Here is a 56,789-nt window from a genome sequence, read left to right on the forward strand (position 1 = left end):
GGCGATCAACGCTCAATTTCGCTGCCGCCATTCCAGCTTCTTTCAGCCCACGGCGAACTGACGCCGCCATCATCAGAAGCAAAGCCCCTGATCATGGATAAAGACAAATTGCCTGATGTCAGCATCAACACGCCGCCCGGTTTCTACGGCAATGAGGATGGCTTGAAAGCGCTCAACATTTTTGAAGGCAGCGACATCAGGCTTCAAGCAATCAGCCAACCAGCACTTTCCGTTGGCATAACACCTGCGTCTTACAACGCCGATCAATCGATTTCATTGCGTGGTCCGTTTTTCGCAGCTGCAGCCATGCTGCTCGCGCTCGACACATTGCTGATGCTCTGGCTGCGTGGCGCTTTTCGTCGTCGCATGAAAATCCGCTCCAAAATCGCAGGCATTGCCCTTCTTTTTGCAGCAGCATCGGCAATCAGTCTGATACCGTTCGGTGTGAAAACCGCGCAAGCGCAACAAACCCATGATGACAGCAAGCCGGGTGACGAAGCCATTATCAATTCTGTCTCGAAAACCCATCTCGCCTATATCATCACCGGCAACAGCGCGACCGACGATATCAGCAAGGCGGGCCTGCGCGGCTTAACCTTTGCCTTGACGGATAAGACAGCGCTTGAGCCGGGCGACCCGATCGGCGTTGACCCCGCCAAGGATGAACTCAATTTCTATCCGCTGATCTATTGGCCCATTGATCCAGACGCTCCAATGCCAAGCCCCGAGGCCATCGCCAAAGTCGATGCCTATATGCAGCAGGGCGGCACGGTGCTGTTTGATACCCGCGATCAGCTTCAGGCAGGCGCGAGTCTTGACGCTTCCGCATCCCCTGCCAACCAGCGCCTTCGCTTAATTCTTGATGGCATGAATGTGCCACCGCTTGAGCCTGTACCCAGCGATCATGTGCTGACCAAGTCCTTTTTCATCATGCCGGATTTTCCAGGCCGCTATGAAGGAAGTCCGTTATGGGTCGCAGCCACTGCCGCTTCCAATGCCGAGCGCGACCGCCCGGTCCGCACCGGCGATGGCGTTTCACCGATCATGATAACCGCCAATGATTTTGCAGGTGCCTGGGCCGTTGATGAACAGGGCAATCCACTTTTGCCAACCGTTCCCAATGATCCGATGCAGCGCATTTATGCACTGCGCGGCGGCGTGAACATCGTGATGTATATGCTGACCGGGAATTACAAATCCGATCAGGTCCATGTGCCGGACCTGCTTCAGCGGCTTGGTAATTAACATGAATATCGAATTCGAACCATTTCTCACCCTGCCTTGGCTGATTGGCATTCTGGCACCGCTGGCATTGCTTGTCCTTGCAACAATTTTGCTGCGCATGCGTGGCGGATTGCTTCGTATGCTTGCAGCCCTTGCCCTCGCATTGGCGCTGTTTAATCCCGTCATCATCAATGAAGAACGCGAACCGCTTAAAAGTGTTGTGGCCCTTGTCGTTGATCGCAGCCAGAGCCAGCAACTGGGAGCGCGCCAAGCCGATACAGATCAGGCGCTCAAAGCGGTGCAAGACCAGCTTGCAACCATGCCGCAATTTGAAACCCGCGTGGTGGAAGCGGCACAGCCCGGCGAAAACGAAGACGGTTATGCAACGCGCCTGTTTGGACCGCTGGCTCGCCTGCTGCTTGATGTGCCGCCGTCGCGTGTGGCTGGTGCAATCATGATCACCGACGGTCAGGTGCATGATATTCCTGCCAATAAAAACGCGCTTGGGTTTGATGCGCCGGTTCATGCGCTCGTCACAGGTAAACCTGACGAATTCGACCGCCGCATCAAATTCAACAAGGCCCCGCGCTATGGCATCAGCGGCAAGCCGCTGGAAATGTCCTTTACCGTGATCGATGAAGGCAAAAGCCTTGGAAGTTCCGCACCTGTAGAGATCCGTGTGAATGGCGAGGCTGTGAGCAAAGAACAGGCGCAGGTCGGACAGGAAACACCTGTCACCATCGAGCTGCCGCGCGCAGGCGTCAATATTGTCGAGATTTCAACACCGACCCTTCCGGGCGAAGTAACCGATTCCAACAACCATGCGGTTGCGACAATTGACGGCATTCGTGAGAATCTGCGCGTGCTTCTGGTTTCAGGAGAACCGCATAACGGCGAACGCACATGGCGAAATCTGCTTAAATCCGATGCGGCGGTTGATCTCGTCCACTTCACCATTCTGCGTCCGCCAGAAAAGCAGGACGGCACACCGATCAATGAGTTATCCCTGATCGCTTTTCCAACACGCGAGCTTTTTGTTGATAAGGTCAATGAATTCGACCTCATCATTCTGGATCGCTATCAGCATCGCGATGTGCTGCCGCTGCTTTATTATGATTATATTGCACAATATGTGGAAAATGGTGGCGCTTTGCTGGTGGCGGCCGGCCCCGAATATGCGGGCGACATGTCAATTGCACAAACGCCACTTTACAGCGCACTGCCAGCCATGCCCACAGGCACAGTCACCGAAAAAGCTTTCTATCCGCGCCTGACGGACCTTGGCAAACGGCATCCCGTTACCCGCGGCCTCGATGGCAGCGATCAGGAGCCTCCGCACTGGAGCCGATGGTTCCGCACCATCGATATTGGCCCAACGCGGGGCGAGACCGTTATGAGTGGCGCAGATGGCAAGCCGCTTCTGGTCCTCGACCGGGTCGGAAAGGGCCGTGTCGGCATGTTCCTGTCTGACCAAGGCTGGCTTTGGGCGCGTGGTTTTGAAGGCGGCGGCCCTTATGCCGCGCTTTACCGCCGTATCGCGCACTGGCTGATGCAGGAGCCGGAACTGGAAGAAGAAGCACTGACCGCCAATGGCAACGGCCGCACGCTTTCAATCCAGCGCCAGACGATGGGGGACAATCCAGGAAATGCTGCTGTCACCACGCCATCCGGCAAACAATTGCAGGTCAACCTTGCACAGGGGAAACCCGGTCTCTTCACAGGTTCGCTGCAAACCGATGAAGTCGGCATCTTCCACGTGAAGAATGGCGATCTGGAAACACTTGCCCATGTCGGCCCTGTCGATGCGCCGGAATTTGCAGACAGCATTTCCACGACCGACCGCCTCAAGCCACTGACTGATGCAACAGGCGGCTCCGTTCACCGCGTTCATGAAAGTGCTGATAGTTCCGTTCAGGTGCCTGCGATCACAGCTGTCAGCACTGGTCGCACTGCCAGCGGCAGTAACTGGATCGGTCTGCGCGAAACCACCGATACGCAACTTAAAAGCGTCAATCGTCTGCCATTGTTCTCAGGATTATTTGCGCTGGCCGCTCTGCTCTTTATCTTCGGCAGTATGTGGTATCGCGAAGGGCGCTAAACCGCCCTCGCTTTCCCTTCTTTTAATGCTTTACGCTCTGTTTGCGTGACGCACGACACCGTCTGCCCCATTGAGTGCACCCGGTACCAGTTCGCAGGCGAGCATCCGCCGGGGATCGACTGGTGCAGGCATAATCATCGAACCGGGCTGCACCATATGAAACCCAAATGGTCCATAATAGGGCTCATCGCCAACAAGAATGACCAGTTTGTGGCCAGCATTCTTTGCAGCTTCCAATGACATCCGCATCAATGCGCTGCCAATGCCGCGCTTTTTCCAGTCCGGCCGCACAGCAAGTGGCCCCAGCAGCAAGGCCGGAGTTTCCCCCACGACAACAGGTGTCATACGCAGCGATCCGATAACAATGCCGCCCATCAGCGCGACAAACGACAGGCTCTGGTCGTGAGGCCCACCCTCCCGGATAAAGTGCGCTGCACGGGTAAAACGACCGGGACCGAACGCTTCCGCATTCATATCTTCGATCTCAATGTCGTGCGCCGGGTCTTCCTGCGCGTAGGTCAGTTCAAGCTGTTGCATGGGTAAAATTGCCTGAAGAGAAGTCGGCAGCCAAAAGGCCAATGGAATGCATTCCGTGCGTTTTAAGCACAGTCCCAATTTCATCGTCGGATGAAACGCATTCCGGTCATACTTCTCTCCTGAGCGGCGGAACATCAACGGGTGCCGCAATTTGAAACCCACCTATCACCAAATTGATCATTCGTAAAACATTTTCTTTCAAATTGGCGGTACTAACTTCTCTTTTTGGCACCGTTACGCACTGTTCACGGCTTTGACGGGTGCAAAATGGCAGTTTTTGCTCTATTTTCCTGTCAAAAGGAGAATTCACATGGGACTTCTGGTCGATGGCAAGTGGCACGATGTCTGGTACGACACCGAAAGCACAAAAGGCCGCTTTGAGCGTTCAAAATCGCAGTTTCGCAACTGGGTGACAAAGGATGGCAGCGCAGGCCCAACCGGCGAAGGTGGCTTTAAGGCTGAAGCAGGTCGCTATCACCTCTATGTCTCCTATGCCTGCCCATGGGCGCATCGCACGCTGATCGTCCGTGCTTTGAAAAAGCTCGAAGATGTCATCTCCATCTCGGCTGTCGATTATCTCATGCTCGAGGAAGGCTGGACTTTCTACGGCACCACCGGCAGCACGGGCGACGCGCTTTATGGCGCAAAGCGCCTGCATGAGATTTATACCCGCGCCGATCCGACCTATTCCGGTCGCGTCACTGTTCCCGTTCTCTGGGACAAGCAACGCGAGACGATTGTTTCAAATGAGTCATCTGAGATTATCAGAATGCTCAATTCGGCTTTCAATGCGTTTGGCGACGCGTCACTTGATCTTTATCCAGAAGCCCTTCGCAGCGAGATCGATGCCATTAACGAGTTCGTCTATCCAAACATCAACAACGGTGTTTACCGGGCTGGCTTTGCGACTTCACAAGAAGCCTATGAAGAAGCCTTTGGACAAGTCTTCACAGCGCTTGATGCGCTGGAGGAAAAACTTTCGAAGCAGCGCTATCTGGCAGGCCCAAGCCTCACAGAAGCCGACTGGCGTCTGTTCACCACGCTATTGCGCTTTGATCCGGTCTATGTCGGGCACTTCAAATGCAATCTGCGACGCATTGCGGATTATCCAAATCTCTCCAATTACACGCGCGACCTGTATCAGGTTGCGGGCGTGGCCCCGACCGTGAATATGGAGCACATCAAAGGCCATTATTATCGCAGCCACAAGACGATCAACCCGACCGGCATTGTTCCTGCTGGCCCGCAAATCGACTTCTTCGCACCGCATGACCGGAACCGCTTCGACAATTGAGACTTTCCTGCAACAGTCCCCTCCAAACAGCATCTGCTACACATAACCAGAGCGGCCCATTGATCCAAATCAATGGGCCGCATTGTTGTGTGGTCCAGATTGCGGCCATCACTACCCAGGACTTTCAGGTTAAGAATTTTAGGAGAGACTGATGAACCGCTTTGCCAAAGGGCTCCTCGCAGCAACAGCACTGACATTAACAGCACCCGCAGCTTTTGCTGCTGATGCGATTGTGGCCCAGCCTGCGACCGAAATCGTTGCCGTGCCACAGGCTTTGTCGCCATGGCAGATTCGCGTGCGTGCGCTTGGTGTGGTCGCCGAAAACAAGGGTTACGTAAACGGCGTTGATGGTTCCGGTCTCGATTACTCAAAGTCGATCACGCCTGAACTCGACATCACCTATTACTTCACCGACAATCTGGCTGCTGAACTCATCCTTGGCACCACCTATGCCAACATCAACGGCAGGGGTTCGATCGAAGGTCTGGGCAAGATTGGCAAAGTCTGGATGCTGCCTCCAACGCTCACCATGCAGTATCACTTCACCAACTTCGGTGCTTTCAAGCCCTATGTCGGTGCAGGCGTGAACTACACAATCTTCTACAATCAGGATGCCGCAGGCGTTGATTATCTCAAGGTCAAGAACACCTTTGGCGGTGCGCTTCAGATCGGCTTCGACTACATGCTCAATGAGCATTGGGGTATCAACTTCGACGTGAAGAAGCTGTTCCTTGAACCAAAATTCGACGCCACTCTGGCAGGCGGCACGCAGGTCAGCGGCAAAGCCAAGCTCAACCCATGGCTGATCGGCACCGGTATCACCTACCGCTTCTAATGTCTCAAATGGAGGGCGCGAAAGCGCCCTTTCTCCTACCAGTGTGGCAGAGGATCAAGATCATGCAGCGCTTCCTGCAAGCGACGCTTGGTTGAAGGCGTTGTGCCTTCAGGCAGATTATCCAACGAAAAAAACCCGGCCTCGGCGATCTCCCTGTCTCGCTGTTTAGGCTCCGTCTGCTCGAACGCACGGCAAACATAAAGCGCCACATGATCGCGCTTTGAAGCATGGGCGTTTTTATAAAGCGCAAAAAGCTGCGGTCGACCGGTGAGGTAAATATTGCCTTCTTCACGCAGCTCCTTTTCCAGTGCCTGCGCAAATGTCTCGCCACGATCAACGCCGCCGCCTGGCAATTGCCAGCCGGGTACGTAAGTATGCTTGACCAAAAAAACAGAGTTTTTTTTCTCATCAAATACAACTGCCCTGACACCCAGTGTCATCGGGCGCGTAAGCAAAAAATAGGTATGAAATAAAAAGTGGCGGAAGGGCATACCGTCGATCCTGAGCAAATATTCCTGATAAAATCATTGAAGCAAAGTCATCAACAAAAAGTCGCTAAACACGGTTTCGATTTAAAAAATAATACAGTACACCAATTATATGTTTCGTCTTGCCCATATTTCCGACATCCATCTGTCGCCTCTCCCCCGCATTCGCTATCGCGAATTGGCGTCGAAACGTATCACAGGTTATATCAACTGGCTGCGTAACCGTAAAAACGCGATGCACGGCACGGTGCTGGACAATCTGATTGCCGATATGCTGGCGCAAAATCCCGATCATATTGCGGTCACTGGCGATCTGGTAAACCTTGCGCTCAATCTGGAAATCGACATCGCCCATGACTGGCTCATGCAACTGGGCGATCCTGACAACGTATCTGTCGTTCCGGGAAACCACGATGCCTATGTGCCCGGTGCGCTGGATAAATCCTGCCGCAAATGGGAGCCATGGATGCGTGGCGATGGCGTGCATAATCACGGCAAGCGACCCGTGTTTCCCTATATGCGCGAACGCGGACCAGTGGCGCTAATCGGCGTATCGTCTGCACGCGCGACCGCTCCCTTCATGGCCAGTGGTGATTTTAAATCCGCGCAGGCCAAGCGCCTTGCCATGGCGCTTGATGAAGCAGGCGCACGCGGACTTTTTCGCGTTGTGATGATCCACCATCCACCCATCCGCGGCGCCACGCCGACGCATAAGCGGCTTTATGGCATCCGTCGTTTCCAGAATGTCATTCGCAAGCACGGTGCCGAACTGGTCATTCATGGCCATACACATCTCGCAACCCGCTATGATATCAATGGGCCGACCGGACAAGTGCCGGTTATCTGTGTGCCGTCAGCCAGCCAGAATTTCGGCGGGCATAAGCCCCCCGCACGTTATAACATCTTCGCTGTTGATCGGAAGCCGCAAGGCGGCTGGCTATGCCAGTGGGAACAGCACGGCATTGAAGATGAGAGCGAACGCATCATCAAAATTTCTGAAGACAAACTCTATTAGAGCGTATTTTAACACGCATCTTTGTCCGAAAGCCGTTTCACACTTTTCGGGACGCGCTCTAAAAAAGGCGGCATAAAAGCCGCCTTTTCTTTCAACTCACTTGCCAATCACCCGATTGGCCGCCGAGACAATCGCTTCAAGCGAAGCGCTCACGATATTGTCGTTGATACCAGCGCCGAACAATTTTCCATCGGGATAGGCAATTTCAACATAAGAAATTGCCGATGCATCAGACCCCTGCTTGAGCGAATGCTCGGAATAATCGACAACCGACATCTTCACACCGAGATATTTCGACAGCGCATCAATAAAGCCGTCAATTGGGCCTGTGCCCTTGCCTTCAATATTCTTCGTCACGCCATTATCGGTGATTTCGGCGGTCAGGATGCGGCGACCCTTCTGTTCCGGATCAGGATAGGTGTGGTGATCTACGAACTTGATACGACCCTCCGCCTGCTCAACATAGAGTTTCTGGAACTCGTCATGAATGCGCTTGGATGGCAGTTCCTTGCCTTCATCATCCGTGATGTTCTGAATGATCTCACGGAACTCAACCTGCAAATTGCGCGGCAGGTTCAGACCATAGTCAGCCTGTAGAATATAAGCGATACCGCCCTTGCCTGACTGCGAATTGATGCGGATGATCGCTTCATAGGAGCGGCCAACATCCTGCGGATCAATTGGCAGATAAGGCACTTCCCAGATTGGCGAATTGGCGGTCTTGCGAACCTTCATGCCCTTGTTGATCGCATCCTGATGCGAGCCTGAGAAAGCGGTGTAAACCAGTTCGCCAACATAAGGATGACGCTCTGCGATCTTCAGCTGGTTCGAATATTCGTAGACATCCTTCATACGATTGATGTCTGTGCAATCCAGCATTGGATCAATGCCCTGCGTATACATGTTGAGCGCCAGCGTCACCACATCGACATTGCCGGTGCGTTCGCCATTGCCAAACAACGTGCCTTCAACGCGATCAGCACCCGCCATCAGGCCCAGTTCAGTTGCGGCGATACCCGTTCCACGATCATTGTGCGGATGCAGCGAAATGATCAGGTTTTCGCGATTGTCGAGATTACGGCACATCCATTCGATCTGGTCGGCATAAACATTTGGCGTGTTCATTTCGACCGTCGATGGCAGATTGAGGATCAGCTTGTTTTCCGCAGTCGGCTTGACGATTTCTGTCACCGCATTGCAGATTTCCAGCGCCACTTCCAGCTCGGTGCCGGTAAAGCTTTCCGGCGAATACTGGAAGCGATAGCCACCGCCTGCCTTCGCAGCCATATCCATGATCATCTTTGCGGCATCGGTTGCAATCTGCTTGATGCCCTTGACGTCCTTGTTGAAAACGACGCGACGCTGCAATTCACTGGTCGAATTGTAGAAGTGTATGATTGGCGTCTTCGCACCTTCCAGTGCTTCAAAGGTCCGCGTAATCAATTCTGGACGGCACTGCACAAGCACCTGCAAGTCAACGTCATCAGGCGTGTCGCCCTGCTCGATTGCCCAGCGGCAAAAGTCGAAATCGGTCTGCGACGCCGATGGAAAGCCAATTTCGATTTCCGGGAAACCCATATCGACCAGCAGGCGGAACATGCGTTCCTTGCGATCATGACCCATCGGGTCAACCAATGCCTGATTGCCATCGCGCAGATCAACCGAACACCAGATTGGTGCCTTCTCAATGCGCTTTGACGGCCATGTGCGGTCATCGAGCTTTGGGTAAGGAAACGGCGAATATTTAGTAGCCGCGTCTGGCATACCTTTATGCTGCGCTGCGGGATTCGGCGTGTTTACATTTTGATTCATGGTCATCTCATCCTCCCGGCGTACTGAACAGTTCTGCACTGTCGTAACAACACGGATATCTCGTCTTAAAATTCAAATTCGGATTTTGAGAAAGGAGCATGCGTCAGCGGGACCTCAATCGACCGCCGGACGCTCCTTTCAACGAGCCCGGCGATCGCCGCTAAGGCCGAGGGTAAGAAGCGAGTTTAGAACGCAAACATTCACGCGCGCGCTCAAAGCGGCTGCGTAATGTTCCAAAGATGTTGCGTTCTTCATAACCATGGAGACGCTTTTACACGTGAGGTTTGAAACGTGCAAGACTGCGGCAAGCAAAAACAAAATCCATCAGCTTTTATTTTTTACAGGTAACCGCCACTAAAACATCGCAAAGCCTGCCTATGCGCCGCCCTTTAAAGAACGGAACTTGAAATGCGCTTAACTTTGATTCCCACGCTTGCCGTGTTCGCACTCTGCACACAACCAGCTTTTGCAGCCTGCACAGTTTCAGGCGCTTCATCCCTGCAAGTGAAGAATGAAACCGTTCTTGATACCAAAAATGGCCTTATCTGGCAGCGTTGCGCCAGCGGAATGGCCTGGAACGAAGCGCTCGCACGATGCACAGGCCAACCTGATTTGATGACCCAGACAGATGCAGTTTCTGCTGCTCGGACGAAGGGAGCTGGCTGGCGGTTACCATCCGGCGAAGAACTAGAAGCACTTTTAAGTGCAGCCTGTGACGGCTCAAAAGTCAATCCGACAATTTTTCCAAATATTGCGGCTTCAGACTTTGGCGAAGGCGCAAAATTCTGGACAACGAGTGAAGCCCTGCCGGGCATGTTTTACTACTTTAATTTCACGCATCATTACGCCGATATGCACAGCGCAGGTTTTGGTCTTTCAGCTCTTTATGTGAAAAATAGGTAACAGCTGAAAGATTTAAGCAAAAGGCACTGAACTCGTGCCAATCGGTAGTTTCGCCTCGTCCTCCGGTTCAACATGGATCACGACGCGCGCACTGTCGATCTGTGCCTTCAACGCATCTTCGATTCGGTCGCAAATGATATGCGCGTCGCCAACACTCATATCAGCGGCCACAACCAGATGAAATTCGATGAAGGTCACACTGCCTGCAATGCGGGTCTTGAGATCATGAACCTCAATCGCACCGCCGGCATTTGCCGAAATCACATCGCGAATCCGCATTTCCTCCACAGGCTCGACACCAATATCCATCAAGCCCTGTATGGATTTATTGATGACACCCCAGCCCTGCCAGAGAATGTTGATCGCAACCAGAATGGCAAGCAACGGATCAAGGATTGCCCAGCCTGTGACCACGGCTCCAACAAGACCGATCAGAACACCGACCGATGTAAACACGTCAGTCATAATATGCTGGCCATCGGCTTCCAGCGCCGGTGAACGCGCACTGCGGCCCGTACGAATGAGCAGCATGGCCCAGAAGGCATTTATCGCAGCAGCACCCATATTAATCGCAAGGCCGAGCCACGGCTCTTCCATCTGGTGCGGCGCCTGCAATGCTGACCACGCTTCTTTGGCAATCAAAAGTGCTGCGATCGTGATCAGAACACCTTCGACGACCGCTGAGATATACTCGGCCTTATGATGTCCAAAAGGATGATTGCCGTCTGCAGGTTTATGACTGACACTGATCGCCCACCACGCCCCAACTGCCGCGATGACATTGACGATAGATTCCAGAGCATCCGAATAAAGTGCCACAGAGCCAGTCAGCGCATAGGCCAGATATTTCAGCCCCATCACGCCCAGCGCAACAGGAATCGACCAAGCGGCGAGCCGCCGAACTTTTACATTCGCGTCCATTACAAACCTTCAGATACTTAAATTCTTATCCCGTCCAGCGGGGTTCTAGCTTAATATCAAGCTCACAGCGCATTCACTCTGGCAAAGCCAGTCAACACCTTTTCGATTGCCGTTCTATAACGCATAAGATGGCGAAATCGAAACCCTCTTTTTTACTTCAGCGATTTAATTTTCTCCTGCGAATGCAATGCATTACACTTGCAAATGGTTTGCTAAAGCATCATCCGACCGGAGTGAAACGAGGATCGATAATATTATGCTTAAGGTAAAAAGAGTTAGAGCGCCGATCTGATAAAATCAGATCGAAACGCGCCCTAAAGCAGCTCTGAAAAAGCGTTGTTTTTTAATTCGATAAATGAAAAAACCGGCCGCAGTTTTCACCATGGCCGGTCCTTGGATCGTTACGTAAAATCAAGTTTAATAATTACTGCGACGCGCTTTGTGCTTACCTGCCAGATGCGTCACAACATTTTCGATCATCCGCATCCCTGCATTATGCCCCAGTGTCATGATGGATTCCGGGTGGAACTGAACGGCGGCCACGGGCTCTTTCTTATGTTCAAAGGCCATGATGACACCGTCTTCCGTTTCCGCCGTTACCAGAAAATCATCCGGCAAACGTTCAGGATCGGCAAAGATCGAGTGGTAACGGCCAACCGTTACTTCCTTCGGCAGACCTGAGAAGATGCGCTCAGGCTTTGAGACCCGGATACGCGATGGCTTGCCATGCATCGGAATGCGCAGCTGGCGCAGCGTCCCGCCATAGGCTTCTGCCAGCGCCTGAAGGCCAAGGCAGACGCCGAAAATCGGCAGCTGACGCTTGCGCGCCTTGTCGATGGTTGCCTTGCAATCAAAATCCTGTGGCGTGCCCGGTCCGGGCGACAACACGACAAGATCAGGATTGATGCGGTCGAACACCTCTTCGGCGACCGGCGAACGCACGGTTGCAACCGTTGCACCCGTCTGGCGGAAGTAATTAGCGAGTGTATGCACGAAGGAATCTTCGTGATCGACCAGCAGGATCGAAATCCCCTCGCCCACCTTTGCCGCCACGCGCTCTTCTGCAACCTGATTGCTCTTCTGCGCTTCACGCACAGCAGCGATCATCGCGGATGCCTTTAATTCGGTTTCGGCTTCTTCCTCTTCAGGATTGGAATCAAACAGCAGCGTCGCACCAGCACGAATTTCGGCCACACCTTCCTTGATGCGGATTGTGCGCAGTGTGAGGCCGGTATTCATGTCACCGTTAAAGTGCATCATGCCGACAGCACCACCATACCATGCACGCGGGCTGCGCTCGTTTTCTTCAAGGAAACGCATGGCCCAGAGCTTTGGCGCGCCGGTCACAGTCACAGCCCAGGCATGGCTGAGGAAGCCATCAAAAGCATCCATCCCGTCACGCAAACGGCCTTCAATATGGTCAACCGTGTGGATCAGACGCGAATACATTTCGATCTGACGACGACCGATCACCCGCACCGAACCCGGCTCACAAACCCGGCTTTTGTCGTTGCGATCGACATCCGAACACATGGTCAGCTCGGATTCGTCTTTCTTGGAATTGAGCAGTTTCAGAATCTGCTCAGAATCCGAAATCGCATCTTCACCGCGTTTGATCGTACCCGAAATCGGGCAGGTCTCGATGCGGCGACCATTGACGCGCACGAACATCTCTGGCGAAGAGCCGACCAGATATTCGTTCTCTCCAAGATTGATGAAGAACGAATAAGGCGATGGATTAATCGACTTCAGACGACGGAAGATTTCCGAAGGTGCTGTGTGGCAGCGCTCATAGAAAGTCTGTCCCGGCACAACTTCAAACAGATCACCACGCTTGAAACTATCCTTCGCGCGTTCAACCAGCTTGGCATATTCGCCCGGATTGTGATCGCCGCGCGGCAGATCACGCTCAGCAGGTTTGAATGGCTGCGCTGGCGTAGCGCGTGCCAGATCATGCGTCGAAGAACCGCCACAGCTAAACTCATACCGATCCACCCATGCGCGCGCCGAGTAGTGATCCGCCACAAAGATTTCATCAGGAATGAAAAGCACCAGATCACGCTGATCGTCTGGACGCTTCAGCTTGTACTGGATCGGATCAAACTGGAATGCGAGATCATAGCCAAATGCACCATAAAGGCCGAGATTTGCATCTTCTTCGGAGAAGAACAGGCCGACAATTGCACGCAGCACGGTGAAGACCGAAGGCATACGCGAGCGCTCTTCTTCGGTAAATGTGCCGGTAGGCTCGGCAATCGTCAGCTCGATGCGATCTTCATCGGCCTTATCGACCTTCACTTCGGAAAGTGCCTCAACCGTCTTGAGGATCGGACGCAGCAGGATGACGCCGCGCTTATTCAGCGCTTCAATCCGCATTTGGCGCGCACGTGAGGTGATCACCACCGGCGGATCAACAATTGCCGTGTCCCATCGCGTATAGCGGCCCGGATATTCGTAATTGGACGAAAAGACCGCGCCCCGCCGCTCATTGAGAGCATCGATATAAGTCTCGATGGCTCCCTTATAAGCAGTCAGATGGCGCACGCGTTCGACAACAATGCCGCCCGCTGTCTCGTGCGTGAATATCTCGCTATCCGCAATCTTCGCATTCATGACTGGCAATTCCCAAGTGTTATTCGTTATCGAGCACTTCCAAGACCCGGTCTTATTCAAACAGCCAAACAAAAAGGCCGCCCGGATAATCCCAGCGGCCTGTTTCTAAAACGCAAATGCACAAACGCCTGCGTGGCCGCTTTTAGCGAGCCCACCACCAGATTTTTGTGTCAATGCGCGAAATGTTCATGACGATACTGTTAGCCTTCCCTTGCATCGCTTGCAACTGGAAAATTTAAAACCGCAAAACCAGCCGCCTTCGCTATCAGCGCGGCCAGTAAGTTACCAAATAAAAACGTTCCGACTGTTTCAGCAGCAACACGAACAGAAAATCCGGACTTCTTTAAATAGTCCGGATTCTCCCTTGTCCTTGACACGGACAAATTGGCTAAAGGCTGGAGTACCTTTTCCGGCCTGCCGTGGGTATAACACCTGCCCAAAGCCATTATGCAAAGCCTGAATGCTATGCGTGCAGTATCACTTTCAGTACGCGCACATACTGCTATGGATTGCACCATCCTACAACTGTCAAGACTATCGCTGTAGCCTTCTACCAAACCGTGTAGTGCAGCCGTAATTTAACTATGCTTCAAAAATTTTGCCTTGCGCCCGGCCTGGAATTCAGATTCATTTCGTACGCAGATTATTTGCAAACAAACAAAGAAGCCACCCATGCAGGTGGTCGATGGGGACAAGATGAAAAATCTCGATGTGATGGACAAAAACATTTTGTCTGCGCTTCAGGAAAACGGGCGCCTGACCAACACTGAACTTGCCGATCGCATTCATCTTTCGCAGACGGCCACCGCTGAACGGGTGAAACGACTGACACGCGAGGGTTATATTCTGGGCTATTCAGCCCTCCTGTCGCCCAAAATGCTCGATCGCTCAATGCTGGTTTTTATTGAGATCAAACTGGATCGCACCACCCCGGAAGTCTTTGAGACCTTCTCCAGCTTTACGCGCAGCAACCCCGACATTATGGAATGCCACATGGTCGCCGGCGGCTTCGATTATCTGATCAAGGCACGTGTCGCGGACATGGATCACTATCGGCGCTTTTTATCAGAAGCACTTCTATCCCTGCCAGGTGTGCGCGAATCCCACACTTACGCTGTAATGGAAGAGGTCAAGGAAACGTCTCACATCGCCGTGTGAAGATGACGGCAATATCCAAAGGCACTTGCCAGCAATTATTTACGGGTATATACCCGCATTATGTCGAATCCATGTTTCTGCATTCTTCTGCGTCAAGCAGCCAGAAAATCGTCCGGCGTTTATGACAAGGCGCTGGCACCGCTTGGCATCAATGTCGCGCAGTTCAGCTTGCTGCGAAAAATCGCACGTGCAAGCTCTATCTCATTAACGGAGCTTGCACGGCTTGCCGACCTTGACCGCTCAACAATGGGCCGCAATGCAAAGGTGCTGCAGCGTATGGGTTTGATCGAACAGACGCACGGCGAAGACCATCGTGAAATCCAGATCACGCTGACCGAACACGGCCACGATCTCGTCAAACAAGGCGGACCACTTTGGGATGCGGCTCAGGAAGAAATCGAAGCCAAACTGGGCAATGAAGGCGTGGAGCAATTGCTTACTCTGCTGCGTGCCTTTGACTAAAAACAATGACCAAAGCCCATTGTGCCTTTAACTGGCGACCGGGTTGACCTTCAATTTGCGGCTGTTCAAAACATCAGCCCACGTCCGAAAGCATCGACGATGATTTCTGCGAGACTTGCCAGCTTTCTTCAGGAACGAAACATCCATTATGGATGGGTTGTTGCTGCCATCACATTCGTGACCATGCTTGCGACCGCTGCGGCAATGGGCTCGGCTGGCATTCTCATTGAACCGCTTCAGAGAGAATTTGGCTGGACCAATGCCAATATTTCCTTCGCCATGGCGCTGCGTCTGGTGCTCTTCGGACTGATGGGGCCTTTTGCGGCGGCTTTCATGAACCAGTTCGGCTTGCGCAGTGTCGTTGCGACGGCACTTGTCATGATCGCCTGTGGGCTGATCGGGTCGATTTTCATGACGCAAGAATGGCAGATGGTCGGTCTTTGGGGCATCATAATCGGCCTTGGTACCGGCATGACTGCACTCGTTCTGGGCGCAACCGTTGCTGCACGCTGGTTTGAAAAGCGTCGCGGTCTTGTGGTTGGCCTCATGACGGCCAGCAATGCGACCGGCCAGCTTGTCTTCATGCCCATTCTTGCAAGTGTCAGCCAGACGATTGGCTGGCGCACATCTTTGACCATTGTTGTTGGTTTTCTGATGACAGCACTGGTGCTGGTGCTCGCCTTGATGCGTGATCACCCGGCAGATATTGGCCTCAAGCCTTATGGCCGCACGGCCCCCCTTCCCGCTCCTGAACCAAAGAAAAGCTTTGCATCGCTGCTTGCGTCACCGCTGATCACCTTGCGCGAAGTATCGTCAACCTCGACCTTCTGGGTGCTGTTCATTACCTTCTTTGTCTGCGGCTTTTCAACCAACGGTCTGATCCAGACCCATTGGATTGCCCTTTGCGGTGATTTCGGCATCGTGCCAGTCGGTGCCGCCGGCATTCTGGCGGTCATTGGCGCGTTCGATCTGATCGGCACGATCGGCGCTGGCTGGCTTTCCGATCGCTTCGACAATCGCTGGCTGCTGTTCTGGTTCTATGCGCTGCGCGGATTATCGCTGATCTATCTGACTTTCACCGATTTCACGCTTTATGAGCTCGCCCTTTTCGCTGTGTTCTACGGCCTCGACTGGGTTGCAACCGTTCCACCGACCGTGAAGCTTGCCGCTGAAAAATTCGGCCCCGAAAAAGCTGGAATGGTTTTCGGCTGGGTATTCACAGGCCATCAGGTGGGAGCAGCAGCCGCAGCAGCCTTCGCGGGCTTTGTCCGCACCGATTATGACAGCTACCTGCCAGCTCTCATCCTTGCAGGAGCCCTGTGCTTTGCAGCGGCGGCAATGGTGTTCATCATCAACAGACCCGCAGCACAAACAGCGCTTCAGGCGTCATAAATAAGCGTCACCCCAATCAGCACGGCGAGCCCAGCGGAAAAGCTCGCCGTCACGCTTGGTCACAAGGCGTTCTTCCGAAGATCCACTCTCATTACAAAGTTTGATTGAGACCTTGCCGCCACCGACACGCGTCGGTGCGATCACCCGCGCAGAAGCATGAAGGGATGGATCACGTGTCGCTGCCAGATAGATGAACTTCTCATCTTCCCACGGCACTTCCGCATCTTTGGTCAGACGGTGAATACGCGAACGCGCAACGCGGCGCGAAAAATGGCACCAGTCCGGTGCAATCAGTGGACACTCAAGCTGGTGAGCACAGGGCGCTGCAATGTAAGCGCCTTTGGCGATAAGCACCTTGCGCGCGTCCAGAATACGTTGCCAGCCAGCAGGCGTCCCCGGTTCGACAATAACAAAGCTCTGTCGGGCCGATACCCAAAGTTTCTCAATGAGTGTTTGTCGATCGAGAGGCGCCAGCTCATCCAGAACATAGGCAATCGTCACAAGATCAGCCTTTGGAAAATCAAGCTTTTCCTTAATCAGATCACCCGCGCGCCATTCCGTATCAAGACCGATATTTTCGGCAAGCTTGCTTCCAACCGCGCGGATGGCCGGGCTTGCCTCGATCATGGTAGCAGATGATAAATCAGGCCAGCATTCGCGCGCAGCCCATAGGGCCGTCCCCGGCCCGCAGCCGACATCCAGCATGGTCTGCGGTGCAAAATCAGGGCATACCTCTGCAACACTCTCTAAACTCGCACGGACGGCGGCATAGGTCGCAGGCAGTCGTGCAGCCAGATAAGCTTTTGCAGCAAGCTCATCCGAAATATGCAGCCGCCCATCGCGCGTTTCCGCACGATAACGACGCGACAGCATATCGGAAGCGCGTTTCAGATCAGCCAATGCCACGCCCTCAAGCGCAGCATCGACGGACTGTCGCAGTCGTGATGGCAATTCCATTAAAGACTATCGCTCCAAGACTTGCTTGATGTCCACCAGATTGGAGCGAACGCGCAATATGTAAAAGCCCATAGTTGTCAGATGCGACGGGGTAAACCATGCATCCGGGCTGCCGTTGGAAACGATGAATGGCTGCATATCAAGCGCCGAACGCAACTGCTTTTCCATTTCGTCCCAAACACCGTCAAGATGCTTCTCCGCCAGCACAGCACGGAAATCCGAATGCGCCGCACGCAGCAAACCGTAATAGGCGTAGAGCTGACCATAGGCGAACCAGAAGCGATCATCGGCACGGGTATCAAACCAACCGGCATGATAATTCTCGGCGCGATCCTTGAGGATCGCAGAGGTTGAGCCAAGATCACTGGCAATACGATCAACAAACTGGATCAGATTGTCTGCACGTGCATCAAACGTCGCCTGACAGTTTTCAAGCCGCGTATTGAAGGAGCGCAGATCCTTGATCGCCGAACGATAGTAGCTTGGCGTCGGGGTCTTGGGACCAAAGGGGCTCAGACCAAAATACCACGCATCCTCTGCAAACTGGAGGTTGCCGCGTGCCTTTTGCAGATCGCTATCAATCTGCGATGTACCACGCAGACGACCAATATTATCCACCAGTTCAATGGCGGTACGGCGCACCGCTGAATTGATGCCGCGCTGGAACGAAGCCTTGTTATCCAGGAACGGCGTCCGGTCCCAGTCGAGGCCGAAAAAACCAAGTTTGTAAAGCAGCATGGAAGAAATCCATGCATTCTGATTGACGTTGAAATCCGTGAGATCAGCAGCGACTTCGGCAATGGCCGATGGCGAGCACTTGCGCGCAGTCGAAGGGATCTGTGCGGCCTGCATCGGCTGCGTTTGAGGCTGACTATCAGGCTGTGTTGCCGTGTCGGCATCGCCAGCGGCAGGCGTAGTGTCTGTTCCGCTGATGCTGCTTTCGGACGGCGTTGCCGTTACAGGTTCCTGTGTTGCCGCAAGCGGTACAGGCGTATTCTGAACCTGCTCGCCAGGCGTAACCGCATCCTGATAGCTATACTTGGCCGGATAGTCTGGATTGAAATTTGTCCAGGCCTGTGTTTGCCAGATAAAATAGGCATAAAGGCCACCAAAGCCGATCACGACCACTGCAACGGCAAGTTTCCACAAATTTCCGAGCTTCATAAAAAGCCTCCAAAGAGCGCCAAGCGGAACCGCGATCAATCGTGCCAATGCCGCGATAAAACGGCCAAGGAAGGAGAAAACGCCCCGAACTGCATTCCACACTGTATCAAGTCCTTCCTGTTGCCTGCAATGACAGGCTCTCTGACACTTTTACCTTACCGGCAATGGCGGGGTAAAAAACCCGTCCAGCACTGGCCAGCATGCGCTGACAACTTTTACCCTCCTCAAATAGAGTGTGGCTGGCTTTTCGACAACCATTGAGCAGCGTCTCACGCCAATTATCGAAGCTTTTCCTGTTGCGAGGGTTGAAACGAAACAAGCGGTGGGTAACATGGCGCCACTTCACCCTGCTTCGGCCAGAACGCTTTATGTGCCGAATTTTTTACCTGCCGGTCCAGAAAAACGAGTACAACGCCCCCGAAAGTCGCAATCAGAAATATTTTCGCCGCAATGGTACTTGATCGGCGAAATCTTTGGTGTTTGCTAAAAGCTGGAACCGGAAAAACAATCAACCGTCAAAACGGCCCGGTTAATGGAGAGAAAAATGAAGTCCACATCGACGCCTTCGCTGAAACGCGCCCTGAATATGCTGGCTATCACCACAGCAATTTTTGCGATTCCCGCAGCAGCCCAGGCTGCCGAGCCTGAGAGCTGCTCAACGGTGCGCTTCTCCGATGTTGGCTGGACCGACATCACCTCGACCACCGCTGTCGCCACAGAAATTCTCAAAGGCCTTGGCTACAAGACCGACATCAAGGTTCTTTCCGTGCCTGTGACCTATGCGTCGCTGAGCAAGAAGGACATCGATGTGTTCCTCGGCTATTGGAACCCGTCCATGAGCGCAGATCTCAAACCATATCTTGATGACAAAAGCGTCGAGACGCTGCGCACAAACCTGACGGGCGCAAAATATACGCTGGCTGTGCCGAAATATGCCTATGACGAAGGTCTGAAGGACTTCAAGGACATTGCCACTTTCAAGGATAAGCTCGGCGGCAAGATTTACGGCATCGAGCCGGGCAATGACGGCAACCGTCTCATCCTCGACATGATCACCAAGGATGCGTTTGGTCTGAAATCGTTTGAATTGGCGGAATCTTCTGAACAGGGAATGCTGGCGCAGGTCGCACGCAGCATTAAAAGCAAAGACCCGATTGTCTTCCTCGCATGGGAGCCACATCCGATGAACAAGCGCTTTGAAATCGCTTATCTCACCGGCGGCGATGATTTTTTTGGGCCGAATCTCGGTGGCGCAACGGTCGAAACCAATGTCCGCGCAGGCTATGCGCAGGAATGCCCCAATGTCGGCAAATTCCTGACCAATCTCGAATTCCAGCTTGAAATGGAAAACGAGATCATGGGCAAGATTCTGGATGATGGCGAAGAACCGGCGAAAGCTGCAACCGCATGGCTCAAGGCGAATCCTGCTGTCCTCGACAAATGGCTTGATGGCGTCACAACCGTTGACGGCAAGGAAGGTCTGCCAGCTGTGAAAGCGACACTCGGCCTGTAACGTTCACGCATAAAAAGGCCGCGGGACCCCGCGGCCTACTCTTTTGCACAAGATGAAAACCAGAAAGCACGCAGCAGGAGTCACAATCGTTGAACTGGCTGACGGATTATAAAATTCCGGTCGGACCCACCGCAAAGTCGGTGGTCGACTGGCTTACAGACAATATGGGCGGCTTTTTTGATACGCTGGCCGCTGTCATGCAGTGGCTTATTGATGGCTTGCTGTACCTGTTGCAACTGCCGCACCCGCTTGTTCTGATCCTCATTTTTGCAGCCATAGCCTGGTTTATACAGCGCCGCATATCCGTGGTGATCCTCACCATCATCGGCTTTCTGTTCATCATCAATCAGGGCTATTGGGACGCGACACTTAAAACGCTGACGCTGGTTCTATCAGCCTGTTTTCTTTGTATGGCAATCGGTGTGCCGCTTGGCATTGCAGCCGCACACCGCCCTACGCTTTATGCTGTTATGCGGCCCATTCTCGATCTCATGCAGACGCTGCCAACATTCGTCTATCTGATCCCGGCCATCGTCTTCTTCGGCATCGGCATGGTGCCGGGACTTCTGGCAACGGCGATCTTTGTTTTGCCCGCGCCAGTACGTCTTACACATTTGGGCATTTCGTCCACGCCTTCCGCTCTGATTGAAGCCGGTGAAGCCTTCGGCGCATCTCGCCGACAACTTCTCTGGAAGATCGAATTGCCCTATGCGATGCCGCAAATTCTGGCAGGCCTGACACAAACGATCATGCTGTCACTCTCCATGGTGGTGATTGCAGCGCTTGTGGGGGCTGATGGACTTGGCGTTCCAGTGGTTCGCGCTCTCAACTCGGTTAACACTTCGCTCGGTTTTGAGTCGGGCTTCGTTATCGTCGTGGTTGCCATTGTGCTCGACCGCATCTTCCGCGCCGGGCGCGAAAAATAGGAGAGTCGACTATGACGATCATTTCTGTAGAAGATGTCAGCATCATTTTTGGCAAAAATGTCGATAGCGCGCTGGAACTGGCTGATCGCGGGGCATCGCGCTCAGAAATTCAGGCTGAAACCGATCTCGTTCTGGGCGTGCATGATTGCTCGCTCAACATTCAGGAAGGCGAAATTCTTGTCCTGATGGGATTGTCGGGCTCGGGCAAATCGACGCTTCTGCGCGCCATCAATCGCCTTAATCCGATTTCACGAGGCCGCGTTTTGATCCGTGATGGCGAACGTACATTTGACGTGGGAAAAGCAGACCGCAAGACATTGCGGCATCTTCGAACCGAACTCGTTTCCATGGTTTTTCAGCAGTTTGGCCTGCTGCCATGGCGAAGCGTTGAAGAGAACGTGGCCTTTGGTCTCGAAATATCCGGCATGGGTAAGCAGGAACGGCTTGCACAAGCACGCCAGCAGCTTGAGCTGGTGGGTCTTCAGGATTGGGCCAGCCGCAAAGTAAGCGAGCTTTCCGGCGGCATGCAGCAGCGCGTGGGCCTGGCCCGCGCCTTTGCAACCGGCGCGCCGATCCTGCTGATGGACGAGCCTTTTTCAGCGCTCGATCCGCTGATCCGCACACGTTTGCAGGATGAGCTTCTGACCTTCCAGTCGCGGCTCAAGAAGACCATTGTTTTCGTCAGTCACGATCTCGATGAAGCGATGAAAATCGGCAACCGCATTGCCATCCTCGAAGGGGGGCGAATCGTCCAGTGCGGCACACCGCAGCAAATTCTCTTGCAGCCTGCCAATCAGTATGTAGCGGATTTTGTCGCCCATATGAACCCGCTTGGTGTCTTGCGCGCAGGCGATATCATGACACCTTTTGACCGGAACGCGGCACCCCGCCCCTTTGCCGCCACCACACGCCGTGAGACGCTTGTGCGCGAGTTGATGAGTGCTGTTGCAGACAGCAGCGGCGATGTGGGCATCGTCGAAAACGGCGCCATCATCGGCAAGGTCAATGCGGATGACATTGTGCGCGCGCTCGCGTGGCACCAACAGCGATAAACAAGACAAAAAACAAACAAAAACGCCGCCTCAAAGGGCGGCGTTTTTATTATCGATAAAAGGCTTTACGCCCTTGCTGATTCTCGTGCTGCCGCACGCGCTGCAACACGGGCGCGGATCGCATCCACATCGGCACGCGGTGTGGCTGCAAAAAGCTTCTTCGTGTAGTCATGCTGTGGATTGTTGAAGACGTCATCACGCGAGCCGTACTCAACAACCTCACCAAAATACATCACCATCACATCGTCAGCGATATAACGCACAACCGAGAGATCGTGGCTTATAAACACGTAAGTCAGGCCAAACTCTTCCTGCAAATCCGCAAGAATATTAAGCACCTGCGCCTGCACCGAAAGATCAAGTGCCGAAACCGGCTCATCAAGAATGAGCAGCTTCGGATTGAGCATCAAGGCACGTGCAATCGCGATACGCTGACGCTGGCCGCCCGAAAACATGTGCGGATAGCGATTGAAGTGCTCTTTGCCAAGACCAACCTTGAGCAGCATTTCCATTGCTTTTTCACGGCGTTCCGCTGCTGACATCTTGGTATTGAGCAGCAGAGGCTCCGCCAGCACATCACCGATCTTCTGGCGTGGGTTGAGCGAGCCGTAAGGGTTCTGGAACACGATCTGCACCTTCTGGCGCATTTCGGCGGTCAGACCATCACGGGCAATATTGACGTCCTGTCCACCAATCAGCAATTCGCCGGATGTCTGCGGGTCAATCATCGTCAGAATGCGCGCAAGCGTTGACTTGCCACAACCCGATTCGCCAACGATTGCCAGCGTTTTACCCTTCTCAACCTTGAAGCTCACGCCTTTTACGGCATGGACAACTTTCGGCTTGCCAAAGAGACCGCCACCAACATGGTAATCGCGCTTGATGTCGCGCGCTTCGAGAACAATCTCGCTCATCACGCTTCTCCTGCCGCACTGTTCTGATACACAAAGTCGGAAACCGTCGGCAGACGATCACCGGTCGCATTTTCTGGCAGGGCCGAAAGCAGCGCGCGTGTGTAAGGGTGCTTAGGCTCTGTAAACAGCGACAAGACGTCAGAATCCTCCATCTTGTGGCCCTTATACTGAACGATCACACGGTCAGCCGTTTCCGCAACAACGCCCATATCATGCGTGATCATGATGAGACCCATGCCATGCTCGACCTGGAGACGCATCAACAGATCAAGAATTTGTTTCTGGATCGTCACATCAAGCGCAGTTGTCGGCTCATCCGCAATCAGCAGCTTTGGATTGCACGCAATCGCAATCGCGATCATCACACGCTGGCACTGGCCACCCGACATCTGGTGCGGAAAGCTCGACAGGCGTTCGCCCGCATCACGAATGCCGACCAGTTCAAGAAGTTCAATCGCGCGTGCGCGACTGGCCGAACCTCTCAACCCCATATGCTGCTTCAGCACTTCCTCAAGCTGATAGCCGACCGTGAAACACGGATTAAGGCTCGCAACCGGTTCCTGAAAGATCATCGAAATATCACGCCCGATGATCTGACGGCGCTCCTTGTCAGACATTGCCTGCAAGTCTTTGCCGTCAAACATCATCCTGTCGGCGGTCACCGTGGCAGTTTTGGGCAGCAGACCCATGACTGCAAGCATACCAACCGACTTACCCGAACCCGACTCACCCACGATAGCAAGGACTTCGCCCTTATCCACCGAGATGTCGATGCCATCGACTGCTTTGAAAGGCCCGGTGGATGTTTCAAACGAAACCGTGAGATTCTTGATATCAAGCAAAGCCATCGATCAGCTCCTCTTCAGTTTCGGATCAAGCGCATCGCGCAGACCATCGCCGATCAGATTGATCGCGAGAACGGTGATCAGGATCGCAAGACCGGGGAAAGTCACAATCCACCAGGCACTCAGAATGAACTCACGCGCTTCCGCGAGCATCGTGCCCCATTCCGGTGTCGGCGGCTGCGCACCCATGCCAAGGAAGCCAAGCGCTGCAACGTCCAAAATAGCGTTGGAGAACGACATGGTTGCCTGAACCACAAGAGGCGCAAGACAGTTTGGAAGAATCGTCTTGAACATCAGACGCAACTTGCTTGCGCCCGCGAGCTTAGACGCAGTCACATATTCGCGCTCCTTTTCAGCCATCACCGCCGCACGGGTCAGACGCGAAAAATGCGGAAGCAGCACAAGCGTGATTGCGAGAATTGCGTTGATCAGACCCGGTCCGAGAATGGCCACCAGCACCAGTGCCAGCAACAACGATGGAAAGGCCAGAATAACATCCATAATGCGCATGAAGATCGTATCAACGCCACCACCGAAATAACCGGAGATGAGGCCGATGGTGATCCCAAGGCACATCGAAATGATGACGATCACAAAGCCTACGAGCAGCGAATATTGTGCGCCATAAATCAGGCGGGACAGGATATCGCGACCCACCGCATCTGTGCCCAGAAGAAACTGCGTCGTCCCGCCCTGCTCCCAGAACGGCGGGACCTTAACAAAATCCCGAAACTGTTCGACCGGATTATGCGGTGCAATTAAAGGCGCGAAAATCGCAACCAGAATAATCGCAAGAAATACGAAAAGACCAAGAACAGCGCCGCGGTTGACGCTGAAATAGAACCAGAAATCTTTCAACGCGCGGATTTTTCCGACGTCGTTTGCGGCTTCCGGCTGAATTGCTGAGTGTGTCATGATACCCTCACTTATGCCGGATACGCGGATTGATAAGACCGTAAAGCAGATCAACGATCAGGTTTACGATCATGATCATGAACGCAATGATGAGCAAACCGCTTTGAACGACCGGATAGTCACGACGGAAAATGGAATCGAGCATCCATTTGCCAATACCGGGCCATGAGAAAATGGTTTCCGTCAGGATCGCCCCTGCCATCAGCACGCCAACCTGCAGGCCAATCGTCGTGATCACCGGGATCATCGCATTGCGCAGCGCGTGAAGGCCGATCACGCGACGAAGCGGCAGACCCTTTGCACGTGCGGTGCGCACATAATCTTCACCGAGCACTTCAAGCATCGCCGAACGGGTCTGGCGCGCAATGACCGCAAGTGGAATGGTTGCAAGCACAATGGTCGGCAAAATGAGGTGTGAAGCTGCGGAAGCAAACGCGCCTTTCTGGCCAGACAACAGGCTGTCAATCAGCATAAAGCCGGTCACAGGCGGGAAGTAGTAAAGCAACGAGATACGACCCGAAACCGGCGTCCATTGCAAAACACCTGAAAACAGGATGATCAGCAGCAAGGCCCACCAGAAAATCGGCATCGAATAGCCAACAAGCGAAATGCCCATCAGGCCCTGATCGAACCAGGAACCGCGCTTTACAGCAGCAAAAACACCTGCGGGAATCCCCAATGCAACGGCAACGATAATGGCGCAGACTGCAAGTTCAACCGTCGCGGGGAACAGGGAGAAAAACTCATCCAGCACTGGCTTTTTCGTTACAAGCGACTGCCCGAAATCACCATGCAGGAGGTTCCACACATAGTGAAGATATTGCTCCCAAATGGGCTTATCAAACCCGAGCTGGGACAATAGCTGCGCATGGCGCTCAGGACTGACGCCGCGCTCGCCCGCCATCAGAAGGACAGGATCCCCCGGCAACACGCGAACGAAAGCGAAAGCGACAATCGTGATGCCGATAAACGTCGGTATCAGATAAAGAAGTTTGTTTAATACAAAACGAAACATACAAAAACTCCGACCGGGTGCGGAGGAAACCTCCACACCCGGCCGCTGGTGTTGTTAAATTTTACTCTGCGATATCAACTTCGTCGAAGCGATAATCGCCAAGCGGGCTCTGCTTGAAGCCGGTAACCTTGGCCGACATCGGCACGAAAACCGTCGAATGCGCAATGGTGTTCCATGGAGCCTGCTCCTTGAAAATCACCTGAGCTTCTTCATAAAGCTTCACACGTTCGTCGTGGTTCGTCGAAACCTTTGCCTTCTGGATCAGGTCTTCAAATGGCTGATAGCACCACTGAGCACGGTTGTTCGAGCCAACGCCAGCGCAGCCGAGAAGCGTGCCGAGGAAGTTGTCCGGATCGCCATTATCGCCGGTCCAGCCAAGGATAACAGCGCCGTCGCGGTCCTTTTCGCCCGACTTCTTGAGGTATTCACCCCATTCCATCGAAACGATTTCCGCATCCACGCCAACCTTGGCGAGATCGGACTGCATGAGTTCAGCTGTACGGCGCGCATTTGGCATGTAAGGACGGCTGACAGGCATCGCCCACAGCTTCATCTTCAGATTCTTGACGCCAGCCGCTTCAAGAGCCTTCTTGGCAGCTTCCGGATCGTATTTGTCGTCTTCGATCTTGTCGTTATAGCCCCACATTGTCGGTGGGATCGGGTTCTTGGCAACTTGGCCCTGACCTTCATAAACGCCATCGATGATCGCCTGCTTGTTGACAGCCTGATTGAGCGCCTTGCGCACTTCTGGCTTATCAAATGGAGCGACCATCGTGTTGTAGGCGAAGTAAGCAACGTTCAGGCCGGCCTGTTCGTCAACCTTGAGGTTCTTATCAGCCTGAAGACCCTTGATGTCAGCAGGTGCGGGATAAGACATCAGGTGGCATTCGCCAGCCTTGAGCTTCTGCGCGCGAACGGCAGGATCAGTGGTGATTGCAAAGACGAGATCGTCGATCTTTGGCTTTCCACCCCAATAGTCCGGGTTAGCCTTGAAGCGAACAACTGCGTCTTTCTGGTAAGCAACAAACTGGAAGGGACCAGTGCCAACCGGAACCTGATTGAGATCCGACTGCTTGCCATCCGCTGTAAGCTTGTCCGTGTATTCCTTCGAGATAATCGAAGCGAAAGGCATCGCAATATTGGCAAGGAATGCGGCTTCAGGGCGATTCAGCACGAACTTGACCGTGTTGTCGTCGATCTTCTGAATTTCCTTGATCAGTGACCCCATTTCCATGGAATCAAAATATTCGTAGGTGATCCCCGCTGTATATTCGTGCCAAGGATTTTCCTTGTTGCCCATGCGGTCAAAGGACAGGATCACATCATCGGCGTTGAAATCACGGCTTGGCGTGAAATTGTCACTCGAATGGAACTTGACACCCTTGCGCAAATGAAAGGTGTATTCCTTACCATCTTCAGAAACGTCCCAGCTTTCAGCAAGGCCCGGTACAACTTCCGTCGTGCCGTTCTTGAATTCTGCAAGACGGTTATAGACAGGATGCGCGGACGCATCAAACGTATCACCGCCTGTGTAAGCTGCCGGATCGAAGCCCTCAGGCGATGCAGGCGAGCAATAAACAAAGGTCTTTGCCGATGCCGCGCCGCTCATGAGAGCGACAACTGCCGTTGCCGCCAGGAGTGTTTTATAAAATTTCATTTGGTGCCCGCCTCCACGGAAATATTATTGCGCGCACCCTAAGCACGCAACCTGCTCTTATCGAAACGCTTGCCATGTCACAATGCAAGCGGAATTTTTAAAATAATGTCGCATTCTCAACTGTTTTTGGCGGATCGAATTAGATTTTCATTTCTCAATCTTATTATTTTATAGAAAATTGCGCTAAGCACGGATTATTTATAATATTATTTGCTTTGTTACGATGCCTGTCCCCAGGGGCGAAACACATCTCCAGCATTGCCTTCTAACGAATATGAAAGAGGTACGGTTTTCTCATTTTTGACATGCAGTCTCGGTGCAGCAGCCGTGAGACTGTTTTCATTTCGATGCAATCACGCAAATTAAGCATAATCTTATCAATCCTCGTTTCGCTCCGGCAGGACTTATGCTGTAATCAAAACATATTCGAACGAGGACCCGTTGCAATGCCAGAGATCAATCCCATTCGCCCCACGACGCCCGAAGCAATTCAGCTTGCGCTGACTATGTTACGGGTATCACGCTATGGCGCACTGGCCGTTCTCGACGCAAAAACCGGCAAGCCAATCGCAACGCGTGTTGCTGTTGCAACGGATACGGATGGAACGCCGATCATTCTTGTCTCAGGCCTTGCGGCACACACGCCCAGCCTCATTGCGCATCCTTCCTGTTCGTTGCTTTTGGGCGAAGTGGGCAAAGGTGATCCGCTGGCGCACGCGCGCGTAACACTTCACTGCGAAGCTGAAAAAGTGGACCGCAATTCGCCGGAATATCCCCAAATTCGGCGGCGCTATCTCAATCACAATCCAAAGGGCAAGCTTTACGTCGATTTAGGCGACTTCATTTTCTTCCGGCTAAACGTGGAAACCGCTAGTTTGAACGGGGGGTTTGGCAGAGCTTTTGATCTAACGCATGACGATTTAATCAGCGACCAGTCCGCCTCTAAAGCGATAGCATCAGGCGAGCAACAAGCGCTCGAGATACTCAACCAGCAGTACGCTCCCGCGATTAAAGCCTATATAGCTGGTATTAAAGACAGCTTGGCAAATTGGAAAATAACAGGCTTAGATCCTGATGGCTTTAATCTCGCCAATGGTGATCAAATTGTCCGCGAGCATTTTTCATCCCCCTGCGATTCCATCGAAAAGTGCAGCGACGCGCTTGCCAAGCGGCTGAAAGATTGCGCCTGAAACAAAAAGCCAAAAGTTTTGGGACATATATACAAACCTTTTATGTCTACGAATATAAGCAAGGGCTTTTCAATTTATCAATATAGTATTAGTTTTGAATTGTCGGCCACACTAAAAAGTGGCGGGCATTTTTTTAACCGATGCAGTCTTACGGGGGTATGACCGCGAATGACTACAGATAATAATTTTATTGATTTAATAGATAATGCAGATCAAGTTGCCGATTTCTTATCAGCACTTGCAAACAACAAGCGACTGCTCATTTTATGCAAGCTTTTGCACAATGAAATGTCAGTCGGCGCCTTGGCCAAGGCTATTGATCTTAGCCAATCCGCACTTTCGCAACACCTTGCCAAGCTACGAGCCCTTAATCTCGTATCGACGCGACGCGATGCTCAAACGATCTATTACATCGTTTCATCGCCGCATATCGAACTGATGTTGTCTACGCTTTCAAGTCTGTATATGAGTCCAACACCGCGTCGACGTGAAATGGCGGCGGTCGTTCACCAGTAGCACATCCTATGAGGCATAAGTCGTGCGATGAAGGAATCCCAAACCGGATCGCACGACTTTGTCGTAGAAATTTCTGATCCTGGCGATCAGCGCCTGTCTCCCTACAAAAACATACGTGAAAAAGATCTGATCGGTCGCCATCAGCGTTTTATTGCTGAGGGCAAAGTCGTTCTGAATGTTCTCTTTTCAGAATCGGCCCGTTTTGAAACGGAATCGCTGCTTGTTCTGGAAAATCGTCTGAACGGCCTTCGCGAACAGCTTGATCATCTGCCAGCCGGTGTCGAGGTCTATTCTGTTCCGCAGTCAGTCATGGACGAAGTGGCCGGCTTTCACGTCCATCGCGGAATTTTGGGCGTCGGACGCCGCAAACCGCAATCAGAACTTGGCGAAATAATCAGCCAGTTGCCAGAAACATCGCTGGTCGTTGTCTTATGCGGCATATCCAATCACGACAATCTCGGCTCGATCTTTCGCAATGCCGCAGCTTTCGAAGCTGACAGTGTTCTGATGGATGAAACCTGTTGCGATCCGCTTTACCGAAAAGCGATCCGTGTTTCTGTCGGAGCGACGCTGAAAGTCCCCTATTTTCACGGCGCATCCATTGAAACGATTGTCGCAGCGTTGCAAGCAGCGCAATTCGATATCCTGGCGCTCAGTCCATCCGCTGAAATGAATATCTATCAGGCACCGCAGCATAAACGTCAGGCGCTGCTGCTTGGCACGGAAGGTGACGGACTTCCAGCGCATCTACTCGAACGACTGACCGGTGCGCGCATTCCTATGTCCAAAAGCTTTGACAGCCTTAACGTCGCCACGGCCTCCGGGATTGCCCTCTCCCGCTTTAGTAAGTTTACCTGACCGCAAAAAAGCCTCCGGCAAATGCCGGAGGCTTTCATATTCAAGCAAGAACAACAGCACTCAGGCCGCTGAAACATTGCCGGCATTGGCAGCCAGACGGCGCAGCATTTCTTCCGCCCGTGGTTCACGTTCGGAGCGACCAATAAAGCCACCGCCAAATACCCGCGCCGTATTGCTGTCGTCCGAATAAAGGACACAGGCCTGACCGGGTGCGATACCGCTTTCGCCATCCACCAGCTCGACCCAGGTCTTGCCATCTCTATGATGCAGCACGGCAGGACGCGGTGGACGCGTTGAACGAACCTTGGCAAACACTTCGACGCCCCCTTCGGGGAGTGCGTCAAGCGCATCATCGCCAAGCCAGTTCACATCGCGCAAAAACACCTTGTGCGTTTCAAGTGCCTCGCGCGGGCCAACAATCACCCGCGTATTGGCAGCATCAAGATGCACAACATAAAGCGGCTCACCTGTTGCAACGCCGATTCCACGACGCTGACCAACGGTATAATGCACAATCCCTTCATGGCGACCCAGCACACGCCCATCAATATGAACAATATCGCCCGGCGTCGCAGCTTCCGGCTTCAGCTTGGAAATAATGTCGGAATATTTGCCCTGTGGAACAAAGCAAATGTCCTGACTGTCCTGCTTTTTGGCAACCGTCAGGCCCATTTCTTCAGCAATTTCGCGGACCTGCGCCTTCGGCAAATGCCCAAGTGGGAAGCGCAGATAATCAATCTGCTCCTGCGTGGTCGCAAACAGGAAATAGCTCTGATCGCGGTCCGTATCGACCGGGCGGAACATCGCACGGTGATCGCCATTGATACGGCTACGGATATAATGCCCGGTCGCCAGTGCATCTGCCCCCAGTTCGCGTGCCGTCTGCAACAGATCGGCGAATTTGACAGTCTGATTGCAGGAAACGCAAGGAATCGGTGTCTCACCGCTCACATAGGAATTCGCAAATGGATCGATCACGGCTTCACGGAAACGCGCTTCATAATCCAGCACATAATGTGGAATGCCGAGGCTTTCTGAAACGCGACGGGCATCTTCGATATCCTGCCCCGCACAGCACGAACCAGCGCGATGCACAGCCGCGCCATGATCGTAAAGCTGCAGCGTTACACCAACAACATCATAGCCTTCACGTTTGAGGATACCGGCCACAACAGAGGAATCGACGCCACCCGACATGGCAACGACAACGCGCGTGTCTTCCGGCTTTCCCGGCAGATCGAGGCTGTTCAGGCTCATGATTAAATCCAGCTTCCGGGCAAAGGCCCTGCTTCTCAAAGTTCAGATTTGCGCCTTATATAGGTCACATAGGGGGTACTTGCCAAGATGTCGCAGTAAAAACAAGGCGCATTTTGCAGCCATGCGGTCACAATTTCGCGTGAATCCTTCAGGCAAAGGGCGGGAAAAGGCGCCTTTTTAAAACTTTCTCTCTAAATAAGGCTTTTTTTTGCAAGTGTTACCAGAGAGTTACCAGCAGTTTAGGTAATTCTTAAAGCTGTGCGGTTAGTCTCAATCTCGATTAGGTCCTTGAGTGTTGTGTAGAGAGTACAATGACCGATCTGGCAAGACCGCGTATAAAATATGTTATTGGTCCCGATGGCAGCCCGCTGACCATCGCTGACCTCCCCCCCGCCAATACAAGGCGCTGGGTCATTCGCCGAAAGGCTGAAGTTGTCGCCGCTGTTCGCGGTGGGCTTCTCAGTCTTGAGGAAGCATGCCAGCGTTATACATTGACGGTGGAGGAATTTCTGGGTTGGCAATCCTCGATCGATGAGCATGGTCTCGCCGGTCTCAGGACGACACGAATCCAGCAATACAGACACTAAGAGTCTGCCCGATTCTTCGGAAAAGGCAGAAACGCAAATTAAGCCCCGGCTGGGTCAACTGGCCGGGGTTTTTCGTTGGTCAATTCTGATTATAGGAATAGGAATGACAGCGCTTAAGGCATTTCCAGCAAAAGTGCGAAACCGTTTTGCGTGGGATCATGCTTAAAACAAGAAGATAGAGCGAGCATATTGGGGGCGACTAAGCGCGATAGGCTCTAGCGCAACTCGCGAATCCGCGATGCAAGGCTCTTGGGTCGTGCTTTATCACTCTTTTCAGAGCTGTCTTCTTTGATAAGCGCAGGGATAGGTGAGTCCTCACCTTCCTTTTCGGCAGTTGCCGCAACCATCCGTGCGGCCAAAGCCGCCATTTCTTCCCGAAGAATCGCGTTTTCTTTGACCATGTCTACCGACATAACAGGCTGTGCGCCGGGTGTGGGACCACTGCGCATATGGCGTTCAAGCCGCTCCTGCGCATCCGAAAACTCTGAAATCAGCTTGTCCAGCTTCTGTTGCAACTCCGCATTACGGCGCTTTTCAGTTTTCAGTTCTGTTTGTGCTGCGGTCAATTGCGTCGAAACCTCATTATAGCGCGCAGATGCATCTTTCCGTTCCCGACGCATTTCGCTCATTTCATTCATCAGACGACTTTGATCAGCCTCTTTGGCTCCCAGTTCGATGCGAAGCGTATCGGACAGATTTTCGAGAGACGAAAGATGATTTTGCAGACGTTGAACTTCAGCCTCGATAATTTCTGACTTTTCCGCAGAATTATCGCGTTCTATGATCATGTCCTGTATGTTCTTATCCCGCTCAGCCAGCGTTTCTCTCAGCTTGGCGAGATTCTCTTCGAGCGCGGCATACCGTTTAAGTTCGTCATATTGCCTGCCAATCGTCATGCGCTGTTCGGATGACTTTTCCCGCTCAAGACGCAACTTCTGCTCAAGCTTGCTGTAGGCAACCGCATGCTCCGCGCGCAATCCGTCACGCTCGGCTCTGATTTCTGCAAGCGTCATCGGAAGCTCAGCATGGATTTGGCGCCGTGCAAGAAAAAATGCACGACGCCAGACCGACGGACCAAGCAGAACCGCGACGAAAACCGCCACAAGAACGCCAAGAATGAAAATGAGCGCAGATTGGATCACGGCTTTTTCACATTTAAGCGCATCCCGAAAAGATGGAAACGGTTTTCGGACAAGATGCGCGTTTAAACAGGAGTTGAAAGGCGCCGATCTCATTTTTCAGATCGGCGCCTCTTAGAAAATCAGAACGGATTCCAGGTCGGCGCGGATGTGAGTTTAAGATAACCGATATTCACACCCAGCCTTGCGCCAACGCCCGTGCGGATCGGAACCAGCATGATATTCTCACGCTTGAGCACGTTAAAGCCCACACCGGCAATAATATAGGCAGAACCGGCAACACCAGCATAGCGACCATAGAGACTCTGGATGTCGTCAAGATTATAAACGAGCATCATGACGCGCGATCCCTGTCCGCCAAAATCCCAGCCGAGCGATGGCCCCTGCCAGAACGTGCGGTGATCACCGGCATTCTTTGTATAGAGCGTACCCTCACCATAGGTAAGGCCGCCAATGAAAGCACCTGACCCCTCTTCGCCCAGAATATAACCGTTGGGCAAGCCAAAGCTTTGAAATGCCTTTTCGACAGCACTGGCGATTCCGCCGGATGTGGACCCAAAAAAGCGGTGCCCGGATTGTACAATTTCCTCGGCCGTATATGAATTACTGCTCTGTGCCTGCGCATTGTGCGGCACGGCGATGATGGAGATCAGAAAAGCCGCAATAAACGCTAAACTATACGCCGCGTTGCGGAGCCTGATCTGCGACAGGGACGGTATGGCCATTTATCATTCCTTTTGCCTACCAGCTTCTCTGTCTGACGCCCTGTTAAAAGCATGGCTACGCTTCTTACGAGCGCTTTGCCGAATCGTGCGTATTCTAACCGCGAATTTATTGTCTAAATCTTTATGCCCTGAAATAGACTTTAGAATGGCAGCAAATAACAGCTTTCTTGCGGCAATCGGGTGTCACGTGTATCCAGATTCCAAGGTTTCCGACGTTGATTCGTCGGGATTTATGCTCATCAACTGATTGCCGCCTGACATTCGACCAAAGGTCGATCAGCAGAGACGGTTCGCGCCTGGAGAAAAAACCATGCCATTGCCTGTTACCCTGTCCGCACTCGATCTTGGTGCGCTTCTGTGCAGCCGTATCTGTCATGACATCATCTCGCCGGTTGGCGCCATCAACAATGGCCTCGAACTGCTCGAAGAAGGCGGTGCTGATGAAGATGCGATGGCGCTCATCAAATCAAGCGCCCGCAATGCTTCAGCCCGCCTCCAGTTTGCCCGCATCGCCTTTGGCGCTGCCGGTTCCGCAGGCGTACAAATCGATACGGGCGATGCACAGCACGTTGCCATGCAATATTTTGCAAATGAAAAGCCAGAACTGACCTGGGAAGGCGCACGCGTTTTGCTGCCGAAAAACAAGGTCAAGCTTCTGCTCAATCTGCTTTTGATCGGCAATGCGGCCATTCCGCGTGGCGGCTCGCTGGCCGTTCGACTTGAGAATGGCGACACCAATCCCCGTTTTGTCATCACAGCCAAAGGCCGGATGCTGCGTGTGCCGCCAAAATTCCTCGAACTGCATTCGGGTGCAGAACCGGAAGAGCCAATCGATGCGCATTCGGTGCAGCCATATTACACGCTTCTGCTCGCGGAAGATGCCGGCATGACAATCTCCATCCATGCAACGGCCGAAGACATCGTCTTCGCCGCAGAATAAGCGGCTTTGATGACGCAAAAAGCGCAGGGTAAAACCTGCGCTTTTTTTGTACCGGATGAAAGAAAAGGCTCCACTTTCGCGGAGCCTTTTTCATTTCAAGCATATGTTGAATGCTTATGCGCTTTCACGCAACTCGCTGCCATCCGGCTCGCGCAGCACATAGCCACGGCCCCAAACGGTTTCAATGTAGCTCTGGCTGCCAGAAACAGCATCAAGCTTCTTGCGCAGCTTGCAGATAAACACGTCGATGATCTTCAGCTCAGGCTCGTCCATACCGCCATAAAGATGGTTAAGGAACATTTCCTTGGTGAGCGTCGTGCCCTTACGAAGCGAAAGAAGCTCAAGCATCTGATATTCTTTGCCGGTCAGGTGAACGCGCTGACCACCAACTTCGACGGTCTTTGCGTCGAGGTTAACAATCAGGTCGCCCGTGGTGATGACCGACTGGGCATGACCCTTGGAACGACGAACAATCGCGTGAATACGGGCGATCAGCTCGTCCTTGTGGAACGGCTTCGTCATATAGTCGTCTGCGCCGAAGCCCAGACCACGAACCTTGTCCTCAATACCGGCCATGCCGGAAAGGATAAGGATTGGCGTCTTGACCTTTGAAAGGCGCAAGGTACGCAGAACTTCATAACCGGACATATCCGGCAAGTTCAGGTCCAGCAAGATGATGTCATAATCATAAAGCTTGCCGAGATCGATGCCTTCTTCACCCAGATCGGTGGTGTAAACATTGAAGCTCTCGGACTTAAGCATCAGTTCAATGCTTTGTGCGATAGCACTGTCGTCTTCAATCAAAAGGACGCGCATATCTTATCCCCTTTCCGCCGCTGACCAGTTTTCCCTCACGGCAGCTGACGGAACTGTCGTTGCCTTAGCATGAAGGTGCCTGCAAATGGTTAACAAAATATGATTCCTGTTGGCAAGCCTAATTCTCATCGTATTAGAAAAAAACCATATCCAACTGAATCATAAGCAATTCTTCTGTTCATTCGATACTCAAGAATCACATTAAGAAAATCCCTTAAGTGATTCAAATGACTCTCGCTTTCACCTGTTACTCAAAAACCACACCGTATTTACCGAGCCTTAATTCCTAACGCGTATGATTAACGTTGCCGGTAAAGGAATGGTTACCAAAAGGGCGAAATCTTAACTTTTTGTTTCGCTTAAAGAGACTGTTCTTATGATTGGCAGCAGAGCTTACGCCCTGAAAAGCAAGGCTTTGCAATGGTTTAGATGGCATATTACGGGAAAACGGCTCCCTCATATGCCTGTTAATAAAGTCGGGGGGAACGCCCCAACATTAAGAGAGCTGGTTGGTGTTCAAGGAGTATTGCGTATGAAGCCACGTGAAAGCCTCGTCAGGCTGAAATTGTTCCAGGTGAAGGAAAAGCGCCGTCAACTGGGCCAACTTGATCTGATGATGGGTGAGTTCGAGCGGATGGCAGGAGAACTCGATGCCCAGATTCTATCGGAAGAGAAGAAGGCAGGCATCACTGACATCAATCATTTTGCTTATCCGACCTTCGCAAAGGCAGCGCGTCAGCGCCGCGACAACCTGTTTGGTTCTATTCGAGACCTGATGCAGCAGAAAGAAGCTGCGGAAGCTGAACTGGTGGTTGCAGAAGCGGACCTCGCCAAAGCCGAAGCGCTGGAAGAGCGCGACGGCATCAAGGCCCCACGGGACGTTATGGAGCGCCCGATCAACCAGCGTCGCGCGATGATCGGCTAATCCTGAAGAAAATAAATTTAAAAAGGCACGGCTTCTGAGGGGAAGCCGTGCCTTTCGTATTTGCGGCATCACAACGTCAGCAGATAATCCTCAAAGCGCTGTCCTTTCTGGTGCCGAAAGACCTGCCCGGTGGTTTCAACACTGATCATCCGGTCGAGACGGAAATTTCGGAAATCATTGCGGCTTTCACACCATGCCGTCAGCAGCCAGACCGCATCAAACATCGTCAAGCCAACCGGCTTGATCGTTCGTTCACTCACCTTTTCGCGCAAGTCCAGGTAATGGAGTTTCACAACCACACGATCAAGAACCGCACGCCGCAAAAATGAAAGATGCAGGTTCGCCTTGCTGTTTTCCTCAGTCATTTTCGAAACAGCCCTCAACGGCAGGTTCCTGTAACGATCCCCTGCCCCGGCCTGCATGGTTGAACTTATTTTTCCCGAAACACGCTGCGCTGCAACACCAAGATCGCCATCACCTCTGGCCATAACAAGCCTCACACCGAGCATAATGGCTTCCAGCTCATCTGCATCAAAATGCAGCGGCGGCAGAAAATAGCCTTTCTCCAGCTGATAGCCCAAACCGGACTCACCCCTGACCGGTGCCCCCATGGCCTGCAACGTCGCCATATCGCGATAAATCGTCCGGGGAGAAACCTCCATCATCTGCGCAAGTGCCTCCGCAGAAACGGGGCCAGATGCACAGCGAAGCCGATCAAGCAAAGAAAAAAGCCGCAATGTTTTCATGCGCCAAGCTTATAGCACACCCCTGACAAAAACTGTCAGGGACTCCGTGTATCTGCATCATATCAAACACAGGAGTTTTTCGTGAACACGCCATACTTCGAAATTGTCACATACAAGATCAACGATATAGCCAGCGCCGACAAGGAGCGCGAAAAGGCACGTGAACATATCAGCGCCCTTCCCGGTTTCATCTCTTGGGTGCCATTTAGTGGCGCAACCGATGCGCAGGATCGTGTCGACCTCGTTTCCTGGTCCACGCTGGATAATGCGCTTGCGGCAGCAAAGCGCGTTGGCACAGCCCCAGAATTTGCCGCTTTCAGAGAAACGCTAAAAGAAATGGTATCGATAGGCCATTACGAAGCGCAGACACAGCCTCAGCAGCCGGTAACATCAGGCAACGGCATCGAACTCGGGCGCTTCCGATTGAAAGCTGGCGTGGATGAACAAACCATGCGCGCTGCCTATACCGCAATGGTGAGCAACCACCTCTCGCAGCAGCCGGGCTGGCTAGCACAGCATCTGGTGAAGCTCGCAGATGGCACATTTGCCGATCTGGCCTTCGCCAATAATCAGAACACCGCCACCGAGATTTGCGCAAGCTGGCAAGGCAATGCCGACTGCGATGCATTTCTGTCGCTGATCGAACCTGTCAGCATGGAATTCGGCACCATCCTCTAACAAGACAGGCCGCGAGAATTTATTCTTGCGGCCTGCACCATCTTGGAAAAATCCCGTTTGCATTCGCCCCCGCCCTGGTTGTAGGGAAGAAGCGCCATGCAGAAACCCGTCCCTCCCGGGCAAGAAAAGGCCCGCAATACGTTCACGTTCAGCAATACGCCAAAGCCAGCCCAATGGGGTTTGCTGCTGCTCGCGTCTGCCATTTTCATCTATATCGGTGAACGATTAGGGCTACCGGCTGCCTTTCTTCTCGGCGCGATGCTGGGCGCGATTGCACTTGCTTCGCGCGAAAGTGCGATCAAGGTTCACAAGCATTTCTCGCTGCTGTCGCAGGCTATTGTCGGCCTGCTGATCGCGCGTGCCATGACCGCTGAATTCTTCAGCAACATGGGACAACACCTGCCGATCATCCTGTTTTCGACAGGCTTCACACTGCTCGCCAGCACCACAATCGGCTATCTTCTGGCTCGCTTACGCGTTTTGCCCGGAACAACCGCCGTCTGGGGTGTTTCACCGGGGGCTGCAACTGCAATCGTGCTCATGGCCGAATCCTTCGGATCAGACGCACGGCTCATCGCCTTCATGCAATATTTGCGCGTGGTGCTGGTGGCAACAACCGCTTCGCTTGTGGTGATGTTTACCGCCGATGTCCAAACAGTTGCTCCAGCGGCCGTAGACTGGTTTCCAGCGATCAACTGGCATACGCTCGGCCCAACCCTCGCTTTGATCGTCTGCGGGGCTTATCTCGGCAAAATATCACGCATTCCAACCGGCGCAATGCTCGTACCATTAGCGCTTGGCGCATTGTTACAGGATATTGGTCTGATGACCATCGACCTGCCGCCATGGTTGCTGGCAGGGAGCTATATTTTTATTGGCTGGCGCATAGGCCTTGGCTTTACCCGCCAAATCATCGCACACGCAGCACGCGCTTTTCCGGCAGCCCTCGCCTCAACACTCATTCTGATCGCAGTCTGCGGATTGTTTGGCATGGTCCTCGGCCATGCACTCGGCCTTGATCCCCTCACAGCCTATCTCGCCACCAGCCCCGGCGGGGCCGATACAGTGGCCATTATTGCAGCGTCAAGCCATGTCGATCTGCCATTCATCATCGCCATGCAAACCAGCCGCTTTTTCATCGTACTGCTTGCAGGCCCGGCAATCGCCCGCTTCGTTGCATCGCGCATTGCTAAACGTCAAAAATAAAAAAACCCGGCTTTCGCCGGGCTTTCTCTGATCACAGATGAATCAGGCTTATTTGCCGTGGAAACCACGGATCGCGCCGATGATCTTGTCCTGATCTTCTTCCGAAAGATAAGGATGCATCGGCAGGCTCAAAATGCGCGTAGGCAGCGCCTCCGAAACCGGCAGACCGCCCGGTGCAACCGGATAATGCTTGTAAGCCGTCTGCAGATGCAGCGGCTTCACATAATAGATGACCGACGGAATGCCCGCTGCCTGAAGATGCGCCTTCAGACCATCGCGATTTTCGCTTTCAATCGAATATTGTGCCCAGGCCGAACGATTGCCGGCAGGCAAAGCCGGAACCTTGACCACATCCTTGAGCCGTTCATTGTAGCGCTTGGCAATGCGATCACGCGCTTCCATTTCATCTTCAAGGATCGTCATCTTTTCCAGAAGAATAGCGGCCTGAATCGTATCAAGACGCGAATTGATGCCAATGCGAACATTGTCATACTGTGTTTCGCCCTTGCCGTGGAACAGCACTGAGCGCAGCGTATCGGCCAGTTCAGCATCATTGGTGAACATTGCACCGCCATCGCCATAGCAGCCGAGCGGCTTGGCAGGATAGAAGCTCGTCGCACCGACATGGCCGAAAGCACCACACATGACGTTGTCGCGCTTGCCGCCAATCGACTGCGCCGCATCTTCAATCACGAAGAGGCCTTCGCGCTCAGCAATGACAGTAATGCGGTTGTAGTCAGCCGCAAGACCAAACAGATCAACGGGAATAATTGCCTTGGGCTCAAGGCGACCTTCTTTACGAACGGCTTCAATCGCAGCTTCAAGCTGCTCGACATTCATATTGTAGCTGTCGGCATCGACATCAACGAAAACCGGCTCTGCGCCAACAAGGGCGACAACTTCAGCCGTTGCAGCAAACGTGAACGACGGAACAAAAACCGCATGACCCGGACCGATGCCGCGCGCCATCAAAGGCATCTGAAGCGCATCGGTACCATTGGCGCAGGCGATCACATGTTCCACGCCCAAATATTCACCGAGCTTCTTTTCAAACTCCGCCACTTCAGGGCCGAGAATGTAACGGCCTTCTGCAACAACCTTGGAAACGGCGGCATTAAGACGGTCTTCGATACGCGCGCGTTGCGCCCCAAGATCAATGAACTGCATGTTGGCTCCAATTTATCTGGTTTACTGAGAATGCTCAGCGAATCCACGACAATTCTCTTAGTCCTTCACGCCCCGCCCTGCCATGGGTGGAGCGTTCAAAGTTTTGCTACATCCGTAACACCGCTTGACAGAGATTTCCGTCAAAAGCGTGTTATCAGGAATGATTGACCGATCCTTCGGTCAGAATACGCAAGACGCTGATTGCTTCCTGCCCATCGGTGCGCGGATTTTCGCGCGTTTCGATGCAATGCAGAAAATGCTGCAATTCGCGTGTCAGCGGCATGCCTTCTTCGACCGGGATATAGACCGGATCGACCGATTTGAAAGCCCACTGATCGTTCTCGCGCCATACTTCATGCTTGTAGAATGCAAGCTTGCGATCCCAGGGTTCGGCATCGTCAAAGACCAGCATACCCTTGGTTCCGGTCACGCTCAGACGACGCTCGCGATAGGAGTTCAAACGCGAGGCGAACAAATGTCCGCGAATACCGCTTGGGAACTCAAGATGCACATGCGCAAAATCGCTGATCTTATCAATGACTGCCGTGCCTTCGCCGCGAACAGCGGACGGCTCTTCGCCGGTGATGGCGAGGATCATCGAAAGGTCGTGCGGCGCAAGATCCCATAACGCATCGAACTTATCGTGAAATTTACCAAACCCGACACGGTGAGAATGCACATAGCGAACGTCGCCAATCTCACCGCTTTTCACCATATCGAGCAGCTTTTCGAACGCCGGATGGAAGCGCAGAATATGTCCGACCATGAACACGCAATTATTTTCGCGCGCAGCCGCAACTTCTGCTTCTGCATCAGCGACTTCCAGAGCGATCGGCTTTTCAACCAGAACGTCTTTGCCGTTCGTCACTGCTTTAATTGCATATTGCGCATGAAACTGCGCAGGCAGCGCCAAAACGATGCCATCAATATCGGGACGCGTGAAGAGTTCATCGACCGGAATGTTGGGAACACCGAACTCGGAAGCGAATCGTTCCGCATTCTGTGGATTGGCGTCAGAAACACCCTGAAGGACCCCAAGGCTCTTCAAGGTACGAATATGGTTGCCGCCCCAATAGCCACAACCCAAAACCGCAATACGAGGTGCCATAAACTTAAGCCTTTGCTTTCCGGTAGTTACTTATCTACGCAAAACGTGGAAAACAAGACGAAACCTATGCGAAGAATGCTTGACAGGGTTTCATTCCCCACATATACCGCCGCCATTCCTTGCATGAACACAGTTCAGGAAACGCTGGAGACGGCGCAGAAAACTGTTTTACTGCAATGTGTGGCGGAGTAGCTCAGTAGGTTAGAGCAGAGGAATCATAATCCTTGTGTCGGCGGTTCGAATCCGTCCTCCGCTACCATTAAATTACCCAGTGAAATCAATCACTTAAATTGCTATTTACAATATCCTAAGTCGACTTTTGTGTTGCAATATGTTGCAAATAATTTCCTATATTTTCCAGTAACTTACCCAATATACTGGCCACTCCATGCGACAAGAATCGCGACATAGGGGGCTAGCAATGGGTGAAAAATTAGACCGACGGTTTCAAAGGGAAATTCTAAATTTCTTGCTGGTCGATTATCCGAATCTTACCGATATGGGTGAGCTTTTCAATTCACATGACAATGCCGTTTCAGTTAATGTCCATTACCTCGAAGAGCATGGCCTCCTGAAAGCAGACTGGATGGTAGACGAGGATACCGGCCGCAAGTATCCTGTCGACGGAAAGATTACAGCTCGGGGGCTGGACTTCTTGCAAGACGATGGCGGTTTAGGTGCTGTGCTTGGTGTGATCACAATTAAAATTCATGACGACACGATCAAACAGCTTTTACTATCGAAGGTCGCAGAAGCGGAAGGCGATGAAGGTGTCCGGCAAAAGCTGATGGACAAAATCAAAGGCCTGCCCGCTGCAGGCTTGCAGACCATTGCCACTCGGCTAATTGAAAAAGGCGTTGAGCAACTTCCAATCAGGCTTGCAGATCTTGCAGGATGGCTTGTCTGATCAATTCTTCACCAGCTCGAACACAATCCGGCTAAGTCCGCCCGGCTTTATGGCAACGATCTGAAAACCACGCATGTCGTCTGCCCAGATCAAATCTTTCCGCTTGTCCTTTTCAGCCAGAGGCTATTCAAGCTGGTCTGGCACCGCGACGTTCATTCGCTTTACCTCAAAGAAAAAATGCCTTGCCCGCGCTTCAAGTTTCTTTGATGAAGTAAACTAATTGCTCCTCAAAGCGGTCAATGGAGATGTCCCCTTCGATTAGCCTGACGAATTCTTGCGCTATGTCTTCGGAATCCCATATGATGTCATAACCATTTACGATCATAAACATCACACCTGCCGTCCAGCCAGTACGCTTATTACCTTGTTCGAAAGGATGGTTTTCAGCAAGCGCCAGCATTAAAAGGACAGCAAGACGCAGAATATCATTGTCCTGCGAGTAATGAAAATGGTTGATCGGGCGACCAAGCGCACTTTCAAGGAGTTCAGGCCTCAAAAGCGCGAAATTCTCCCCTGTTTCCCCTACTTCGGCGCGATTGATTTCGATGACTTCGTCTATTGGAAGCCATATAGGTTCATTTAGCAAGTTCGGCCCGTATTTTAGGGAAACGTGCCATCACGTCCTTACGAATCGCAGCAAAGTCCACTGGCTCGCGAGGCGCGCGCGGAGGGAACTGGACACCATCATTCTTAATGATAGGCACTGCGTTGCGAGACATCTTTTTTCTCCTTAGATTATTCATATAATATACCATGATTATTATGGCAATAATTCCAGAGAAATAAGGCAAAAGCGACCCGTAAGCCGCTCTTTTATCGCTGCAAGGCTAAACTCGCCCGCCGCTCATGATCTAACTTGATCAGTCAATCACCGCCATGAACGTCCTTCATCAAGTCAACAAGCTTATTAAACGCCTCATTAATTTTAGCATTTTTTGATCTTCCGGCAGTTAAAGCATCCGAAAATGGTGAGCCTTTTATTTACATGCCGCCGCCTCATACTTGCCACCAGCGAACCACCTCATAGGGATTTGGGAAAACCAACATACACAAAAGATGAGTGACAGCGTTTTCCCAAAAGGCAGAAAAGTAAGCGAAGGACGCGCTATGGCAGGCAAATGAACTGAAAACCTGCCAAGCACGAATAACCAACCAACAAATACCAATACCAGCTTTGTATAAAAGGCGGGTATTTTGCGGACACCATACCCAAATCCGGCAAAAATTATTTAATTATTTCATAGGCTTAATTAATTCTATTAAGGAGTGCCATCCGCTACCAACCATTTTCTGCGGATATTGTCGCCTCGGGCAAACTTTCATCTCAACAAATCAGTCAAACTACGATAACCATCAGCCAAAAGCGTGAGTTGGTGGTATGATTTATCTGAACTTTATTTTCCTCGCTCTTCATTTGATTTCAGTTGTAACTGGCGTGGCCGCTGGCATCCTCTGGATGCGGTCAGCAGGTGTTGACGTTCCCGCTATTAAACCATCGAGAAAGCTGCGAAAGCCCGATGGGACAGTATCTGAAGAATGGGTCAATGAGGTCGCAACGAATCTCGATTCGCATCATAAAGGCTGGGTGAAAGCAACGCAGTATAACAAAGCGGCAGCGACCGCCGCCGCTATTGCCGCCCTTGCGCAGGCCGCTGTTTATGTTCTCAACATCGTACAGAATCTCATGTCACTATAAATAGCCCCTCGAATCTGCGAAGCTTCAAGTCACAGCCAAAGCAACTTAGCGGAGCCGAAATGAAATCACTGATCCTATTCATCACATGGATTTTCGGCCTTGCATGTGGCTTGTCCCTCGCAAGCTGGATGATGGCAAATGAACGCATCGGCGATGCAATCGTGATGCTGTATACATCCAGCATTTTCGCGGTGGTTGCCTTCATCGCCCTCGTCTATCTGGTTCTTCGCCACGAGTGGAAGAATAAGAACCAGCGTTAGGCGCATGACTCAGAATTAGCTTCAGGCAGCCAGCAGCATATGACTTCTCTCATCAATCAGCCTCATCCATCCATCGACAAGGCGTCCATCAAGCAACTGGTGGATACATTTTATGGACGTGCTCGCGAGGACGACGTCATTGGCCCGATCTTCAAGCAAGAAGTCGATGACTGGGACCATCATCTCGAACAAATAGCTGAATTCTGGTCGTCGGTGATTCTAAAAACCGGCAGCTACAGCGGACGCCCCATGCCGCCGCATCTGCGGCTTGGCTTGAAAGGCGATCATTTCGACCGCTGGCTGCAACTGTTCGAACAAACGGTACACGAGATTTTCCCACCCGAAGGCGCCGTGATTTTCATCGATCGCGCACGGCGTATCGCCGATAGTTTCGAAATGGCGATAGCAACCCATAGCGGGAAATTCTCTGCCCCGCGTCACGCGCGTAAACCATTATAAAAACGCCTGCCTCTCATTGAGTGGCAGGCGTTTCATTTTTATGCGGCAGGCTTGGCCTTCTCCACTTGAAGCTGCTGCTTGTGTCGAAGCAACATGCCGTAAAGATCGCGAGGCTCATCAGGATCAGCGAGAAGATCGAGCTGCTCATAGAAACCCGTATCCTTCAGCTTGTCACGAACGTAGCGCAGTGCTGAAAAATCTTCCGTTGCAAAACCGACCGAGTCAAACAACGTGATCTGACGCGCATCCTTGCGGCCTTCGGTCTTGCCGGTGATCACTTCCCACAATTCATTGACGGGATAGTCTTCCGGAAGCTGTTGAATTTCACCTTCGATGCGGGTCTGCGGCGGATATTCAACAAAGATGTCCGAACGGCGCAGAATATCGCCATGCAGTTCAGTCTTGCCGGGGCAGTCGCCACCAACTGCATTGATATGCACACCCGCGCCAACCATGTTGTCGGTCAGGATCGTGGCATTAAGCTTATCGGCAGTGACCGTCGTGATGATGTCCGCACCCTCGACTACTTCTTCAACATCTTTGCAGATCACAATCTCAAAGCCTGCGCCTTCGAGATTGCGTGCGCATTTCTCCGAAGCCGTGCGATCGATATCGTAAAGACGCAGCTTGTCGATTCCGAGAATTGCCTTGAACGCCAGCGCCTGAAATTCGCTCTGCGCGCCATTGCCGATGATTGCCATCGTGCGTGCATTCTTTGGCGCAAGATGTTTGGCCGCAACGGCCGAGGTTGCAGCCGTGCGTAGTGCTGTGAGAATGGTCATTTCGGTCAACAGCATCGGATAACCGCTGCCAACATCTGAGAGAACGCCGAAGGCCGTGACCGTCTGCAAACCATCACGCGTATTCTTCGGATGACCGTTCACATATTTAAAGCCGTAAAGCGTTCCATCGCTTGTTGGCATCAGTTCGATCACGCCTTCATCGGAATGCGAAGCCACGCGTGGCGTCTTGTCAAAACTTTCCCAGCGGCGGAAATCTTCTTCCACATAATCGGCGAGTTCCTTGAGGAAGGTTTCAACACCGACGGAAAGCACCAGCTTCATCATGTGATCAACACTGACAAAAGGCACGATATTGAGGTTCGATTGGGTCATTCTTACTCCTTAACATTCAGCGGCGAACCGTTTGATCTCGCCAGCAAGGAATGCGTTTTCTGAAATCAATAATTGATGGTTGGGCGATCCATGACGCTGCGGCCCAACAGGCTCGCCATCAGATCAACCATCACGGTTGCGGTGCGCCCGCGTTCATCGAGAAACGGGTTCAGCTCCACCAGATCGAGACTTGTCACCAACGCGCTGTCATGCAGCATTTCCATGATGAGATGCGCTTCACGGAAGGTCGCACCGCCCGGAACCGTGGTGCCGACAGCTGGCGCAATCGATGGCTCAAGGAAATCGACATCAAGGCTCACATGCAGAAGGCCATTTTCGTCTTTCACGCGTTCAAGGAAACGGCGCAGCAGCGCTGCCACACCATGCTCATCGATAAGGCGCATGTCATAAACGGCAACTTCGGTCTGTCTGATCGCAGCGCGCTCTGCCGGATCGACGCTGCGAATACCCATCATGCAGACATTGGCCGGATCAATCGGGGCCGCCAATGCCGGGAAGTAGCCTTCAAAACCCTTCTGTCCCGTGTAATAGGCGACCGGCGTGCCATGCAGATTGCCGCTGTCCGTTGTTTCCAGCGTGTGGAAATCCGTATGGGCATCAAGCCACAGCACAAATTGCTTGCGCCCCTTTTCTGCTGCGCGGCGCGCGATGCCGGGAACAGTGCCCGCTGCAAGCAGATGATCGCCGCCGAGAAAAATCGGGAAACCTTCTTCGCTCTCGCGGTAGGCTGCTTCGCTGATGGCTTCAATCCAGGCAACAGCCTGCGGCAAGGCCTTGATCGCAGGATTGGGGTGCGTCAGTGGGCGCAGCGCTGCCGGGGCCAGATTGCCGAGATCGGTAAACGCGTGGCCCAACTCGCGAATTGCATCGGCAATGCCAGCGGCGCGATAACCGTCCGGGCCCATATTGCAGCCCAAACGACCTGTGCCTTCCTGAACCGGCAATCCCAAAATCTTGCAATGCATAAAGTGCTACTCCTGAAAAAAATATCGTCTTAGATTGAGCATTTACGCTTGGCGAAGTGAAGCAACCGGATTGGCAATTTTAATGGTTTGGTTTATCAGAATGTCGGATTGGCTTTTCAAAATGGAGAAAACATGGACAATCTGGATGAAAAGCTCATCACGCTTTTACGTCACAATGGCCGACGCAGCATTTCGGATGTAGCAATCGATCTTGGCGTTTCGCGTGCAACGGTTCGCTCGCGCATGGAACGTCTGGAACAGTCTGGCGACATCATCGGCTATACGGTGATCCTGCGCTCTGATGCGGTTGATCTGCCGGTGCGCGGTATCATGATGATCGAAATCGAAGGCCATGTCGCCGACCGCGTGGTCAAGGCGCTTGGCGGCTTCTCGGAAATTTCAGCCATTCACACCACCAATGGTCGTTTTGATCTGGTGGTGGAATTGGGTGCAGCGACACTAACTGATTTCGATGCCGTGTTACGTCGCATCCGATTGGTGCCGGGCATTAAGGCCAGCGAAACCAACCTACTCTTGGCAACGCCGCGCTCGACGCGGGCACGTTTATAATTAAAAGGTCGGAAAGACTCCGGCCTTTTTTATTTTATGGCTAAGTGTCTGAATCAAAAAACGGCAGGCCGTGGCGAAAATGGTGATTTTCGAGTAACGAAGCGGAGTGTACTTTTGGGTACATGAGCATCGGAACGCAGACAAATTGCCATTTGCAGACCGGCATGGTGGCTTTTAGAACAGACACTAAGCGAGAACCGGATAATCCGTGTACCCCTTGGCACCGCCGCCATACATATGCTGCTGATCCAGCTCATTGAGCGGGGCATTTTCCTTAAAACGGCGAACCAGATCAGGGTTGGAGATGAACGGCTTACCAAAAGCAACCACATCGGCACGGCCGCTTTCGATCTCCTGTTCCGCCAGCGCGCGATCATAGCCATTATTAACCATCCAGGCAGCCTTACCACCCGCATCGCGATACACCTGCTTGAGACGCGCATAATCGAATGGCTGCGGACCCTGCTGAAAATCGCGTGGACCGCCGGTCGCACCTTCGATGATGTGAATATAGGCAAGACCATAAGCGGCAAGCTTTTCGAGCACATAATCAAACAGCGGCTGCGGATCGGGATCCGATGCGTCATTGGCAGGCGTGACCGGCGAAAGACGAATGCCCACCTTGCCCGGCGCAACCGACTTGGTAATTGCATCCACCACTTCAAACAGGAAGCGCGCGCGGTTTTCGATGGAGCCGCCATATTCATCGGTGCGGTGATTGCTGCCTGAACGCAGGAACTGATCAATCAGATAGCCGTTTGCCGCGTGAATTTCGACACCGTCAAAACCAGCCACTTCGACAGCATCCTTTGCAGCCTTGGCATAGGTGGCAACGATTTCTGGAAGCTCGCTCTTTTCAAGCGCACGCGGCTCAGACGTTGGCGCAAATTCGCCGGTGCCGTCTGGATGCACGAGATAGGTCTTAGACTTCGCGGTAATGGCTGAAGGCGCCACCGGCTTGCCGCCATTTGGCTGCAGGCTGTTGTGCGAAATACGCCCCACATGCCACATCTGCACAACAATCTTACCGCCTGCACTGTGAACCGCATCGGTCACGCGCTTCCAGCCTGCAAGCTGCTCGTCTGAGTAAAGGCCCGGCACATCGGCATAGCCCTGCCCCTGATGGCTGATCGGCGTCGCTTCGGTGATGATGAGACCGGCACTTGCGCGCTGTTCATAATAGGTGACGTTGAGGTCGTTTGGCACAGCACGCGGCGAGCGATTGCGCGTCAGCGGTGCCATAACGATACGATTGGCAAGCTTGAGATCGCCGATTGTGACTGGATCGAACAATGTGGCCATAGATGCATTCCTTCAAATGGGAAAGATTGGGCAAATGGGAAAGATTGGGCTAAAGATCGGATAGCGATTTGAGCAAGGCGGCAATCGCCTCCTCATCGCGCTTATAGAAGGTCCATTGGCCAACGCGGTGGGGCGTAATCAGCCCCGCTTTCGTCAGCACGGACAAATGCGCAGAAACGGTGGACTGGGAAAGGCCACACCGCTCGAACTGACCGGCGCACACACCCATCTCCAGGGGCATGTGCTGTGCGGAGAAATGCTTCTCCGGTTGCTTGAGCCAGCTCAAAATGTCGAGACGAACGGGATGGCCAAGTGCCTTGAGTATCTCGTCCAACGGCATAGCCAATGAATGAGACTGTGCTACAGATTGAATGTCCGACATCATGGTCACCTCGCTGATCTTCGTTCATATCGCCATTTAACGATATATGTATCGCGTAAATCCGATTTAAAAAGGGGTGAGATCTTCACATACGCGTGAATGGCAATAATCGCAGCTTTCCTGTGGACCACCGTCACGGCCTTGATTGCGTCAAACGCGCATACGACTATGTTCGCTGTAAATTTTGAGATTGGAATGAATATGGCCAACGATATTAAGCGCATTGCCGGGATTATAGCGCTCGAGATCAATGCAAAGCCCGAACAGGCAATCGCCGCCATTGGTCTTCTTGACGAAGGCTCGACCGTGCCATTCGTCGCCCGTTATCGCAAGGAAGTCACCGGGGGGCTTGATGACACGCAGCTGCGCCAGCTTTCGGAGCGCCTCGCCTACTTGCGCGAACTCGAAGCACGCCGCAACTCCATTCTCGAATCAATCCGTGGCCAGAACAAGCTCACACCAGAGCTTGAACTGAAAATCGCTGGCGTTCAGACCAAGGCCGAGCTTGAAGACCTTTATCTTCCCTATAAGCCCAAGCGCCGCACCAAAGCAGAAATTGCCCGCGAACGCGGTCTTGGACCGCTTGCCGAAGCAATCCTCACCGACCGCAGGCTAGTTCCCATAGAAATTGCTGCGCAATATGTCACCGGAGACGTTGCCGACGTGAAGGCCGCTCTTGATGGCGCACGCGACATCATCGCCGAAGGCTTTGCTGAAAATGCCGAACTGATCGGCAATCTGCGCAACTATCTTAAAGAGCGCGCTGTGCTGCGCTCCCGCGTTGTCGATGGCAAACAGGAAGCTGGCGCAAAATTCTCGGATTATTTCGATCATTCCGAACGCTGGGCCAATGTTGCAGGCCATCGCGCTCTGGCCATGCTGCGTGGTCGCAATGAGGATTTTCTGTCACTCGACATTGAAATCGACGCCGACGACACTTCGCCTGTCAAACCGGTCGAACGCAAAATTGCCGCCGCCTATAATATCGGTGCAACGCTCCCCGGTGATCGCTGGCTGATGGAAGTCGCCGGCTGGGCATGGCGCGTCAAACTCTCGCTGTCCCTTTCACTCGACCTCATGCGCGAATTGCGTGAACGCGCCGAGGAAGAAGCAATCAACGTCTTCGCCCGCAACTTGAAAGACCTGTTGCTCGCAGCGCCTGCCGGTTCTCGCGCCACCATGGGGCTTGATCCGGGCATCCGCACGGGCGTCAAAGTCGCAATCGTTGACGGCACTGGCAAACTGCTCGACACAACAACGGTCTATCCGTTTCCGCCAAAGAACGATGTGCGTGGCACCCAGGCCGAACTTGCAAGCCTGATCCGTAAACATAACATCGAGCTGATTGCGATTGGCAACGGCACAGGCAGCCGTGAGACCGAACGGCTTGTCGTGGATATGCTCAACGACCTGCCAGCGCCAAAGCCGCTTAAAGTCATCGTGTCAGAAGCAGGCGCATCGGTCTATTCGGCATCAGAAGCCGCAGCGAACGAATTCCCGCAGCTTGATGTGTCGCTGCGCGGTGCCGTCTCCATCGCCCGCCGCTTGCAGGATCCGCTGGCGGAGCTCGTCAAGATCGAACCGAAATCCATCGGCGTTGGCCAGTATCAGCATGATGTGGACCAATCCCGTCTGGCGCGTTCGCTTGATGCCGTGGTCGAAGATGCGGTGAATGCGGTTGGTGTTGATCTCAACACAGCTTCTGCCTCGCTGCTGGCACGCGTATCCGGTCTGGGAAAGTCTCTCGCCGAAGCAATTGTTGCGCATCGCGATGCAATGGGCGCCTTCAAGAACCGCAAGGAACTTCTGAAAGTCACCCGCCTCGGCAATCGCGCTTTTGAACAATGCGCAGGCTTCCTGCGTATTGCGAACGGCACCGAGCCGCTTGACGCCTCCTCCGTTCACCCGGAAGCCTATGGCGTTGCCAAGAAAATCGTTGCCTCCTGCGGTCGCGATGTGCGCAGCCTCATGGGCGACAGTGCGGCGCTCAAAGCGCTCGACCCGCGTGTCTTTGTCGATGAGCGTTTTGGTCTGCCAACTGTGCGCGACATCATTGCCGAGCTTGACAAGCCGGGCCGCGATCCGCGGCCTGAATTCAAGACCGCGACGTTCGCCGACGGCATTGATGATATCAAGGACCTGAAACCCGGCATGATGCTCGAAGGCACCGTCACAAACGTTGCGGCCTTTGGTGCCTTCGTCGATATCGGTGTGCATCAGGACGGACTTGTCCATGTTTCACAACTCGCCGACCGCTTCGTCAAAGACCCGCATGAAGTGGTCAAGGCTGGCGATGTGGTGAAGGTGCGCGTGACGGAAGTGGATGTGCCACGCAAACGCATCGGCCTCACGATGCGCAAGGACGGTGGCGAAGCTCCCGCCCCACGCAACAATGCACAGCGCGACACAAAACCTGCACCCAAGCAAAACTTCACCCCGCGCAAACAGGAACAGCCATCAACCGGCGGTTTCGGTGCAGCCCTTCTGGAAGCGATGAAGAAGAAATAGGCTAAATCTTGTTGCCGATTGGAAAGCCGGTTGAGACTTTTCTCACCGGCATTTCATCGGTGGGAATAATCCAGCCACCGCGAATGGCGATGCGAACTTCATCGCCTTCTTCCAGCCGTATCGGATCGCGCACTTCAAAATGCAGATGAATATCCGGCTTGGTGAGCGGATGCGCCTCAATGCGTGAACCGCCACCGCGATAGACGGAACGTTTGACACGCACCCGAATGCCGCCGGTTTCAGTCAATGCCAGATCTTCTGCACGAACGCAGAGTTTCGCATTGGCTCGCGGCATTTCGATGCCGGAACAACGCACCTCTGCACAGCTTCCCAGCACCAGCGCCTCGCAATGTCCCGCTTGCGCAAAGGACACCACCTCCGCAGGCAGAACCATGCCATGCGCGATGAAGGACGCGACCATTTCGCTGGCCGGTTCCTCGTAAAGCTTGCGCGGCGTATCGAACTGCTGAAGCTTGCCGTGATCAAGCACCGCAATCCGGTCCGCAAGCGCCATGGCCTCGGCCTGATCATGGGTGATGTAGATAATGGTCGTGCCGGTGCGCTTGTGAAAAGCTGCAAACTCATCTTCCATCGAAGCACGCAAATGCACATCGAGATTGGCAAGCGGTTCATCAAACAACACCAGCGAAGGGGCTGCTACCAGACAACGGGCCAAAGCCACGCGCTGCCGCTGACCACCCGAAAGATTGGCCGGACGGCGGTCGCCGAAACCATCCAGATCGACCAGAGCCAAAGCTTCCGTGATGCGACGCTCACGTTCTGCCTTCGGCACTTTCGCGACTTTAAGGCTATAGCCGACATTCTCGGCAACCGTCATATGCGGCCAGAGCGCATAATTCTGGAAGACGATACCGACCTGCCGCTTTTCCGGTGGCACGCTGCCATCAACATGGGAAACGCGGCTGTCACCAATGTGGATTTCACCACCGTCAACATCTTCAAAACCTGCAATCATCCGCAGAAGCGTGGTCTTGCCGCAGCCGGATGGTCCGAGAATGGCAACAAATTCGCCGTCCTTCACATCAAGCGACACTTCAGATAGAGCCTGAAACTCGTTGAAGACTTTGGAAACAGAAGCAATTTTCAGTCGCGCCATGGCAGCACCCCGTTTGGAAGACGCCGCGCAAACAGATTTGTTGTAAGCATCAGCATGAATGTCACCGCAACGGCCAGAATGGATATGGCAGCCGCATAGGCGGAATCGCCCGCCTGTTCAAAAGAAAACATCACCACACCCAGCGTTTCCGATCCCGACGCCCAGAGAAGCGCCGACACCGTCAACTCACAGAATGCGGTCATGAAAATGAGCACGCCGCCTGCAAGCGTCGCTGGTGCGACCAGAGGAAATATAATGGTCCTGAGCCGATAGAAAAGGCCAGCGCCTGCAATTCGCGCGGCTTCTTCCAGCGCACGGTCAATCTGATGCAGACCAGCAACCGTTGGCCGCAGCGCCAGCACGAAGAAGCGTGCGAGATAAGCAAACAGGATGATCCAGAGCGTATTGTAGAGGCTGACACCAACCACCGGAAGCGGTTTCAGAAACAGGAGCAGGCAAGCAATCGCCAGCACGACGCCCGGCAACGCATAGGGCATCTCGGCTGCAAAATTAAGGATCGGCGTCCAGCGCCGTTTGCGCCATGCCAACATATAAGCAAGCGGAACCGCAATCAGCACGGCAAAACCCGCCGTCACCACCGACAAAAGAATGCTGTTGCCAAAAGCGCGGGCTGAACCGCTGTGTTCAAGCATGACAAAGCGGAAATTTTCAAGCGTGGCCGTCGCAAATGTCAGCGGCACGCCATAGGCCGGAACCAGTGCTGAAAGTGTTAGACCAATCAACGGCAGAAACAGCACGATCACGATCAACAGCCATGCAGCCATTTCCGCCCAAACACGCCATGCGCCGAGCGCAAAAGGGGCCGCTGGAAGCGACGTTGAAACAATGCGGAAATCACGACGACGCGAGGCATAATCCTGCGCGGCAATGCCTGCCATGGCAATCAGACCAATCAGCACCGAAAGCACTGCAACACTGGAGAGAACAGCCGGCCCACCGCCCGCAAGACGCTGATAAATCAGCGTTGGCAGAACGAGATAATTCGATGGAATTCCCAGGAAAGCCGGGATGCCGAAATTGCCGACACACGACACGAAAGCCAATGCCGCAGCACCGATAATTGATGGCGTCATCAGCGGCAGGATAATGGTGCGCAGAACGGTCCATTTGCTTCCACCGGCACTCAGACCTGCTTCGACCAGCTCGCGCGGGAGTTTGCGCAAACCCGCCCGCACAATCAGAAAGACCAGCGGTCCATATTGCACACCGAGCAGAAAAATAATGCCCCATACGGAATAAAGCGGATTACGGCTTCCCAGCGGCGGCGCCATGCCGATAATCTTGAGGAACTGGCTTGAAGGCCCGAAAAGCTGGAGCCAGGCCAGCGCTGTTACCTGCGGGGCAATCAGCAGCGGAGTAACGTAAAAAAGCACAAAGACATTGCGCCCGCGCATATCCGTAAGGCCGACGAGCAACGCCGCCACAATGCCAAACACCAACGCCAGCAGCGTGCCGCCAATACCGATTTGAAGGGAATGCCATGTGGCAACCCATGTCGAACGGTGGCTGAGTGTTTCAGAAAGAACGGATGTCGAAAACTGCCCTTGCGGCGCAACAAGCTCAACGAGCAGACGCATAATGGGCAGAAGCGACAGCACCGCAACAATCAGCGTTACACCAACAATCAGGGCCGCATCACGGCCCTGAATATCTCGAAACATGCGCATTTCGTTTTATCCGCCAAACAGCTCGGAAAACTGCTTCTTGTCGCCATCCGTCTGATCGAGAACCTTCTGGGTGTCGATAGACATGATGTTGATCTTGGTGCCTTCCGGCAACCATGCAGGGCGACCGACACCTTCCTTGGCAGGCAGATAGCCCTGCTCAAGTGCCAGCTTCTGGCCATCATCCGACAGGATGAAATCAACGAACTTCTTGGCACCATCAACGTTCTTGGTGGTCGCCATGATCGCAACGGGTTCAGTCACGGCAGGCACACCTTCCGACGGGAAGACGAACTCAATCGGTGAGCCTTTGGCCTTGGCATTGAGCGCCATGAAGTCAACCAGAATACCGTATGGCTTTTCGCCACTCGCAACAGATTTCAGCACGGCGCCATTGCCCTTGACGCTGGCCAGTTCATTGGTCTTGAGGTTCTTGAAATAATCCCAGCCAAGATCCTTGTTGAGCGCGAAACCGCTTAAGAGATAGGCCGCAGCACCCGAATAAAGCGGGTTCGGCATCACAACCTGACCCTTATACTCGGCCTTGGTAAGATCGGACCAATGCTCCGGCTTCTCAGCCGCGCCCGTGTTATAAGCAATCCCAGTGGTGATCAGCTTGGAGCCGAAATAGGTCTTGTCAGCGTCATAGCTGTCCGCAGAAAAACCATCGACTTTGGCGTCCGTGTAAGGCAGCAGACGCTTGTCCTTCTTGAGACCTTCCATTGTCACCGCATCAGCGATCAGCAGAACGTCAGGCTGTGGCGCACCAGCCGAAAACTCGGCGGCAAGCTTGGTGAGGAGTTCGCTCGTTCCCGAACGGAAAATCTGAACATCCGTATCGGGGTTCGCCTTGCGGAAAGCTTCAACCGTCTTGGCCGCATCGGCTTCCGGCTGCGACGTGTAAAGCGTCAGCGTGTCGGCCTGTGCGACGGCCATGGACAGAGCAAGAAGAGCTGGAATGGCCGTTGCCCGCTTCAACATCTTGGTCATTGAGATTGCTCCTCGAATTTCTGTGTGATTTTCAGCAGCATGGGCTGCCGCTCCGGCGTGATTACGCTGCATACGAGCTGAAATGGCGCAGATACTGTCATATCGAGAAGCGCGATCATTCCTGTTCATGACTCACCTGTCAAACAAATCTCTAAAACATCTGCCGGAAAATCGGAAATGATTTCAAAAAGCAAAATGCCCTCCAGCAGATTTATGATCCGCAGAAGGGCATTGATCAAATGACCCATATAACCTTCCGCATCCCTCCAACTCGGAGGCGATGCGGATGCCATAAAGGTCTTAGACTTCAATTATATGACAATGTGAATCAGATTCAGATAATTATCTCAGCAGCATGCGCCACCTGTGCGCCTGCTTCATAATAAGCTTCGCGCAAACCACGGAAGCTCTGCTCTTTCGGATCGCTGACCGGCAGAGGAAGACCGGCCTCACCGATCTCGCCTGAAACAAGCTGCGCGAGACATTTGCCAAAAACCGTACCCGGCGCAATGCCACGCCCATTATAGCCGGAGAATCCCACGACATTGCGCGCAAGCCGATGAAACTTCGGCAGGCTGTCATTGGTCATGCCGATCTTGCCATACCATTCGGCTTCAAACTCAACGTTGCCAATTTGCGGGAAGAGACGTTTCAGCGACTTCTTCGCCCATGCCTTGTGCACACTCGCACCCGTGTTGCGCAGCGCACCAACACTGCCAAACACCAGACGGCCCTGTTGGTCAAAGCGGAAAGAGGACAGGACTTCCTTTGTGTCCCATACGCCCTGACGTTCCGGCAGAATGCTTTTCTTCAAATTGTCTGAAAGCGGCTTTGTCGCCATGTTAAAATAGGGCAGATGCACAAGCTCGGCGCGCACTTCTGCCCATGGCGCATTGGTATAGGCATTGGTTGCAACCACCACCCAATCAGCTGTAACCGTGCCGGAAGCAGTCTTCACCACCCATTTGCCGTTCTGCTCACTGGCACCTGTCACAAGGCTTTGCGTAAAAATCTGCGCACCCGCAGCAGTGGCTGCATGGGCCAGCCCGCGTACATAGGCAAGCGGCTGAATGGTGCCCGCACGCAGGTCCAGCAGCGACCCCGCATAGGCTTGGGTACCAACCTTTAATTCCGTTTCCTTCTCATCAAGCAGCTTCACATTGGCACCGCGCCGCGCCCATTGCTCGTAGCGATCTTCAAGTTCCTTGAAACCTTTTTGACCGACAGCGCAATGAAGCGTGCCC

General features: G+C 53.1%; 55 protein-coding genes and 1 tRNA gene (2 of these 56 only partly in view). 27 read left to right on the forward strand and 29 right to left on the reverse strand.

The window, feature by feature from the left end; all coding sequences use genetic code 11:
• Both ABE530_RS06300 and ABE530_RS06305 read left to right on the forward strand, forming a co-directional pair.
• Positions 1-1,245: the 3' end of a DUF4159 domain-containing protein gene (locus ABE530_RS06300; protein ID WP_499693979.1), read on the forward strand. Its footprint begins 1,602 nt before the window's first position; 1,245 of the gene's 2,847 nt are visible here — the last part of the coding sequence; its start codon lies off the left edge, out of view; it ends in the stop codon at positions 1,243-1,245.
• Between the two features lies 1 nt (position 1,246).
• Positions 1,247-3,322: a hypothetical protein gene (locus ABE530_RS06305; protein ID WP_499693980.1), complete on the forward strand. Its 2,076-nt coding sequence runs from the start codon at positions 1,247-1,249 to the stop codon at positions 3,320-3,322.
• A gap of 30 nt (positions 3,323-3,352) precedes the next feature.
• Here ABE530_RS06305 and ABE530_RS06310 read toward each other — a convergent pair whose 3' ends face one another.
• The gene (locus ABE530_RS06310; protein ID WP_265985589.1) at positions 3,353-3,859 is read right to left on the reverse strand and encodes a GNAT family N-acetyltransferase; all 507 of its coding nucleotides are present in this window, start codon (positions 3,857-3,859) and stop codon (positions 3,353-3,355) included.
• Between the two features lie 310 nt (positions 3,860-4,169).
• On the opposite strand from ABE530_RS06310, the gene ABE530_RS06315 reads away from it, so the two are divergent.
• The gene (locus ABE530_RS06315; RefSeq protein ID WP_499693981.1) at positions 4,170-5,153 is read left to right on the forward strand and encodes a glutathione S-transferase family protein; all 984 of its coding nucleotides are present in this window, start codon (positions 4,170-4,172) and stop codon (positions 5,151-5,153) included.
• Positions 5,154-5,304: 151 nt separating this feature from the next.
• Complete coding sequence (locus ABE530_RS06320) at positions 5,305-5,988, forward strand: OmpW/AlkL family protein (RefSeq protein WP_499693982.1); 684 nt, start codon at positions 5,305-5,307, stop codon at positions 5,986-5,988.
• Positions 5,989-6,023: 35 nt separating this feature from the next.
• On the opposite strand, the gene ABE530_RS06325 is transcribed toward ABE530_RS06320, so the two are convergent.
• Positions 6,024-6,479: an NUDIX domain-containing protein gene (locus ABE530_RS06325; RefSeq protein WP_499693983.1), complete on the reverse strand. Its 456-nt coding sequence runs from the start codon at positions 6,477-6,479 to the stop codon at positions 6,024-6,026.
• 109 nt (positions 6,480-6,588) lie between these two features.
• Between ABE530_RS06325 and ABE530_RS06330 the strand changes: the two genes are divergently transcribed.
• Positions 6,589-7,491, forward strand: a complete 903-nt coding sequence (locus ABE530_RS06330) for a metallophosphoesterase family protein (protein ID WP_499693984.1) — start codon at positions 6,589-6,591, stop codon at positions 7,489-7,491.
• A 96-nt stretch (positions 7,492-7,587) separates the two neighbouring features.
• On the opposite strand, the gene leuA is transcribed toward ABE530_RS06330, so the two are convergent.
• Positions 7,588-9,303: a 2-isopropylmalate synthase gene (gene leuA / locus ABE530_RS06335; RefSeq protein ID WP_499694092.1), complete on the reverse strand. Its 1,716-nt coding sequence runs from the start codon at positions 9,301-9,303 to the stop codon at positions 7,588-7,590.
• Positions 9,304-9,711: 408 nt separating this feature from the next.
• On the opposite strand from leuA, the gene ABE530_RS06340 reads away from it, so the two are divergent.
• Complete coding sequence (locus ABE530_RS06340) at positions 9,712-10,206, forward strand: Lcl C-terminal domain-containing protein (RefSeq protein ID WP_499693985.1); 495 nt, start codon at positions 9,712-9,714, stop codon at positions 10,204-10,206.
• Positions 10,207-10,218: 12 nt separating this feature from the next.
• Here the strand turns inward: ABE530_RS06340 and ABE530_RS06345 are convergent, their stop codons facing one another.
• The 3 genes from ABE530_RS06345 to ABE530_RS06355 all read right to left on the reverse strand — a co-directional run bounded on the left by ABE530_RS06345 (position 10,219) and on the right by ABE530_RS06355 (position 14,186).
• Positions 10,219-11,127, reverse strand: a complete 909-nt coding sequence (locus ABE530_RS06345; RefSeq protein WP_499693986.1) for a cation diffusion facilitator family transporter — start codon at positions 11,125-11,127, stop codon at positions 10,219-10,221.
• A gap of 417 nt (positions 11,128-11,544) precedes the next feature.
• Positions 11,545-13,740, reverse strand: coding sequence for an anthranilate synthase component I (locus ABE530_RS06350; RefSeq protein WP_499693987.1), 2,196 nt, complete (start codon positions 13,738-13,740; stop codon positions 11,545-11,547).
• A gap of 200 nt (positions 13,741-13,940) precedes the next feature.
• Positions 13,941-14,186: a hypothetical protein gene (locus tag ABE530_RS06355; protein WP_499693988.1), complete on the reverse strand. Its 246-nt coding sequence runs from the start codon at positions 14,184-14,186 to the stop codon at positions 13,941-13,943.
• A 250-nt stretch (positions 14,187-14,436) separates the two neighbouring features.
• On the opposite strand from ABE530_RS06355, the gene ABE530_RS06360 reads away from it, so the two are divergent.
• The 3 genes from ABE530_RS06360 to ABE530_RS06370 all read left to right on the forward strand — a co-directional run bounded on the left by ABE530_RS06360 (position 14,437) and on the right by ABE530_RS06370 (position 16,752).
• Positions 14,437-14,898: an Lrp/AsnC ligand binding domain-containing protein gene (locus ABE530_RS06360; RefSeq protein WP_265985704.1), complete on the forward strand. Its 462-nt coding sequence runs from the start codon at positions 14,437-14,439 to the stop codon at positions 14,896-14,898.
• Positions 14,899-14,958: 60 nt separating this feature from the next.
• Entirely contained in the window at positions 14,959-15,360 is a 402-nt protein-coding gene (locus ABE530_RS06365) for a MarR family winged helix-turn-helix transcriptional regulator (protein ID WP_265985610.1), read from the forward strand.
• A gap of 99 nt (positions 15,361-15,459) precedes the next feature.
• Positions 15,460-16,752 carry an MFS transporter gene (locus ABE530_RS06370; RefSeq protein ID WP_499693989.1) on the forward strand — a complete coding sequence of 431 codons (1,293 nt, stop codon included), beginning with the start codon at positions 15,460-15,462 and terminating at the stop codon, positions 16,750-16,752.
• Here the strand turns inward: ABE530_RS06370 and ABE530_RS06375 are convergent.
• On the reverse strand, positions 16,747-17,709 hold the full coding sequence (locus ABE530_RS06375; protein ID WP_499693990.1) for a small ribosomal subunit Rsm22 family protein: 963 nt from the start codon (positions 17,707-17,709) through the stop codon (positions 16,747-16,749). The two genes, ABE530_RS06370 and ABE530_RS06375, sit on opposite strands and share 6 nt — an antisense overlap.
• A 6-nt stretch (positions 17,710-17,715) precedes the next feature.
• Positions 17,716-18,975: a DUF2333 family protein gene (locus ABE530_RS06380; RefSeq protein WP_499693991.1), complete on the reverse strand. Its 1,260-nt coding sequence runs from the start codon at positions 18,973-18,975 to the stop codon at positions 17,716-17,718.
• A gap of 442 nt (positions 18,976-19,417) precedes the next feature.
• On the opposite strand from ABE530_RS06380, the gene ABE530_RS06385 reads away from it, so the two are divergent.
• The 3 genes from ABE530_RS06385 (at position 19,418) to choV (ending at position 22,364) form a co-directional block, all read left to right on the forward strand.
• On the forward strand, positions 19,418-20,386 hold the full coding sequence (locus tag ABE530_RS06385) for a choline ABC transporter substrate-binding protein (protein ID WP_407673265.1): 969 nt from the start codon (positions 19,418-19,420) through the stop codon (positions 20,384-20,386).
• A gap of 89 nt (positions 20,387-20,475) precedes the next feature.
• The gene (gene choW, locus ABE530_RS06390) at positions 20,476-21,312 is read left to right on the forward strand and encodes a choline ABC transporter permease subunit (protein WP_265985614.1); all 837 of its coding nucleotides are present in this window, start codon (positions 20,476-20,478) and stop codon (positions 21,310-21,312) included.
• 11 nt (positions 21,313-21,323) lie between these two features.
• Positions 21,324-22,364: a choline ABC transporter ATP-binding protein gene (gene choV, locus ABE530_RS06395; protein WP_265985615.1), complete on the forward strand. Its 1,041-nt coding sequence runs from the start codon at positions 21,324-21,326 to the stop codon at positions 22,362-22,364.
• 65 nt (positions 22,365-22,429) lie between these two features.
• Here choV and ABE530_RS06400 read toward each other — a convergent pair whose 3' ends face one another.
• The 5 genes from ABE530_RS06400 to ABE530_RS06420 form a co-directional block, all read right to left on the reverse strand.
• The gene (locus ABE530_RS06400) at positions 22,430-23,278 is read right to left on the reverse strand and encodes a dipeptide ABC transporter ATP-binding protein (protein WP_265985616.1); all 849 of its coding nucleotides are present in this window, start codon (positions 23,276-23,278) and stop codon (positions 22,430-22,432) included.
• A complete protein-coding gene (locus ABE530_RS06405; protein WP_265985617.1) occupies positions 23,278-24,126 on the reverse strand; it encodes an ABC transporter ATP-binding protein in 849 nt (282 codons plus the stop codon). The genes ABE530_RS06400 and ABE530_RS06405 overlap by 1 nt, the downstream gene beginning before the upstream one ends.
• 3 nt (positions 24,127-24,129) lie before the next feature.
• Entirely contained in the window at positions 24,130-25,038 is a 909-nt protein-coding gene (locus ABE530_RS06410) for an ABC transporter permease subunit (RefSeq protein WP_265985618.1), read from the reverse strand.
• A 7-nt stretch (positions 25,039-25,045) separates the two neighbouring features.
• Positions 25,046-26,053 (reverse strand): ABC transporter permease subunit, encoded by a 1,008-nt coding sequence (locus ABE530_RS06415; RefSeq protein ID WP_265985619.1) that lies wholly within the window; start codon positions 26,051-26,053, stop codon positions 25,046-25,048.
• 61 nt (positions 26,054-26,114) lie between these two features.
• Entirely contained in the window at positions 26,115-27,710 is a 1,596-nt protein-coding gene (locus ABE530_RS06420) for an ABC transporter substrate-binding protein (RefSeq protein WP_265985620.1), read from the reverse strand.
• A 446-nt stretch (positions 27,711-28,156) separates the two neighbouring features.
• Here ABE530_RS06420 and ABE530_RS06425 point away from each other — a divergent pair, with 446 nt between their 5' ends.
• The 3 genes from ABE530_RS06425 to ABE530_RS06435 all read left to right on the forward strand — a co-directional run bounded on the left by ABE530_RS06425 (position 28,157) and on the right by ABE530_RS06435 (position 30,274).
• Complete coding sequence (locus ABE530_RS06425; protein ID WP_499693992.1) at positions 28,157-28,900, forward strand: HugZ family pyridoxamine 5'-phosphate oxidase; 744 nt, start codon at positions 28,157-28,159, stop codon at positions 28,898-28,900.
• A 168-nt stretch (positions 28,901-29,068) separates the two neighbouring features.
• A complete protein-coding gene (locus ABE530_RS06430) occupies positions 29,069-29,416 on the forward strand; it encodes an ArsR/SmtB family transcription factor (RefSeq protein WP_396997102.1) in 348 nt (115 codons plus the stop codon).
• A 27-nt stretch (positions 29,417-29,443) separates the two neighbouring features.
• On the forward strand, positions 29,444-30,274 hold the full coding sequence (locus tag ABE530_RS06435) for a TrmH family RNA methyltransferase (RefSeq protein ID WP_499693993.1): 831 nt from the start codon (positions 29,444-29,446) through the stop codon (positions 30,272-30,274).
• A 60-nt stretch (positions 30,275-30,334) separates the two neighbouring features.
• Here ABE530_RS06435 and mnmA read toward each other — a convergent pair whose 3' ends face one another.
• On the reverse strand, positions 30,335-31,531 hold the full coding sequence (gene mnmA, locus ABE530_RS06440; protein ID WP_265985624.1) for a tRNA 2-thiouridine(34) synthase MnmA: 1,197 nt from the start codon (positions 31,529-31,531) through the stop codon (positions 30,335-30,337).
• A 311-nt stretch (positions 31,532-31,842) separates the two neighbouring features.
• Here mnmA and sciP point away from each other — a divergent pair, with 311 nt between their 5' ends.
• Entirely contained in the window at positions 31,843-32,118 is a 276-nt protein-coding gene (gene sciP / locus ABE530_RS06445; protein ID WP_109707414.1) for a CtrA inhibitor SciP, read from the forward strand.
• A gap of 215 nt (positions 32,119-32,333) precedes the next feature.
• On the opposite strand, the gene ABE530_RS06450 is transcribed toward sciP, so the two are convergent.
• Complete coding sequence (locus tag ABE530_RS06450; protein WP_499694093.1) at positions 32,334-33,236, reverse strand: hypothetical protein; 903 nt, start codon at positions 33,234-33,236, stop codon at positions 32,334-32,336.
• 143 nt (positions 33,237-33,379) lie between these two features.
• The gene (locus ABE530_RS06455; RefSeq protein WP_265985625.1) at positions 33,380-33,982 is read right to left on the reverse strand and encodes a DUF1134 domain-containing protein; all 603 of its coding nucleotides are present in this window, start codon (positions 33,980-33,982) and stop codon (positions 33,380-33,382) included.
• Positions 33,983-34,292: 310 nt separating this feature from the next.
• On the opposite strand from ABE530_RS06455, the gene chpT reads away from it, so the two are divergent.
• The gene (chpT, locus tag ABE530_RS06460) at positions 34,293-34,922 is read left to right on the forward strand and encodes a histidine phosphotransferase ChpT (RefSeq protein ID WP_499693994.1); all 630 of its coding nucleotides are present in this window, start codon (positions 34,293-34,295) and stop codon (positions 34,920-34,922) included.
• A gap of 114 nt (positions 34,923-35,036) precedes the next feature.
• Here chpT and ctrA read toward each other — a convergent pair whose 3' ends face one another.
• Positions 35,037-35,738 carry a response regulator transcription factor CtrA gene (gene ctrA, locus ABE530_RS06465; protein ID WP_024899367.1) on the reverse strand — a complete coding sequence of 234 codons (702 nt, stop codon included), beginning with the start codon at positions 35,736-35,738 and terminating at the stop codon, positions 35,037-35,039.
• A 532-nt stretch (positions 35,739-36,270) separates the two neighbouring features.
• Here ctrA and ABE530_RS06470 point away from each other — a divergent pair.
• Entirely contained in the window at positions 36,271-36,663 is a 393-nt protein-coding gene (locus ABE530_RS06470) for a flagellar export protein FliJ (RefSeq protein ID WP_265985627.1), read from the forward strand.
• A gap of 68 nt (positions 36,664-36,731) precedes the next feature.
• On the opposite strand, the gene ABE530_RS06475 is transcribed toward ABE530_RS06470, so the two are convergent.
• Complete coding sequence (locus tag ABE530_RS06475; protein WP_499693995.1) at positions 36,732-37,409, reverse strand: helix-turn-helix transcriptional regulator; 678 nt, start codon at positions 37,407-37,409, stop codon at positions 36,732-36,734.
• Positions 37,410-37,490: 81 nt separating this feature from the next.
• On the opposite strand from ABE530_RS06475, the gene ABE530_RS06480 reads away from it, so the two are divergent.
• Positions 37,491-38,087, forward strand: coding sequence for a hypothetical protein (locus ABE530_RS06480; RefSeq protein WP_499693996.1), 597 nt, complete (start codon positions 37,491-37,493; stop codon positions 38,085-38,087).
• Positions 38,088-38,183: 96 nt separating this feature from the next.
• Positions 38,184-39,293, forward strand: coding sequence for an AbrB family transcriptional regulator (locus tag ABE530_RS06485; protein ID WP_499693997.1), 1,110 nt, complete (start codon positions 38,184-38,186; stop codon positions 39,291-39,293).
• A 48-nt stretch (positions 39,294-39,341) separates the two neighbouring features.
• On the opposite strand, the gene ABE530_RS06490 is transcribed toward ABE530_RS06485, so the two are convergent.
• Both ABE530_RS06490 and ABE530_RS06495 read right to left on the reverse strand, forming a co-directional pair.
• Entirely contained in the window at positions 39,342-40,460 is a 1,119-nt protein-coding gene (locus tag ABE530_RS06490; protein WP_499693998.1) for a DegT/DnrJ/EryC1/StrS family aminotransferase, read from the reverse strand.
• A gap of 154 nt (positions 40,461-40,614) precedes the next feature.
• Positions 40,615-41,568, reverse strand: a complete 954-nt coding sequence (locus ABE530_RS06495) for a Gfo/Idh/MocA family protein (RefSeq protein WP_499693999.1) — start codon at positions 41,566-41,568, stop codon at positions 40,615-40,617.
• A gap of 182 nt (positions 41,569-41,750) precedes the next feature.
• Here ABE530_RS06495 and ABE530_RS06500 point away from each other — a divergent pair.
• Positions 41,751-41,827 (forward strand) — tRNA-Met (locus ABE530_RS06500).
• A 162-nt stretch (positions 41,828-41,989) separates the two neighbouring features.
• Positions 41,990-42,475, forward strand: coding sequence for a hypothetical protein (locus ABE530_RS06505; protein WP_499694000.1), 486 nt, complete (start codon positions 41,990-41,992; stop codon positions 42,473-42,475).
• A gap of 193 nt (positions 42,476-42,668) precedes the next feature.
• On the opposite strand, the gene ABE530_RS06510 is transcribed toward ABE530_RS06505, so the two are convergent.
• The gene (locus ABE530_RS06510; RefSeq protein WP_499694001.1) at positions 42,669-43,061 is read right to left on the reverse strand and encodes a type II toxin-antitoxin system death-on-curing family toxin; all 393 of its coding nucleotides are present in this window, start codon (positions 43,059-43,061) and stop codon (positions 42,669-42,671) included.
• Between the two features lie 792 nt (positions 43,062-43,853).
• Between ABE530_RS06510 and ABE530_RS06515 the strand changes: the two genes are divergently transcribed.
• From ABE530_RS06515 to ABE530_RS06525, 3 genes are read left to right on the forward strand one after another with little or no spacing between them, the layout of a single operon-like run.
• A complete protein-coding gene (locus ABE530_RS06515; RefSeq protein ID WP_499694002.1) occupies positions 43,854-44,171 on the forward strand; it encodes a hypothetical protein in 318 nt (105 codons plus the stop codon).
• Positions 44,172-44,230: 59 nt separating this feature from the next.
• Positions 44,231-44,431 carry a hypothetical protein gene (locus ABE530_RS06520; RefSeq protein WP_265985634.1) on the forward strand — a complete coding sequence of 67 codons (201 nt, stop codon included), beginning with the start codon at positions 44,231-44,233 and terminating at the stop codon, positions 44,429-44,431.
• Between the two features lie 39 nt (positions 44,432-44,470).
• Positions 44,471-44,890 carry a group III truncated hemoglobin gene (locus ABE530_RS06525; protein ID WP_499694003.1) on the forward strand — a complete coding sequence of 140 codons (420 nt, stop codon included), beginning with the start codon at positions 44,471-44,473 and terminating at the stop codon, positions 44,888-44,890.
• Positions 44,891-44,928: 38 nt separating this feature from the next.
• Here the strand turns inward: ABE530_RS06525 and ocd are convergent, their stop codons facing one another.
• Both ocd and rocF read right to left on the reverse strand, forming a co-directional pair.
• Entirely contained in the window at positions 44,929-46,005 is a 1,077-nt protein-coding gene (gene ocd / locus ABE530_RS06530; protein ID WP_265985636.1) for an ornithine cyclodeaminase, read from the reverse strand.
• A gap of 65 nt (positions 46,006-46,070) precedes the next feature.
• A complete protein-coding gene (gene rocF, locus ABE530_RS06535) occupies positions 46,071-46,991 on the reverse strand; it encodes an arginase (protein WP_265985637.1) in 921 nt (306 codons plus the stop codon).
• Between the two features lie 132 nt (positions 46,992-47,123).
• Here rocF and ABE530_RS06540 point away from each other — a divergent pair, with 132 nt between their 5' ends.
• Complete coding sequence (locus tag ABE530_RS06540) at positions 47,124-47,561, forward strand: Lrp/AsnC family transcriptional regulator (RefSeq protein WP_499694004.1); 438 nt, start codon at positions 47,124-47,126, stop codon at positions 47,559-47,561.
• Between the two features lie 186 nt (positions 47,562-47,747).
• Here the strand turns inward: ABE530_RS06540 and ABE530_RS06545 are convergent, their stop codons facing one another.
• Entirely contained in the window at positions 47,748-48,863 is a 1,116-nt protein-coding gene (locus ABE530_RS06545) for an alkene reductase (protein ID WP_265985638.1), read from the reverse strand.
• Positions 48,864-48,912: 49 nt separating this feature from the next.
• Positions 48,913-49,203: an ArsR/SmtB family transcription factor gene (locus ABE530_RS06550; RefSeq protein ID WP_007876169.1), complete on the reverse strand. Its 291-nt coding sequence runs from the start codon at positions 49,201-49,203 to the stop codon at positions 48,913-48,915.
• Between the two features lie 243 nt (positions 49,204-49,446).
• Here ABE530_RS06550 and ABE530_RS06555 point away from each other — a divergent pair, with 243 nt between their 5' ends.
• Positions 49,447-51,753, forward strand: a complete 2,307-nt coding sequence (locus ABE530_RS06555; RefSeq protein ID WP_499694005.1) for a Tex family protein — start codon at positions 49,447-49,449, stop codon at positions 51,751-51,753.
• 1 nt (position 51,754) lies between these two features.
• Here the strand turns inward: ABE530_RS06555 and ABE530_RS06560 are convergent, their stop codons facing one another.
• From ABE530_RS06560 to ABE530_RS06575, 4 genes are all read right to left on the reverse strand, one after another.
• On the reverse strand, positions 51,755-52,870 hold the full coding sequence (locus ABE530_RS06560; protein ID WP_499694006.1) for an ABC transporter ATP-binding protein: 1,116 nt from the start codon (positions 52,868-52,870) through the stop codon (positions 51,755-51,757).
• Positions 52,858-54,558, reverse strand: coding sequence for an ABC transporter permease (locus tag ABE530_RS06565; protein WP_499694007.1), 1,701 nt, complete (start codon positions 54,556-54,558; stop codon positions 52,858-52,860). The genes ABE530_RS06560 and ABE530_RS06565 overlap by 13 nt, the downstream gene beginning before the upstream one ends.
• Before the next feature lie 6 nt (positions 54,559-54,564).
• Positions 54,565-55,545 (reverse strand): ABC transporter substrate-binding protein, encoded by a 981-nt coding sequence (locus ABE530_RS06570; protein ID WP_499694008.1) that lies wholly within the window; start codon positions 55,543-55,545, stop codon positions 54,565-54,567.
• Between the two features lie 334 nt (positions 55,546-55,879).
• On the reverse strand, positions 55,880-56,789 hold the 3' portion of the coding sequence (locus tag ABE530_RS06575; RefSeq protein WP_499694009.1) for an NAD(P)/FAD-dependent oxidoreductase. Its footprint extends 374 nt past the window's final position; 910 of the gene's 1,284 nt are visible here — the last part of the coding sequence; the start codon falls outside the window, past its right edge — the gene reads right to left on this strand; its stop codon occupies positions 55,880-55,882.

It is taken from the genome of Brucella sp. TWI559 (genome assembly GCF_039674265.1).
In the GTDB taxonomy this organism is placed as follows: domain Bacteria; phylum Pseudomonadota; class Alphaproteobacteria; order Rhizobiales; family Rhizobiaceae; genus Brucella; species Brucella chromiisoli.

Bases quoted from the DNA above. Each gene is read 5' to 3' on its own strand.
- ABE530_RS06305 (WP_499693980.1), top strand. From the start codon at position 1,247: ATGAATATCGAATTCGAACCATTTCTCACCCTGCCTTGGCTGATTGGC.
- ABE530_RS06310 (WP_265985589.1), bottom strand. From the start codon at position 3,859: ATGCAACAGCTTGAACTGACCTACGCGCAGGAAGACCCGGCGCACGAC.
- ABE530_RS06315 (WP_499693981.1), top strand. From the start codon at position 4,170: ATGGGACTTCTGGTCGATGGCAAGTGGCACGATGTCTGGTACGACACC.
- ABE530_RS06320 (WP_499693982.1), top strand. From the start codon at position 5,305: ATGAACCGCTTTGCCAAAGGGCTCCTCGCAGCAACAGCACTGACATTA.
- ABE530_RS06325 (WP_499693983.1), bottom strand. From the start codon at position 6,479: ATGCCCTTCCGCCACTTTTTATTTCATACCTATTTTTTGCTTACGCGC.
- ABE530_RS06330 (WP_499693984.1), top strand. From the start codon at position 6,589: ATGTTTCGTCTTGCCCATATTTCCGACATCCATCTGTCGCCTCTCCCC.
- leuA (WP_499694092.1), bottom strand. From the start codon at position 9,303: ATGAATCAAAATGTAAACACGCCGAATCCCGCAGCGCAGCATAAAGGT.
- ABE530_RS06340 (WP_499693985.1), top strand. From the start codon at position 9,712: ATGCGCTTAACTTTGATTCCCACGCTTGCCGTGTTCGCACTCTGCACA.
- ABE530_RS06345 (WP_499693986.1), bottom strand. From the start codon at position 11,127: ATGGACGCGAATGTAAAAGTTCGGCGGCTCGCCGCTTGGTCGATTCCT.
- ABE530_RS06350 (WP_499693987.1), bottom strand. From the start codon at position 13,740: ATGAATGCGAAGATTGCGGATAGCGAGATATTCACGCACGAGACAGCG.
- ABE530_RS06355 (WP_499693988.1), bottom strand. From the start codon at position 14,186: ATGGCTTTGGGCAGGTGTTATACCCACGGCAGGCCGGAAAAGGTACTC.
- ABE530_RS06360 (WP_265985704.1), top strand. From the start codon at position 14,437: ATGAAAAATCTCGATGTGATGGACAAAAACATTTTGTCTGCGCTTCAG.
- ABE530_RS06365 (WP_265985610.1), top strand. From the start codon at position 14,959: ATGTCGAATCCATGTTTCTGCATTCTTCTGCGTCAAGCAGCCAGAAAA.
- ABE530_RS06370 (WP_499693989.1), top strand. From the start codon at position 15,460: ATGATTTCTGCGAGACTTGCCAGCTTTCTTCAGGAACGAAACATCCAT.
- ABE530_RS06375 (WP_499693990.1), bottom strand. From the start codon at position 17,709: ATGGAATTGCCATCACGACTGCGACAGTCCGTCGATGCTGCGCTTGAG.
- ABE530_RS06385 (WP_407673265.1), top strand. From the start codon at position 19,418: ATGAAGTCCACATCGACGCCTTCGCTGAAACGCGCCCTGAATATGCTG.
- choV (WP_265985615.1), top strand. From the start codon at position 21,324: ATGACGATCATTTCTGTAGAAGATGTCAGCATCATTTTTGGCAAAAAT.
- ABE530_RS06400 (WP_265985616.1), bottom strand. From the start codon at position 23,278: ATGAGCGAGATTGTTCTCGAAGCGCGCGACATCAAGCGCGATTACCAT.
- ABE530_RS06405 (WP_265985617.1), bottom strand. From the start codon at position 24,126: ATGGCTTTGCTTGATATCAAGAATCTCACGGTTTCGTTTGAAACATCC.
- ABE530_RS06410 (WP_265985618.1), bottom strand. From the start codon at position 25,038: ATGACACACTCAGCAATTCAGCCGGAAGCCGCAAACGACGTCGGAAAA.
- ABE530_RS06415 (WP_265985619.1), bottom strand. From the start codon at position 26,053: ATGTTTCGTTTTGTATTAAACAAACTTCTTTATCTGATACCGACGTTT.
- ABE530_RS06420 (WP_265985620.1), bottom strand. From the start codon at position 27,710: ATGAAATTTTATAAAACACTCCTGGCGGCAACGGCAGTTGTCGCTCTC.
- ABE530_RS06425 (WP_499693992.1), top strand. From the start codon at position 28,157: ATGCCAGAGATCAATCCCATTCGCCCCACGACGCCCGAAGCAATTCAG.
- ABE530_RS06430 (WP_396997102.1), top strand. From the start codon at position 29,069: ATGACTACAGATAATAATTTTATTGATTTAATAGATAATGCAGATCAA.
- ABE530_RS06435 (WP_499693993.1), top strand. From the start codon at position 29,444: ATGAAGGAATCCCAAACCGGATCGCACGACTTTGTCGTAGAAATTTCT.
- mnmA (WP_265985624.1), bottom strand. From the start codon at position 31,531: ATGAGCCTGAACAGCCTCGATCTGCCGGGAAAGCCGGAAGACACGCGC.
- sciP (WP_109707414.1), top strand. From the start codon at position 31,843: ATGACCGATCTGGCAAGACCGCGTATAAAATATGTTATTGGTCCCGAT.
- ABE530_RS06455 (WP_265985625.1), bottom strand. From the start codon at position 33,982: ATGGCCATACCGTCCCTGTCGCAGATCAGGCTCCGCAACGCGGCGTAT.
- chpT (WP_499693994.1), top strand. From the start codon at position 34,293: ATGCCATTGCCTGTTACCCTGTCCGCACTCGATCTTGGTGCGCTTCTG.
- ctrA (WP_024899367.1), bottom strand. From the start codon at position 35,738: ATGCGCGTCCTTTTGATTGAAGACGACAGTGCTATCGCACAAAGCATT.
- ABE530_RS06470 (WP_265985627.1), top strand. From the start codon at position 36,271: ATGAAGCCACGTGAAAGCCTCGTCAGGCTGAAATTGTTCCAGGTGAAG.
- ABE530_RS06475 (WP_499693995.1), bottom strand. From the start codon at position 37,409: ATGAAAACATTGCGGCTTTTTTCTTTGCTTGATCGGCTTCGCTGTGCA.
- ABE530_RS06485 (WP_499693997.1), top strand. From the start codon at position 38,184: ATGCAGAAACCCGTCCCTCCCGGGCAAGAAAAGGCCCGCAATACGTTC.
- ABE530_RS06490 (WP_499693998.1), bottom strand. From the start codon at position 40,460: ATGCAGTTCATTGATCTTGGGGCGCAACGCGCGCGTATCGAAGACCGT.
- ABE530_RS06495 (WP_499693999.1), bottom strand. From the start codon at position 41,568: ATGGCACCTCGTATTGCGGTTTTGGGTTGTGGCTATTGGGGCGGCAAC.
- ABE530_RS06505 (WP_499694000.1), top strand. From the start codon at position 41,990: ATGGGTGAAAAATTAGACCGACGGTTTCAAAGGGAAATTCTAAATTTC.
- ABE530_RS06515 (WP_499694002.1), top strand. From the start codon at position 43,854: ATGATTTATCTGAACTTTATTTTCCTCGCTCTTCATTTGATTTCAGTT.
- ABE530_RS06520 (WP_265985634.1), top strand. From the start codon at position 44,231: ATGAAATCACTGATCCTATTCATCACATGGATTTTCGGCCTTGCATGT.
- ABE530_RS06525 (WP_499694003.1), top strand. From the start codon at position 44,471: ATGACTTCTCTCATCAATCAGCCTCATCCATCCATCGACAAGGCGTCC.
- ocd (WP_265985636.1), bottom strand. From the start codon at position 46,005: ATGACCCAATCGAACCTCAATATCGTGCCTTTTGTCAGTGTTGATCAC.
- rocF (WP_265985637.1), bottom strand. From the start codon at position 46,991: ATGCATTGCAAGATTTTGGGATTGCCGGTTCAGGAAGGCACAGGTCGT.
- ABE530_RS06540 (WP_499694004.1), top strand. From the start codon at position 47,124: ATGGACAATCTGGATGAAAAGCTCATCACGCTTTTACGTCACAATGGC.
- ABE530_RS06545 (WP_265985638.1), bottom strand. From the start codon at position 48,863: ATGGCCACATTGTTCGATCCAGTCACAATCGGCGATCTCAAGCTTGCC.
- ABE530_RS06550 (WP_007876169.1), bottom strand. From the start codon at position 49,203: ATGCCGTTGGACGAGATACTCAAGGCACTTGGCCATCCCGTTCGTCTC.
- ABE530_RS06555 (WP_499694005.1), top strand. From the start codon at position 49,447: ATGGCCAACGATATTAAGCGCATTGCCGGGATTATAGCGCTCGAGATC.
- ABE530_RS06560 (WP_499694006.1), bottom strand. From the start codon at position 52,870: ATGGCGCGACTGAAAATTGCTTCTGTTTCCAAAGTCTTCAACGAGTTT.
- ABE530_RS06565 (WP_499694007.1), bottom strand. From the start codon at position 54,558: ATGCGCATGTTTCGAGATATTCAGGGCCGTGATGCGGCCCTGATTGTT.
- ABE530_RS06570 (WP_499694008.1), bottom strand. From the start codon at position 55,545: ATGACCAAGATGTTGAAGCGGGCAACGGCCATTCCAGCTCTTCTTGCT.